We start from the raw sequence: 57,671 nt of genomic DNA, 5'->3' as shown, positions 1-57,671 counted from the left end.
CCCACATCGGAAACTTTGAAATTGCAGAACATTTCTTTGCAGATATCGATTTCGACTGTCAGATCAATCTGGTCACTACAGATCAGGAAGTGACGGTCATCAAAGAATATCTCGAAAGTGTTGCCGTAAAGCAAAGCAATATCAAATTCATCTACGTCAAAGAAGATATGTCGCATATTTTTGAGATCAATAAGGCTTTGTCAGATAACGAACTGATCTGCTTCACCGGAGACCGCTATTTCGAAGGCTCAAAATTTCTTGAAGCCGATTTGTTGGGAAAAAGTGCTAAATTTCCTGCCGGCCCGTTCCTTATTGCTTCCCGTCTTGGCGTTCCCGTGGTCTATGTGTACGTGATGAAAGAAAAAAATCTTCATTACCACTTGTATGCAAGGGTCGCGCAAAATATTAAAAACCGTGATTCTCAGGGACTTCTCAATTCTTACGTACAGAATCTGGAATCTATGATCAGAAAATATCCCCTTCAATGGTTCAATTATTTCGATTTTTGGGATGATATTGATTAATTTTTCTAATTTTATCCCTGAAAACTAATTAATAAACTCAAATCGTTAAATAAATTCGGGAATTGGATATTTGAACCTCTCATTTAGGTTTAAATATAATTTCTAAATCTCAGGATTTCTTAATTTTTGAAATAAAAACACACATCTTTTCTCCTTTTGAAAAAAGAATACGACATACTTGTAATCGGTAGCGGATTGGGAGGTCTTGTTTCGGCTCTAATTTTGGCGAAAGAAGGCCTGAAAGTCTGTGTCCTGGAGAAAAATAACCAGTATGGCGGAAATCTCCAGACTTTTTCTCGGGATAAGCTGATTTTTGATACCGGGGTCCATTATCTGGGAGGCCTTTCAGAAGGGCAGAATCTTCACCGGTTCTTCTCCTATCTTGAGATTATGGATGATCTCGAACTCCACAAGATGAATGAAGACGGCTATGACCGGATTTCGTTTGGAGAAGAGAGCATAGAATATCCTCATGCGCAGGGCTATGAAAACTTTGTTGAACAGCTTACATCCTATTTTCCCAACGAAAAACAAAACCTGGAAAGCTATTGTGAAGAGATCCAGTATGTCTGCGCACAGTTCCCAAGGTATCAGGTCGTAGGGAAAGACAGCTATAATGAAGAGATCCTTCACCTCAATACCAAAAGATTCATAGAGTCTGTGACTCAGGATAAAAAACTACAGGCCGTTTTGCTTGGTTCCAATTTTTTATATGGCGGTGACTCAGAAAATATCCCGTTCTACGTTCATGCCCTTACAGTAAATTCTTATATTCAGAGTGCCTATAAATGTGTCAAAGGCGGAAGTCAGATTACTAAGCTCCTTATCAAAAAGCTTCGCCAGTATGGAGCAGAAGTTCACAAGCACTCCGAAGTTTCCGAATTCATCTTTAATGAAAACAATGTTCTGTCTTCTGTGAAAACTAAGGAAGGAAAGGAATATGCAGCGAAAAAATTCATCTCCAACATAGAGATCCGCTCTGCGATGAAATTAATGGGAGAAGACCGATTGAGAAAATCTTTTTCCAACAGAGTCATGAGCTGGGAGCCTGTTTCGTCCTGCTTCAGCGTCTATCTGGTTTTAAAACCGCATTCCTTCCCGAATTTTAATTACAATATCTACCACTATTCATCGGAAGAAATGGTTTGGAACGCATTCCGTTACCGTAAAGAAAGCTGGCCGGAAACCTATATGCTTTCCTCCACCCAATCCAAACATCATCCCGATTATGCAGAAAGCCTTACAGCGATCTCTTATATGGATTTTGATGAGGTGAAATCCTGGGCGAAAACCATCAATACGGTGGCAGAAGAACATGAAAGAGGATTGAAGTACGAAGAATTCAAACTGGAAAAAGCAGAGAAAATGATCTCAGCGTTAGAAAAGAAAATTCCAAACCTCAGACATTCCATCAAAAGCATCTATACTTCATCGCCGCTGTCATACAGGGACTATATCGGCAGTTTTGAAGGAAATATGTACGGATACATGAAAAATTCGGATAACCCGTTAAAAACAATGGTTTCACCGCGTACCAAGACCGACAATCTGTTCCTTACCGGACAGTCTGTGAATATGCATGGAATTTTGGGTGTAACGATAGGCGCTTTCAATACCTGTGCAGAAATTCTCGGAAAAGAAACGATAGACGATCGTCTGAAACAAATGATCAACACTCATGAGAATAAATAACAGACTCGCTGCAGCGTTCCGGGGAATTCAGTTTTTCCTGATTCTTTTCCTGATGTCCTGTGGCGTTTCAAAATCGGTTCATCATCTTCCGGATATCAGCAGATATGCTTTGGAAACCCCGAAAGTCAATAAGATCAATGATTCTACCTTCAGTTTCAATCAGAATTATTTAACCAAAAATAAACAGCAGCTCTGGGAGCTTTATATCAAAGGAAACCCTTTACAGCTGGGCTATAACAACGGAGCTCTGACTCAAAACCTGATGCAGCAGCAGGAAAAGATTTTCTTTTCCAAAGTGGAAGGCTTCGTTCCTTCAAAATTTAAACAAAAGCTGCTTCGTGGTTTTTTAAAATGGTACAACAGGAAAATGTATCTGAATGTAAGGGAAGATTATCAGGCTGAATTGTACGGTTTGGCGCAGTATTCCTCAGATCAATACAATTTTATAGCACCCAAATACCTTCGGAACCTGTATCTTCATGGAGCCCACGATATCGGTCATGCCATGCAGGATCTGGCAATGGTAGGTTGTACCTCACTTGCGGTCTGGAATGAAAATACAGAAGATGGTCAGCTGCTGATCGGAAGAAACTTTGACTTCTATGTCGGAGATGATTTTGCTAAAAATAAACTGATCGAATTTGTAGAACCGGAGACCGGAATTCCCTATATGTCCGTGAGCTGGCCGGGAATGATAGGCGTAGTTTCAGGGATGAATAAAGAAGGAATTACGGTAACAATCAATGCCGGAAAATCTAAAATTCCTCTGACTGCCAAGACGCCGATTTCCCTTGTGACACGGGAAATTCTTCAGTATGCAAAAAATATTGATGAGGCCATTGCCATTGCTAAAAAAAGAAAAGTATTCGTCTCCGAATCCATTCTGGTGGGAAGTGCTCATGATAAAAATGCTGTGATTATCGAAGTTTCACCTGAAAATTTCGGAGTCTACGAAGTTAAAAATACAAGCAAGGTTTTCTGTACCAATCATTTTCAGTCGGAAGCCTATAAAGACGATAAAAGAAATCAGAAACATATTATAGAAAGCCATTCCGAATACCGTTATGAAAAACTTCAGGAACTTCTTGAGGAAAAGAAAAAATTGAATCCTGAGAAAATGGCGGCTGTTTTACGGGATAAATCCGGTTTAAAAGATCAGAAGATCGGTTACGGAAATGAAAAAGCCATCAATCAGTTATTGGCTCATCATGCCGTTATATTTTCACCTGAAAAAAGGCTGGTCTGGGTTTCTTCCAATCCTTATCAGCTGGGAGAATTCGTATGCTACGATCTCAATGAAATCTTTTCCGGTAAAAAAGCAGCGGAAAGTTTACAGGCAAAAACAATACTTAATATTGCCAGAGATCCATTTGCAGATTCTCAGGAATTTGAGAACTATGAAATGTATAAAATGATGAGCGAGGAGGTAAGTGCTGCGACAGAAAGTAAAGATATAGTCCTGACAGATGACTTCATTCCCCATTATCAGTCTTTGAACCCTGATTTCTGGTTGGTGTATTACCAGTCAGGCCAATATTATTACAGTAAAAAAGATTTTGCCCATGCAAAAGCAGCTTTTGAAAAAGCCCTGACAAAAGAAATCACCACAGTTCCCGACCGCAAAAATGTGGAAAAATATCTAAAGAAGACCTTAAAGAAATTAAAATGATCCCCAAACATATACAACTGCTGTTCTCTATCCCATTGATCATCATTATCAGCTACACGGCTTATCTTTTTACCAGATACAGCGCGATTCCGGATATTATCCCAATCCATGGGTACGGAGGAAAAAATGATGGGGTTGGTAGTAAAATGTTTCTTTTTGCGCCTATCGTCTTAAATCTAATCATTTTGGGCTTTATCTGGATGATCATCAGAAAACCGGATAAAATCAAATTTACTTTTGAAGTGAAGGAAGAGGATAAAGAAAAAACCTATTATCAGTACCAATTGGTTTTAATCATTCTCGCCATATTTGTTACATTGATTATGAGTCCGCTATCTTTTTCGGATGTTGTTTTTAAATAAATTGATTCCATTAATAAATCTAATTTCCCGCTCAGTGAATTAAGTGATTCTTGTATCTAAAATGTATTTTTTGATTAGTATTATAGAATATTTTTTAAAGTTATATATGAATGTTGTAACATTTTGTTGTTTTTACTACTAACTGTGGAAGTAACCAAATCAATATTTCTTTAAAAAGTAATCGTATGAAAAGAATTCGACTTAGTGTTAAGTTTTTATTGCTTTCTTCTTTTTTAGGGTTTAGTTTATTATCTGCTCAAAAATATGAACAGATAATCAAGGACTATGTGAATTCAGAAAAGAAATTTCAAAGAGTAAATCCTGAACTAAAAGCATTTAGCATTGTTAATGTTGATCCTTCCAAAAGTTTAAAAGGGGACATTGTAGGCATCCAGCAGACCATCAATGGAGTTCCTGTTTTTGGAAGCTCGGCCAATGTTCTGATCAGAGAAAATAAAGTATTGAGCTTTGCAGATACTTTTATTCAAAACTATCCATCTACCGTAAAAGGTAAACAAAGTGCCAATAAAGAGGGATTAATAGCCGAAGCGGTAAAGAAATTTAACGGACTGTCAACGGTAAAAAACAGTGAAGGGAAAGAAGAACCTTTAAAAACCAAGCTTGTCTATTTCTCAAAAGGCGGGGAATTGATCCTTGGATATCAGTTCAATGTAGAGGAAAAAGGTAGTGGTAATGTCTGGAGTTTGGTCATCAGTACAGATGACGGCTCTGTTTTATATCAGGAAAATACAACACTTTCCTGCAGTTTTCACTCGGACTCATATGAGCATTTAGCTGAAGCGCATGCTGAGAATCCAACCTATCTGCAACCTTCTATGAATTCCGAAGTATTGAAAGATGCTCAAAAGAAAAGTGAAAATTTTATTTTAGCTCCTGACAATGCTTCTTATAACGTATTTGCATTTCCTGTTGAAGCACCTACATTTGGAAGCAGAACACTCCTTACAAATCCGTGGGATTTATCAGCTTCGCCTGAAGGATGGCATTCTGATGGAACCAATCATTACACTATCACAAGAGGGAATAATGTCTTTGCTTACACAGATGAAGCGAATACAAATGCAGCACAGTTTTCTCCGGACGGAGGCGCAACAAGGAACTTCGATTTTCCGCTGGATGTGACTTTGCCTCAACAGAACTATACATCTGCAGCGGTAACCAATTTATTTTATACATCAAACAAGATGCATGACTTGTTCTATAAATTTGGCTTCACCGAGTCTGCAAGAAACTATCAGCTGAATAATTTCACGAACGGAGGAACCGGGAATGATCCTGTTTTAGCAGAAGCAAGAGATGGAAGCGGTCTGAATAATGCCAATTTTGCTCCGGGAGCAGACGGAACCAGCGGAAGAATGCAAATGTTCCTTTTTGTACCTAATGGAGTGAGATATCTTTACTATAATTCTCCTACAAGCTACGTATCCAGAGCTCCTGTAGCGGCAACGGCCAATTTTGGTCCCCAGCTTATAGGCAGCGCTGGTGTAACAGGTGATTTAGCGCTCCCTGTACCTGCAGATGGCTGTACAGCGGTGGCAGCCGGAAGTTTAACAGGTAAAATTGCTGTACTCAATGCGGCAGGACCTGCAAACTGTGGTTTTGCCGTTAAAACTAAAAACCTGCAGGATGGTGGGGCAGTAGGAGTTATACAGTATCACCCAAACAGTGACCAACCTGTAGGTATGGGGGGAACTGATAATACCATTACGATTCCTACGATCATGGTAGGAAAGTCGGAAGGTGAATTTTTGGTTAGTGAATTGACTAACGGAGTTGCCAGTAATGCGAGTTTAAGAACTGAGGCAGTGTATAAAGATGCGAGTTTAGATAATGGAATTATCGCCCATGAATACGGGCATGGAATTACTAACCGTCTTACCGGTACAGGAAGCAACTGTTTAGCTTATTCCACATCCAACGAACAGATGGGAGAAGGATGGTCTGACTTCTTTGCCCTTATGGTTACCAACAGACCTGGAGATAATGCATCCGTTCCCAGAGGAATAGGAAGCTTTACCGGCGGAGAGGGCGTAAATGGTGCCGGAATAAGACCGGCCAGATATTCTCCTGATTTTGCAGTGAATAACTATACGTATGGAAGAACGAATGGAATGAAAGTGAACGGCAGCATATTTGGAATCGCGATTACCGTTCCTGATGTTCACAGTATTGGTTTCATTTGGGCGAGTATGCTTTGGGATCTTAACTGGAAATACGTAGATAAATATGGCTATAACAGCAATGTACTGGCAGATCCAAACAGTGGAAGTGCAAGAGTTCTGCAGCTGGTCATGGATGCCCTTAAATTGCAGCCTTGTAATCCGAATTTTATACAGGGAAGAGATGCTATTTTAGCCGCAGATCTCGCAAAAACAAATGGTGAAAACAAATGTATGATCTGGAAGGTCTTTGCTAAAAGAGGATTAGGGGTGAATGCTGCTTCAGGTGGGCTTAACGGATTGTTTATCGGAGCTAATCAGCCGGCACCAGACTTAAGCGATCAGGTTGAAGATTTCACTATTCCTGCGGAATGTGGTGTTCTGGCCGTAAATGAAGCTTCTGCTAATACCAAAGGAATATCCATCTATCCGAACCCGGTGAAAACTGAATTTACAATCAAAACCCCTTCGGGAATGGATCTTTCAGGAATCACTACGGTTTCAGTCTATGATTTTACAGGGAAATTGGTTTCTTCAGAAAAAATCAATCTTAATAAGCAAACTACAGTGAATGTGAATACATTACTGAACGGAGCTTATATGGTAACGATCAAGGGTAATGCCATTGATTACAGCCAGAAAATCATTGTTTCAAAATAAAAGTAGAATAATAACAATATAGAGAGGAAGGTCCTGGAGCTCAGCTTCAGGGCTTTTTTGTTGTTAATACTCACTTTCTTAATCTGAACACTGGTGATCTTAAGTTTTAATGTATTTACCGGTAAACGCTTGTTTAATTTTAGCATCGTCAATTGATTTTTCCACTGTATTTTCATCAAACAAAGGTTTATAAAAATGTTATATTTGATGTGTTTTGATAAATTAATTTAATTATTCTTTGTTATTTGTGTTTTTATTTAGTTATTATTTAATTTTATTTCGATTTGGTTGTGTTTTTTTCTGAAATGAATTTACATTTCGCTTCATAAAAAGATATTATGAAAAGAAATCAACTAAGTGTTAGGCTTTTATTGCTTTGTTCTTTATTCGGTTTTGGTTGGTCACATGCTCAAAACTATGAAAAAGTTATAATAGACTACATTAACTCTGAAAAGACATTCCAGAGAATAAATCCAGAATTGAAGGCATTTACAGTTGTAAATGTAGACTCTTCAAAAAGTTTAAACGGGGACATTGTAGGCATACAGCAGACTATTAATGGGATTCCGATTTTTGGAAGTTCTGCTAATGTTCTGATAAGAGAGGGGAAAGTTTTGAACTTAACCGATACTTTTATCAAAATGTATCCTTCCCGCGTGAAAGGTAGTCAGAATGCCGGAAAAAATACACTGGTATCAGAAGCAGCCCAAAAAATTAACGGCTATCCTACTATTCGGAACAGTGAAGGAAAAGAAGAACCTCTGAAAACCCAACTGGTTTATTTTGAGAAAGGCGGAGAATTGATCCTTGGCTACAGATTTGATGTACAGGAAAAAGAAACAGGGAATATGTGGAATGTAATCATCAGTACAGATGATGGTGCCATATTATATTCGGAGAAAATGACTCTTTCCTGCAGTTTTCACGATGATGCCTATAAACATCATGCAGAGGAAGCTCATCCGCTACAAAATATTCAACCGGCCCTATTTCCTCCCCATATAAATTCTGAAAATAATTTACAAAAGAAAGACTTTGTTTTGGTCCCGGATAATGCCTCTTATAATGTATTAGCTTTCCCTGTAGAGGCACCTACCTTTGGAAGCAGGGCATTGCTTAGCAATCCCTGGGAGATTACAGCCTCTCCTGAAGGGTGGCATTCAGACGGTACGAACAGCTATACCAACACCAGAGGAAATAATGTGTATGCTTATACGGACGAAAACAGCACCAATATACCCCAGTTTTCTCCAGACGGGGGCACAGTAAGAGCTTTTGATTTCCCAATGGATGTGAGCCTGCCACCACAGAACTACAAATCCGCATCAGTCACTAATCTATTCTATGTCAACAATAAAGTACATGATGTATTTTACAAATTGGGATTTACAGAAACAGCCAGAAATTTTCAGGCCAGTAATTTTGGAAAAGGCGGAGCTCAGGGTGATGCTGTTCTAGCTGAGGCCTGGGATGGAGGAGGATATAATAATGCTAACTTCTACAGCCCAGCTGATGGTTCTCCACCAAGGATGCAAATGTACTTGTGGGAACCTGATAATATGCAGAATTTATTCTACAACTCTCCATCTGTTTATGCATCAAGGACTTTCAGAAGCAGGAGGGCCACTTTTGGTCCCAATCTTGAAACGATTGCACCTGTAACTGCTAATCTGTCTCTTACAACACCAGTTAACGGCTGTAATGCTATTAACGAAGATCTTACGGGAAAGATAGCCTTAATAGAAAGGGGAGGAACGTGCGGATTTACAGACAAAGTGAAAAATGCCCAGCTGAAAGGAGCTGTAGGAGTGGTAATATATAATGCAGCTGCATCAGTAGGTTTTGGAGGAATGGGAGGAAGTGATACTTCTATAACAATTCCATCTGTTACCATAGAAAATCCGGAAGGGGCTTTTATAGCCGGTGAAATTGCAGGAGGCGCTGTTATCAACGCAACTTTAAAGTATGACAAATCAAATTATGTTTACAAAGATGGGAGTCTGGATAACGGGATTCTCATCCATGAATACGGGCATGGTATCTCCAACCGGCTTACGGGTACGGGTGATGGCTGTCTTTCAGCAACAACCTCAAATGAACAGATGGGAGAAGGATGGTCAGATTTTTTTGCTTTAATGCTCACCAATAAGCCTGGAGACAATGCTTCTGTGCCCAGAGGAGTAGGAACATTTGCTATAGAGCAGCCCACCAACGGGGCGGGAATAAGACTGGCAAAATATTCACCTGATTTTGCAGTGAATAATTACACTTACGGAAGAACGAACGGAATGAAGATTTCGATCAATTATTTCGGAACACCTATTGTATTGGCTCATGTTCATAATATAGGCTTTGTCTGGGCTACAATGCTTTGGGATCTTCACTGGAAATATGTAGAAAAGTATGGATACAACAGCGATGTCATGGCCGATCCAAACAGTGGAAGCGCGCGGGTTCTCCAGCTGGTTGTAGATGCCATTAAACTTCAGCCATGCAATCCTAATTTCAAGCAGGGAAGAGATGCTATTTTGGCTGCAGATCAGGCGAAAACCGGAGGTCAGGATAAATGTTTGATCTGGAAAGTTTTTGCTAAAAGGGGACTTGGTGTCAATGCTGAGCCGGGAGGAACTAGCGGCTTTCTTATGGGGAATGAGCAAGATCTTGATGACCAGGTAGAAAATTTTGCAGTTCCTGCTGAATGTAATGCACTTGCCGTGAATGAAGCTTCTGCTAATACCAAAGGAATATCTATCTATCCAAACCCGGTGAAAACTGAATTTACAATTAAAACACCTTCAGGAATGGACCTTTCAGGAATCACTACCGTTTCGGTGTACGATTTTACAGGGAAATTGGTTTCTTCAGAAAAAATCAATCTTAATAAACAGACTACAGTGAATGTGAATACCCTGCTGAATGGTGTTTATATGTTGACGATTAAAGGTAATTCTATTGATTACAGCCAGAAAATTATTGTTTCAAAATAAAAGGAGAATAATAATAATATAGAGATGAAAGTCCTGGAGCTTAGCTTTAGGACTTTTTTTCGGGATTTGAGAGTCAGTGCTTAGAGTAATTTTGTTGCTAGTTGCTAGTTGCTAGTTGCTAGTTGCTAGTCTCTAAACTTAATGTAAAAGGTCTCGTGTATAATATCTGATATCTGACATCTTGATTCTTGATTTTTGGCTCTTGACTCTTACACCCCTACTCATTCTCCGGATTCAGTTTATTCAGGAAAAAAAATGTCGCAATGCCGCAGAGTGCAGACATAGAAGTGGCGAGAATAGCACTTCCGATCACATATTGAAACAGATTATTTTTGATCAGTTCAAAATTGAGTTCACTGCTTAAAATATTGCTGTCCCCGTGAACAAAAGGGGAGCCCAGAAACAGGGAAGCTGCAATAACAAAGGGAATAAATGGCGGAAGGCTTACGTTGGATGCCACAAAAGCCAGAACTTTATTTAGTTTAAAAAGAACAGACAATGAGATGACAAGAAGCGTATGGAATCCCCAGAACGGAGAAAACCCTATAAATACGCCCAGTGCTATAGAAAATGCCTTCGTACGGTTGCTGCCGTCACTTTCAAGGACATCTTCCTTTACGAATCTTTTAAAGCTTTTTTTTTTGAAATTATTCACGAAATTTCGCGGAATAATGTACAGAAGTGTGATGGTCACCAAAATCGTATTCAGAATGCTGATCCTCGTAAAATCTTTGAACGGTCTGAAATGAGAAACCCTTTCCGCAGGATCATACAAAACCTTGATGGGAACATTCTTTACAGGAACGTGCCTCCAGGCAGTTCTTACAATGATCTCGATTTCAAATTCAAATTTTGGAGTGAAATATTTCTTCGGAATTTTTAATAACGGATATAATCTGTAACCGGATTGCGTATCTTCCAGCTTGATTCCGGTCTCAAACCAGAACCAAAAATTGGAAAACCTGTTCCCAAAGCTACTTTTTTTCGGAATTCCGTCCTGTGACATATTCCGGTTTCCGATCAGAAGAACATCATGTTTCTCCTGAATTAAAGCTTCCACAAATACAGGAATATCATCCGGATAATGCTGCCCATCAGAATCGATGGTGATGGCGTAATGATAACCCAGCTCTTTAGCTTTTCTGAAGCCTATTTTCAGTCCGTTTCCTTTGCCTTTGTTCTCAGGCAGGGAAATAACGGTTATTTGGGGATAATCAGTTAAAATATGTGCAGTAGAGTCGGTAGAACCATCATTGACCGCAATAATGTTATCGGTGTAGCCCAGAACACCGTCTATAACCCTTCTCAGGGTTTTTTCATTATTGTAAGTAGGTATTAAAATGCAGATCTTTTTCTCAATCACTGCATTTTGTACTTCTTGAAGGGTCATTGTTTTATTTTATAGTGGCTCTTTCTGCCTCTGAAAAGGATTTAGACTGCATTGCAAACTTTTTCACGTAGCTTTTCAGGGCTGCGTTCTGCTTGCTGTAATTATTGATCAGAAATGCCTTATCATCTTTAATACTGCCTCTGTAGCCTACTATTTTAGGAATATTTTCCTGAACGCTCAGTCTGATCAGTCGAAGTTCTATATTGTTCGGGTTGCTTTTGATAATGCTTTCAAGACTTGTTGCACCCGTTTTTACAAGTGCTTTTCTGTTCTTTTTAGCAATCTTAGCTTCCATAATCTGTGCAGCAGCTTTATATCCAGTGGTTACAGCATCAGAACCGGATTGTTTTTCTGCAAGATTGATGAATGCTTCCGTATTGTCATTGGATTGGTTAGCCTTGGCATAGCTGTTTCTTAAAGACTCAAGATCAGTCTGGAAGAAAAAGATAAAAGCGGTTACGAGAGATAAGAGAAGTTTCATGATCCTATTTTTTATAGCTTACAGACATTTTCAATGCAATAGTCTCGCCAAAAGAAGTGATATTTTTTACTTTAACATCTTCTTCATTTTCAGTAATATCCAGCTGAAGTTTCAGATCCGGCGTTTCAAAAGGATTGATAATAGCCATGAACTTTACATTCGAAGCTGTTTTTAAAAATAATTTTGAACCGGTAAATTCTTCCGTCAGTTCTTTTACGATCTGCATCATACAAACTCCCGGCGTCACCGGATTACCCGGAAAATGGCCTTTAAAAATATCGTGATCTTTATTCAGATGAATGTTGGCAGTGAAACTTCCATGGTCTCCCTTTTCAAAAGATTCTAAAGTGTAAAAGTCTGTAAGAATGGTCTGCATACAATTATTTTTTCATGTTAAAGGTATAATAAACACCTGTTTGGAATGTCACATTCGTCTGGTCGCTTTTGATGTGTACAAAACCTTTTTTAATTCGGGCTTCTACCCCAAAGTTTTTCGTAATGTCATATCCTGCTCCAAAAAGCAGTCCTAAATCCGCATCAGTAGGCGATTCAATGTTTTTATGATCAGTAAGAAGCTCTAAAGTAGGTCCGAAATGAATATTAAATTTATCAAAATAAAATTTATTCACTACCGCTGCTCCTACGTAAGAAACACTTACAGTTTTTGAAGCCACAGCAGAGTTCTGGCTTTCGTATTTCGCTCCCTGACGCGTATAGTAAATTTCCGGTTGAAGAGCATAGAATTTAGCAAATCGGATATTCGCCTGAAAACCAATATAAAAATCAATTTTCGATTTTATATCATACGTGTTGCTTCCGTTATGATAATAGTTTTGGCTATCCACATAATACCAGTAGTCGTGAGCAGGACCATCAGAAAAATAGGCGATATTGGCCCCCACTCTGATTCCCGGATTGAAAGTTACCTGTGCAAAAGACAGGCTTGAAATGAATAGGACGGCTGATAGTAGAAATTTGTTCATGTTAATTCTGTTCGGTTTCAGTTATTTGAAATAGTTTTATATTGATCTTAAAGTCCTTGTGTTGCAGGTTTAAGCTATCCGCGAAGATATGTTTTTTTGCTGCAAAACTGAAATCGATTTTTTCCTTATTGTTTTTCGTATAAATGATGTTCTTCAGCAGTCCGTCTTCCTTATTGAAAAACAGGTAGTAAGCCCTTTTGTCGGCTTTGGACAGATAGATTTTTGAATGATCGTTTTCAAAAGATTCACTCACCGGAAATTTCCTTTTCAGCAGCTCGCGGAAATCGTTCTTTAAAAAATTAATGACAATTTTTTTATCCAGATCGGGAAGAACGTAATTCAATTTAAAATCATTCTCAGAAATTTCGAAATCAATTAATTTATTTCCAAAATCTGAAGTCATGGCCACACGATGGGTCGTTTCATTCAGTTTTTTGATGATCAGAATTCCACTTACATGATTTTTGTAAATATCCATCTGGCATTTATACACATAATCTTCACCGGAAGAAAAATATAAATTTTCAACCGTTTTCTCAGAACTCTGAACCAGTTTTGCATCTGTCAGTTGGTAGCTTTTACACGAAACCAACAGCAGGAAAACCAGACTATAAACTAAACTCTGAAGCTGCAATCGCTGCATTGATCTTGGTATTTTTGAATACAATATTGGTCGTATCTCCCGAAGCTTCTGTCATATTCACCTGTGAAACCGTAGACTGGTTTTTGGGAAAATGAAGTTCAATCTGTTTGATGTATTTCAACAGCTGGGCAGATTTTGGAGTGAATTTGGCCACATTGAAATTTCCGTTTTTATAATAGGACACGGTAAACTCAGGATCGCTGAACATTTTTCCGTTTGAACTTCCTACAATCAGTTTATTGATCTTCTCAAATGTCTTACTCTTGGCATCTACAGATGATTTTTTCCCCTGATCATTAATGAAAATTTTACCTTCTTTAAAAACAATGCTATACTGATAAGGTTTTGTATATTTCCAGCTCAGCATATTCGGTGATTTCAACGACATTTTTCCGTAGGTAACAATGTTTTTATCCAGAAAATCCATCTTTTTGGTCTGGGTAAAATCGCTCTGGAGTGTTTTGATCTCCTGGGTTTCAGAAGACACTTTCGTTACAAATGCTTTAGTTTCTGCGCCGGACATCGCGGTCATCTGGGCAGAAAAGAAGCCTGAAATGAATATAAATGCGCCTAAAACAATATTTTTAATCATTTTTATTTGATTTTGTTAATTGAATCGACTGTAAATGTCGAATATTTTTTCTCCTTCAAAAATAACAATAAATCGACCAATACGTTGTACGTCTTTTCAGAGGTATCGTGAAGAAGGATAATGCTTCCTTTCTTCAGACCTTTGGTTACCTTCTTATAGATTTTCTTTTCATCCTCTGTAACCGTGTCGAGTGAACGGACATTCCAGCCGATGCTTTTTTTATGAGTTCTTTTGATGGCCTTTGCGATGCTCGGATTCGTCACACCGAAAGGAGGTCGGTACCAATCAGTTTTAATCTGACCGGTTTTTAAGATGATTTCGTCACATTTCTCAATCTCCTCAGTCATTTTTGAGGCAGACAGAAATCCTGTATTGTTTGAATGTGAAAGCGTGTGATTTCCGATGGTGTGGCCTTCGGTAATAATCCGCTGAAAAGTTTCCGGGTATTTTTCGATCTGTTTTCCGATACAGAAAAAAGTAGCTTTTACCTGATGTTCTTTAAGCAGATCTAAAAATTTGGGAGTAAATTCAGTCGGTCCGTCATCAAAAGTCAGGGCAACTTCATTGATTTTCGTTCTTTTATGGGTAATGCTGTTCACAAAATACCCCAACGTAATATCAAATGACCCCCAAACCACGACGAAAGAAAAAGCCAGAAAACCCGCCAGATAAACCCAGATACTTCCATGAAACGCATAAATAAATACGTTGCAGAAAAGATAAAATATAATAAATGGATAATGCTTCATCTTCCGGTATTTTGAGTTGTACTTATTTTGATCTCTGCATTCAGGAAACCTATAAATTGGAGGTTTTCCTGTTTGATTAAGCTCTTTCCAGCAACATCAGACTATGATCATTTCCAGCCAGATGATTGTAAAGAAGAATATTTTTAATGTCTGTCTTTTGCTCTGAACGAATCATCATGACTTCCGGAATTTGTTGCTCCTTCAATATATGACAGGCCATAAATGTGGAAAAACCACTTGCCGTATTGAATTCTCCGCTCAAATGCTTGTAATATAATAAAGCTGAATTCTGAAATGCATCCATTGCTTTTGCGTAGTAAACATCAGATGTTGCATCGCCACTGAAACCAAAGATTACAGCATCAATGTCTTCGTGCTTCAATTTGTTTTTAGCTAAAAAATCTCCTATAAAAGATGTTGTTTTTTCTATATCCAATCTGTTGATGATCTGAATATCTCTAAGTTTTGCGTAAGAACTTTCCGTTTTATCTTTTCCTAACACAAAGAAAGTGGCACCTTCGCCCCAGATCACGCCATCTGTTTTTGAATGTAAATAATCAGCGGGAAGATCTTCTTCTTTTTTTATCGTATTGTTGAGACGGTAAAGTTCCATGGTTCTGGCCGTCTGCTCATCTGCAGCGCCTACGAGAACATTTTCAGCCTCTCCGTCGTTGATCTGAAGCTGAGCATCCAGAAAAGAGAATTCCAGTGAGGAAGAGGTGTTGACATACGTGAAATTGTACGCATGGCACTGAAGTCCCAGAGCAATCTGCCCCGCAACGGTATTGTGAGTCGATTGGATAAAAAATGTAGGAGTCAGAAACTCTTCATTATTATCAATCACATTTTTCAGGAACTTTTCAGAATCCTGGGAACATCCCATTCCCGTTCCTACAATGATGGCATCCGGTTTTTCAATTCCGGCTTCTTTTAAAGCGTAACTGGAAGCTACAGAGCTCATTTTTACGGTTTTAGACATTCTCCTGATCATCGCAGGCGGAATGAATTCTTTATAGTTGGGATCTATAGCTTTTAAGATCTGACCAGACTGATCAGCCTTAAGATCCTGGAAAAAATTTTCTTTTAAAGTGTCCTGAACAGAGATGCAGGATGCACTGTTGATGTATACTGCGTTCATGATTTTGAGAAAATTAAAGTAGAACAGTTTCCTCCGAAGCCAAATGAATTGGAAAGAACATGGTTAATGTTTTTCTCCTTCAGTCCTGTAACCGGAGTTAAATCAAATTCTGCCATTTTCGTTTTGAAATTCAGATTGGGGAAAATGACGCTGTGCTGCATCGCCAAAATGGAAAATACCGCTTCAATTCCTGCCGCCGCCGCCAGAGTATGTCCTGTAAAAGCTTTGGTAGAACTGAATTCAGGAACCTGACCTTCACCGAAGATCCTGATCATGGCAATTCCTTCTGATAAATCATTATTGGGAGTAGCCGTTCCGTGAACGTTGATATAATCGATGTTCTCTTTTTCCAATCCCGATATTTTAAGAGCCTGTTGCATGGCGAGAAAAGCACCCTGTCCGTTTTCTGACGAAGCAGTCTGATGATGGGCATCATTCGCGTTGCCATAGCCGGAAAGGTAAGCCAGGACTTTTTTGTTCTCTTTTTTCACGACTTCATCAGATTCAAGAATGATAAAAGCAGCTGCTTCACCAAGGTTCAATCCTTTTCTGTCGTTATCAAATGGGGTGTTGTAAGAATCCGTAAGAATCATCAGCGTATTGAATCCGTTCAAAGTAAATTTTGAAAGGGAATCAGTTCCGCCCACGATCACACGATCCAAAACACCGTTTTTAATCAGTTTAGCTCCCATCATGATTGCATTCGCTGCAGATGAGCAAGCTGTGCTGATGGTGGAAACCATACCGTTTAATCCAAGATAATCAGCGATGGCCAATGAGGAATTTCCCGCATCATGAGCATCGATGTATTTTTGCTTTTCAGGAAAGTCTTCGTAAGAGTAGAAATACCTTTCCGTGATATCCATTCCGGCGACACTGGTAGAAGAGATGAGCCCGGTTTTGTATTCATTGATATCCGAAATTCCGGCAGATGCTACAGCTTCTCTTGCAGCGATCATGCCTAATAAAGAAGTTCTTGTCACATTATTGTCTTCAGGCAGCTGAAGTTGTTGTACAAGCTCTTCATTAGACCATTTTATCTCGCCGGTTTTTATACTTCCGGCATGGCGGGTTTCAAACAACTGGATGTCAGAAATTCCGTGTTTTCCGGTTTTTAGCGAAATAAAATTTCCCTCCACATTGTTTCCGATGGAAGAAATGATGCCCATTCCTGTGATGGCAATTTTCTTGTTCATTTATTTGTTTAATATAACAGTGTACCAATGTAGCAATGTACCAGTGTAACAATGATTGCTAGACTGTTAAACTGATACATTGGTACATTTATTTATTTCGTTCTGTTGTCTTCAATGAATTGAGCCATGGTGTCGATAGACTGGAAAATTTCCTTTCCTTTTTTAGGATCGGCTAATTTTATTCCGTAGTCTTTATCCAAAAGAACAATAAGCTCAAGAGCGTCAATAGAATCAAGACCCAAACCACCTCCGAATAAAGGATCGGTATCTTTGATCTCTTCTACAGAAACGTCTTCAAGGTTTAGAACTTCAATGATTTTGTGCTTTAATTCTGTTTTTAAGTTTTCCATAATTATTTAATTTACCAGTTTAGCAATGTATCAGTTTACCAATATTGTTACATTGCTACACTGTTATAGTGTTACATTTTTATAAGGTTAGCAAATATACAAAAGCTTTATAATTTTCCTGATAAAGTTCCGTCCAGCCGCAGAGAACTTTTTCTGCCTTTCCGGACAGCAGGATCTGCTCTGCGTAGTCGTTTAAAAATTGTTCATCCAATTCATCCAGAACGAAAAAAGCATTCTCCGTCTGCATTTGATGTCTGATGCTGATCTCACCTACGCAGATATTAGGTAGTGTATAGACAAATACGGCAGGGCTCGGGAAGTAATTTTCTTCTGAGTTGATACTTTCCTGGTATTTGAAATCCGTATCCAGACTGGATGACCGGTTGGCCAGAACCACTGCTGTTCTGCTGTGATCCTCATCCTTTAAAATCATTTCCGAGGCAAGAAAAGCAAGCTTGCTTAGATTATCCATCTTGTGAAATTTGGAATAATTGATTTCTAAGCTTTTATAAGCCTCTTTCGCAAAATCGTGAAATGTTTCCGTCTGGCTTTCAAAAACAGGAAGTCCGTTAACGGTTATTTTTGAATGTTCTATGGTACAGCTGTCAGTTTTCTTCATCACTTTCATTTTAACATTTTTCTAAAACAATCGCTGCATTGCATCCGCCGAAGCCTGAAGCTGTTTTTAAAATATACTGAATGGCTGCAGACTGGTTTTCTGTAATAATATTCAAAGGTTGGGAAACTCCTGTTTCTTCAAAGTTTTTAGAAGGAATCAGCAGTCTGTGGCGGGCACTTTCCATGGAGATGATACTTTCCAAAAGTCCCGATGCACCAAGACAATGTCCGTAATAACCCTTCATGCTGTTCAATGGAGCATGTTGAAGTTCCATTCTGTTGAAGGCGATGGCTTCCATCTCGTCATTGTAGATAGTGGCGGTTCCATGGGCGGAAATAAAATCGATCTGATCAGAGGTGATATTCGCTTCTGTCATTGCATTTTTGATGCTTGCATACAGTCCGTCTCCCGTTCTGGAGGGTCCGGAAATATGGTTGGCATCATTCACTGCGGAATCTCCGGATATTTTAAACCTAAATTTTTCGTTTTCGCTAGGAGTGGAAGTGATATACACCGCTGCTGTGGCTTCACCGATATTGATTCCGTTTCTGTTTTTGTCGTAAGGCTTGCACGGTTCCGTTCCGATGGCCTGGAAAGAATTGAATCCTGAGATCACAAACTCTGAAACCTCATCACCGGCAATTACAAAAGCATCTTTATATTTCCCGGCCTGGATCATATTTTTAGCAACGGCAATAGCCATTACTCCTGAAACGCAGGCATTGGAAACCACGATGGGTTTTGTTTTAAAGCCAAAATAATCAGCAATTTTTTGTGCTAATTTGGAAAGATAAACACCTTCCGGTAATGCCGTCTGATTTTTTAATAAGCTGATGTTCCCTTTGGTCGTTGATAAGATAAAAGCGGTTTCTTCCGAAATATCATGCTTTTCAACCAGAGGTTTTAAACTCAGAAGAAACATTTTCTCGAGTCTTGTAAAATTCTGATGGTCAAAATTGTTTTTAAATTCTTCTTCCAGCTTTTCAGTATCAATAATGGAAGCATAAAAAGCATCCTGGTTTTCTATCACCTGATGCAGAGCCACGCCTGATTTTCCTTCTACCAGATGATTCCAGTTCGAAGTAACGTCAAAACCTAAAGGAGTGACGCAGTTGTAGTCTGTAATATAAATTTCTTTCCTCATTATAATCCCATTTTATCTTTCCATGCCTGAAAAAACTCAGGATTATAAAGGCATAAGCTTCCATTACTGTCTAAGAAAACCTGAATGGTTTCTCCGCTGCATACCAGCTGATCATCCTGATTGAAAAGTTCATAGGTGTAGATCAGTTTGGCAGATACGGAATTCACAAAAGTGGTAACGATTCTGAATGTTTCTCCATATTTTAAAGGAAGAAAATGTTCACAGGTACTTTTTACGATAGGCGTCACATAGCCTTCTCTCTGAATATCCAGATACGTCAGCCCGTGCTCTCTTCCGAAAGCTTCCCTTCCGTCTTCAAAATACACGATATAATGTCCATGCCAGACGATGCCCAGCGGATCTGTTTCATTGAATCTTACCCTTACTTCTTCCGTACAGGTTAATATGTTTTCTTTAGACTGCATTTTGTTTTCGTTCGTAAAAAATAGAAATAGCGACCATCGCAATATAGAATGCAAAAAGGAAAGCAAGTTCTTTGGCAATTCCTCCGATACCGCTGTTTCTTAAAATAATATCATAATAGGCATTCAGTCCCCAGTTCATCGGGGAGAATTTGGCTACGGTCTGCATAAATTCCGGCATTAAAAATACGGGAACCCATATTCCTCCGATAGCGGCCAGAACTACCACCGAAGTAGCTCCAAAAGGCGCAGACTGTTCCTGGGTATCTGCGATAGTTCCAAGTAAAACTCCGAATCCGATGGCTGCCAGTCCGGAAAATAAAGTCACCACAATAAGCTGGAACATTTTCCCTGAGACATCAAATGCCGGCAGATCCATATAAGGGAAAAGATAGATTCCCACTGCGACCATCAGTAGAAACTGAATGATACAGATGATCAGATAGGTGAATGTTTTTCCTAAAATATGAACAAAGTACGGCGTAGGGCTGATTCTTGCTCTTACGCTGGTACCCTGACTTTTTTCTTTGACTAAATTGATAGAAAGCGGAACGACAATGAAAAAGATCGCAAAAAGCGTCCAGGCCGGAACATTGTGCTGAACTGAATTAGGCATCACATCCATCGCTCCTTTTTTCGGGGTGATTTCTTTGAAGCTGATGAGGTTTTTGTTCTCATCAAGGTTTTCTTCCGTTCCCAGCTGATCCTGAAAGGCTTTGTAGATCTTTTTGTTTTCGATCTCAAAAACCATTTTATTCACGGAATTCATCACGGAGTTTTTGAATCCAACGTTGGTCGCCGGGTCAAAATACAGATGAATTTCTTTGGCTTTCGGTGCTGCTTTTTTCACCGCTGCCGTATCGCCTTCCAGTCCGAACGAACTTACAATCGTCTGAACTTTTGAATCTATATTTGAATTTAAATCTTTCGTTAAATTTTCAGGAATGACGATGGCCATCTGGTAATCTCCGGAAAACACGGCTTCCTGTGCTGACTTTTCGGTGTAATTTGTCAGCAACTGGAACGTTTTGCTGGTTTCCAGTTCCTGTTTTATATTTTTAGATACCTCGGATTTGTCATTGTCGATGAAAATAATCGGGATTTTTGAACCTTCCAGATTTTTGAAAGTAGAATCCTGAATTAAAGTAATCGTTACAATTAACAGCAACGGCATGACGAAAATAATGACTATTCCCCCAATATCTCTCTTCAGAAGAAGGATTTCCTTCACGAAGCTTCTCCAAAGTTTATACAACAACATCTCTTAGTTCTTTTCCTGTTAATGATATGAAAACGTCTTCCAGGTTTTCAGCGTTGGCGATTTGTGACACCAGTTCTTCCGGTGTTCCTACGGCATGGATTCTCCCTCTGTCGATAATAGCGATCTTCGTACAGAATTCTTCCGCCTCGGAAAGGTGGTGAGAGGTGTAGATGATGCACGTTCCGTTTTTATTCAATTCCTGTAAGAAATCGATGATGACTTTCTTAGACTGAACATCAACACCTACAGTCGGTTCATCAAGGAACAATACTTTCGGATTGTGAAGTGTTCCTGCGATAAGGTTGCATCGGCGTTTCATTCCTCCGGAAAACTGTTCTACCTTTTTATCTGCAAACTTTGAAAGGCCCATGATCTCTAAGGATTCATCGATGGTTCTTTTAAGTTCTTTATGCTTTAGTCCGTACAGGCTTCCGTAAAACATTAAGTTTTCTTTAGCCGTAAGAGTAGGATAGAGTGCGTATTCCTGAGGCACGATTCCGATGATTTCTTTGATCTTGAAGCTGTCTTTCTGAGGAGACAGGCCGTTGATCGTAAATTGTCCGGAAGTGGGTTTGATTAATCCTGAAAGCATGGAAATCAGAGTGGTTTTCCCTGCACCGTTTGGTCCCAGAATTCCATAGATCTCATTTTTCTCAATATTCAGCGAGATATCGTTCACAGAAAACTCTTCGGAGTTTTTGTACTTTTTGTATAGATTTTTGATCTCAATCATATTCTCCGCCATATCAGATCGCTTTTCTCAGTTTTTTATAGAAAGCTTCTTCCAGATCTGCGATGTGAAGCATCGATTTTGAAAGATTGTTGTAGATGTCGCTTTTTGAATTCCTGTTTTTGTAAACACGGGCAATATCCACGGCAAAATCTCTCCACAAGTCACCGATGGCAGTGATTTCTTTGGACAGTTCTTTCAATTCGTCATTTTTAAGAATGACAGCCGCTTCCTGAAGAAATGCGCCATAGATAAATCTGAAACCACCGCCGCCGGTACCGATCTCTTCCTGCATTCTGATGAGCTGTCCGAGATAATGGTTGGTGACTTTAGTTCCTTTCTTTGCAGCCCATTTCGGGATGCTCTTGGCAACCCATCTCATGGCTTTTACCCCGATAAGGGGAACCGGAGCCAGCATATTTTTGCAGGTGTCTTTGATTCCTTTTTTTATGGCTTCTTCAATATTTACATTTTCAGGGATGTAAGTCGGGTAGTACATATGTCCTTTTGGAGGCAGTGCGCCTTTGGCATATCTTACCTTTTCCAGTTCAGCTTCGGACAGGGAAGTGGTATAATCCATTACCGGGTCGCTGATCAGGAATTTTCCGTCTTCTTTTCCGTATACCACCAGGTTGTGGGCATTGAAGTGGAATTTATATTCTTCAGGGAAATAGGTAAGGTTGAAAACGCCTACCTGAAGCCCTGTCGGGATATTCTGATTTAAGTTTCTTTCTAAAGCTGATTGTGCGTCTTTAGGATTAGAAAATTTTTCTCTTTTGATTTTAATTCCCAATCTTTTGGCTGCTTTGCTGAAAATAGCACCGGGCATCGGACGATAGCTGAAGCCTGGAGCAAAATTGACTTTCAAAAATGGCAGATAGACAAAAAACAGTCCGGAACCGATCCCAAAGATCATTGGTTCGCTGAGTTTTAAGCCTTTGTTGAGTAACAGATTGGAGGCAACACCGTTTTCGCAATGTGCGGTCTGATGGTGTTCAAAGTTAAGTTTCATTTGCTGCTTTTATCTTTTACATTGGCGAAATGAAATTGTGCATAGGATGGTATGCTTCATTTCAGTATTATTTTCCGTCAAAGTTCTTTAATTCATCCACTGAAATCCCGAATGCATCGGCATATTTTTTCAGTACGGATTCGTTTAGTGTTTTAAATACTCTTGGTTTTGCGTGTCTTTTTACTCTCCATTGCCACATTCCGACATAGGAAGCAAGAACACCCAGATCCATTTTATTCAGTTCCATAAAATACATAATGGGACTCGATATATTATTGGCGACGTCCTGTCTGGCTTCTTCAATTCTTTCATGAATAAGCTCCAGAGATTCTTCCAGGGCAGCTTTTTTAGCTTCCCAGCCGATGCTGTTGGCTGTCGTATAATTATCGTTTTCGTCCGTCACATACAAGACTTCGGTCATGTTTGCTGACTTCAGATTGCTTTCATCCTGAGGCAGGTCTTGTTTTTTCATGTAAACCGTATTATTTTTCTACTTTAAGAATTAAAAATGATCACCTTTTTAATTCTTTTTAATCAGTTGGCTAAAATAGTGAAAATACATTATATGTAAATCATATTAAATCATAATGCTCCGGATAGGCTTTTTAAAGGGATAAACGTTATTTTTAACTGAAAAATATTAATCCGGAATTTGTAATACATAAGCTGTAACAAGTGTATTATAAATATAGACTAATATAGTTCTAAGAAATTTGGATAAAATAAAATAAGACTTATGAAGAAATTTTTTATTTCTGTTTCGCTTTTCTGCATGCTTCATGCAATGGCACAGAAGTTTGATACTCAGAAGATGACGGACAGTCAGGGGTACACTTATGAAACGGTAAAGAATGACCAGTCCGGGGTAAGAGTTTATACCCTGAAAAACGGACTGAAGGTGTATCTGGCAAAAAATGATGATGCTCCGAGAATTCAAACCTATATTCCGGTAAGAACAGGATCTAATAACGACCCTAGCGACAATACCGGTTTGGCGCATTATCTTGAGCACATGGTTTTCAAAGGGACTTCTCATTTGGGAACTCAGGATTGGGCAAAGGAAAAAGCATTGCTTCAGCAGATCTCTGATCTTTATGAGCAGCACAAAGCCGAAAAGGATCCTGAAAAGAAAAAATTACTCTATAAGAAAATAGATGAAGTTTCTCAGGAAGCATCTAAATATGCAATCGCTAACGAATATGACAAAGCGATCTCTTCATTGGGTGCCACAGGAACAAACGCTCACACCTGGCTTGATGAAACGGTTTATAAAAATAATATTCCGGCCAATGAGCTTGAAAAGTGGCTTCAGGTAGAGAAAGAACGTTTTTCCGAACTGGTACTGCGTCTTTTCCATACAGAATTGGAAGCGGTGTATGAGGAATACAACAGAGCTCAGGATAACGATTTCCGTCTTGTGAATTATGCGATGATGGAAGCTCTTTTCCCAAAACATCCAAACGGTCAGCAGACCACGATAGGAACTTCAGAGCACTTGAAAAGCCCTTCAATGGTTGCTATCCATAAATATTTTGATACCTATTATGTGCCTAATAATATGGCAGTAGTTCTGGTAGGAGACCTGGATTTTGATAAAACCATCAAAATGGTAGATCAATATTTTGGAACTTTCAAATACAAAGAGCTGCCAATGAAAAAAATGGTATCGGAACAGCCTATGGAAAGCATTGTGTCCAGAACCGTGAAAAGCCCGAGCACACAAAGAATGACTCTTGCGTGGAGATCCGATTCTAATGGAAGCCAGAATGCAAGATTAGCGGATGTAGTTGCAGAAATTTTAAGTAACAGGGGAGATGCGGGTCTTATAGATCTTAATATGAACCAGACCCAAAAAGTACTGAGTGCAGGCGCTTACGAATCTGCTTTTAAAACCTATGGTGCTTTTACCATGTCTGTAACGCCGAAAGAAGGACAAAGCTTTGATGATGCCAAAAAGTTGTTGCTAGATCAATTGGATCTTGTGAAAAAAGGTCAGTTCCCGGATTGGATGTTGAAAGCAATCGTTAATGATAAAAAGGTACAGCGTATGAAGTCGTGGGAAACGGCAGACGGATTAGCTACTACATTGTACAGCACATACATCAACGAGCAAAGTTGGGAGCAGGAATTAAATGATATCAACCAATACGAGAAAATTACAAAGGCTGATGTGGTAAAGTTTGCTAACGAATTTTTCAAAGACAACTATGTGGTTGTTTACAAAGAAAAAGGAGTGAATGACAAGCTGGTTCGCGTACAGAATCCTGGAATTACTCCAATCAAACTGAACAGAGAAGCGCAATCTCCTTTCCTTAAAGGTATTTTGAGCAGCAAAGTAGCTGAGATCAAACCTGAGTTCATCGATTATAAGGCGGCGATTCAGACGACTCAGATCAAAGATAAGAAAGTAAGCTTTGTAAAGAATAAATATAATGATGTAGCACAGATCAGCTATATTTTCCCTTTCGGAACGGATAACGATAAGGAGCTTTCGGTAGCAGTAACCCTTTTTGAATATCTTGGAACGGATAAATACACACCTGAACAGCTGAAAGGTGAATTCTACAAACTGGGAATCACTTACAGTTTCAGAACTTCAAACGATCAGGTAATCATCACATTGAGCGGTCTTGAAGCGAATATGAAGAAGGGTGCTGAGCTGATGAATCACTGGGTGACGAATGTAAAAGCAGATAAAGATACTTACGCGAAGACGGTGAAAACAATCCTTGAAGCAAGAGCTGCTGCTAAAAAAGATAAAACAAGAATCATGGCTGCTTTAACGAACTATGCGAAATATGGCAAAAATTCAAGAATGGCAGACATTGTTTCTAAGGATCGTCTTGAAAGCATTGATGTAAATGAACTGACTAAGAAAATCAAAGTACTGAACCAGTCTCCATATGAAGTATTCCTATACGGACAGGAGCAGTCAGGTTTAGAAAAAGCGGTTAAGCCGTATATCTCAGAAGCGAGCGTTCAGCCGGCAAAAGCTAAAGAATATCAGGAGCCTACAGCAGACGGAAAAGTATATTTCACCAACTACGACATGGTTCAGATGGAAATGTCTAAAGTAGCTAAAGGAGGTGATGTAAACTTAAGCAATTTCGGAAAAGCTAATGTTTTCAATGGCTATTTCGGATCAGGACTTTCTTCTATTGTTTTCCAGGAGATCAGAGAAAGTAAGTCACTGGCGTATTCAGCCTATGTGTATTATGCTAATGCTTCAGAAAAAGGACATGCCAACTATATCACGAATTATATCGGAACCCAAGCTAATAAGCTTCCGTCAGCAGTCAATGCAATGACAGATCTTATGGCTTCTCTTCCACAGATTCCTGCACAGTTTGAGAACTCAAAAGGTTCTGCGCTGAAGCAGATTGCGTCTAACAGAATTAACAGAACGAATATTTTCTTTAATCAGATGGCGTTGAAAAAACTGGGGGTAGATTATGATATCAGAAAAGATACGTATGCTGAAATCCAGGGGCTGACATTACCACAGCTTACCAGCTTCTACAATACTGAGATCAAGCCTATGAAATACAACACAGCGATCATCGGTAAGAAAGAAAACCTGAATATGGAATCCATCAATAAAATGGGAACGTTCCAGGAGGTATCTCTTGAAGAAATCTTCGGGTACTAATCCTTTATGATACCAATTTTTTTTAAGCGGAGCAGCAATGCTCCGCTTTTTTATTTTCTGAATTTAATTCCGAAAGGAAATTTTATCTGTTTGGACGGTAAGTCAGTTTTACCAGTAGATAGACTTCCTCCTTGTCAAGATCGTTGCACCAGGTACGCTGAGATACTACCGCGTCATTATACAGGTCAAGATCGTCCATATTGTTATAGTATTCCAGTCTTTCTGAGGTCTTGTACTTAAAAAATGAAATAAGATTCACTTCGTCCCCAATTTGCGGAGCGATTGGAAACTCAACAGAATTTTCAAAATCAAATTCAACATTATCTGAATAGAACCTTACTTTTACACTCATACTTTTATTTTCATCAAATATATCGAAAAATAAGGGTTGTTTGATCATTAGGAAGGAAGAGGGAAGATGGAGGTTGGAAGTTACCGGCAAGCTTTCCATATCTCATAGTTTATCTTGCAATTTGATGAGGTAGTTTTAAAAGAACAATAAGACCGGCTTATAATTATTCTCCAACTTCAATAACTTCCCGCTCCCAACCTCCAGCTTCCTTTCTTCACAATCATCTGTGAAAATCCGTGCCATCCGTGGTTAAAAACATAAAAACCAATCTTTTCACAAATAGGCATATCAATAGGGGCGGGCTTCAGCCCGCTTACAAGATATACGCTTTGCCAAAGGCTTTAGCCAAAACCTAACCTTCGCACTGATGTAGCAAAAAAAAACCGCACGACAATCGTACGGTTCTATATTTTTACTAAAATAGATTCTTAAGATTTTACTTCCTGGATAAACAGATTGATCTCCGCCCTGATCAGCAGCTCATCATGATTAAACGTCTCACAAAAGATATGGCAGACATTTTCATACTGAGAGATCAGTGAGGCTTTTGAAATGATCTTATCCCCTGTCTTCGGAAGGCCGAAAAGTTCAATCTTTTTAATATTGGTGATAAAACCAATTACTTTGGTATCTGCTTCAGGATTTTCAAAGAAGCTTTGTCCCAGAATAGAAGAGCAGGTTTGGGCAAGATTTTCAATCAGACCGGCCTCTGCAAGTTCATTATTGTGGACGAAAACATTATCTTCTTTTATTTCGAAGGAAGTCACAACTTTTTCTTTGGTCAATTCCAGGATATAATCTGCCATCAGCATCGGTTCGCGGTGCGGCAGAAAGTTATGTATATTGATAAGTTGGTCTTCTTTGATCTCCATGACAGTTATTTTACAGCAGTTTTCATTTGGGATTTTGCAATGATCGCGCCATTCAGTTTCGTTACAATATCTACTAGTGTTACACCCATTACTTCATTCAGGATCGTTACTTCCGATACCAGACGGTCACCTGTTTTAGGAAGAGTTTCCGCTTCAAAAGATTTGATGGCACCGATATATCCGGTAGGCGCGTCTTTTCCTAAAAGATAATATTTGTAACCAGTGTGTAAAGCCACACTCTGTGCCTGATGCTCTATAAGTCCCGAAGCCTGAAATATTCCATCCTGAATAAAAATAGCATCATCCTTGATTTCAAATCCTGATACCAGATGATTTTCAGAATATTCCGTAAGCTCATGAACCATCACAAACGGAAAACGCTGGGGAATAAGGCTTCCCACAAAATTCGTGTCAGATGTTGGCAGTTGGTTCTCCATTAGCAAACCGTTAATAAGGCACAAGAGTAAGCAAATCTTCCGCTTTCAGGAACACAAAGCAATACTTTTTCTCCTTTTTTCAGCGTTCCGGAATTCATTAATTCTTCCAGGGCTACGAAGATAGAGCCTGCTCCGATGTTTCCGATGTCAGATAGGTTGTAGAACCATTTTTCTGCAGGGAAATCCATTCCTTTTTTAGCGAATTCGTCTTTCAGGCCTTCTTTAAAATAACCTGAAGAAATATGAGCCAGAACGTGATCGATTTTTGCCGGATCTAACTGATGCTTGTCGAAAGAAGATCTTAAGCTTTCCGCACCTTTTACCAGGATGTATTTGTCCAGGATCTTGGTGTCTTGTTTAATCGCAAAGATAGACTGCTTCAGCCATTCATCAGAAGGGTAGTCTGCCCATGATTTAAGGCTTCCGTCTTCCTGTTTGTCGCATCCTGCATACATACAGGCTTCAATCTCGTGAGCGTAAGAATAGAAATCGATGAACTCTATTTTTAAAGAAATTCCGGTTTCTCTCGGTTTATTTTCAAGAAGGAATGAACCTGCACCATCAGAAAGCATCCATCTCAGGAATTCTCTCTTGAAGGCAACGATAGGTCTTTCTTCCAATGCTTTTAAATTTTCAGCTTCATGGTTGAATTTATCGGCTGTCATCCATGCAGACATTCTCTCAGAACCTGCACATACTGCATTTTCATTCACACCGGCTTTTACAGAAAGGAATCCGTAGTTCAGGGCATTCATCCCGGAATTACAAAGACCTGTAGCGGTATTAATTTCAATAGATTTACCGATATTCAGCTCACCATGAACCATAGAAGCGTGGGAAGGCTGCATCTGATCCGGAGAAGTAGTTCCTACGGACAACAGTTTCATATCTTCCTTTTTGAAATTTTCATCGAATAGTCCTTCTACAGCTTTTGCGGTCAGCTGTGCATTGGTATGAGTAGGATTTCCTTCTTTGTCCAAAGCATAATATCTTGTGGTGATCTTGTTGTTTCTTAAAATCAGTGATCTTGCTTTAGAAGGAGCGTCATTTATCAGACCAAGATAAGTCTCCATTTCATCATTTGATACCGGGTTGTTAGGTAAGTATGTTGATGCTTTTGTTATAAATACGTCGTACATTCTATTTTAAATTAATTCCTTGTAAATATGTTTTTTGTTTTTGTCTTTTAGACCAAAATATGGGGGTTGTCAGTAAGTGTAAAACTAAGACGACGGGTGAGATAATCCATATCGCAGCCATCAAATATACCTTAAAGAATTTTATCAGCAATGGACGTTTCTCTTTTTTCTTCATAATGAGATTAGACCATATGGTAAAGATCTTGTTCCCTACTTTTTCCACTCTCACTAAAAAAGGGCGGATTTCTATGGCTCCGTTCTGTACCAGTTCAGGTTGGAGACCGGAAAGATTTCCACTGTTGAAATGTTTTTCTATAATGCTGCCGTACTTTACAGATCCCGAAATTTCTTCATCCGAAACTCCAGCAGCAGGAAGCATTCCCGATTTTTCTTTCTTTCCTGTTGTCAGCCAGCGTAAGATCGTGAGTACACTTGTATAATTGTCATGTCTGTCTACTAAAGCGATGTTTCCTACCAGTTTTGCGCCAAGGTCTTTTAAATATACCTTCAGTTTTTCCTGAGAAAGCATCCACATATTTCTGGTTCCTGAGATGGTAACCACATCTGTGCCTTTCAGAATCTTTTCCGCAAAACCACTCTTTAAAAAGGAGATGATAGGAATAGACGGCGTAAGGTACCATACCTGATATCCGAATAAGATGAGGTCATACTTTTTGTTCAGGATCTCTTCAGAAGGAGGGAAGATCTCTTTCGGGATCTGAAGATAAGATTCAGGGAAGGTATTGAAGAAAACATCTTCCGGCCACGGGAAAGGAAAATCCTCTTTCAGCTGAATATTATAATACGTAACATCATATTCCTCTTTTTTGGCTTCAAAAGGTTGAGCCACATTCTTCACAATATCTTCCAGTTGTCCTGTCTGCGAATAGTAGATTACGAGTATATTTTTTTTCATTAACATTCTTTAGCGGTTACAAAAATATGCTTTTCATATTTATTTAGTGTTTTTTGAATATTTTTATTCCTTTTGAATTAAATTCTTCATAATAATCTGAATTATTAAAGTCTGAATGAATAGTATTCAGGAAGATAATGGTCTCCGGAAGCTTCTCCAGGGTACTGATATCAAATTGCTGATCCGAAATCAAAAGGGTGTCAATAGTCTTATGAATCTCAGAAACATTTTTGATGTAGTGAATCTTTCTTCTTTTTACCAGATAAGTCTGCATAGCGATTTGTCTTTTTTCTTCATCTGTGATAAGAGAAAAAATTCTTCTTTCGGCCTGATAAAGAGTTAAAAGTACATCTTTTTGCCCAAAATCATCAGCCATATGCAGAATAGATGCATCTCTGGAAATGTGCTTATTTAATTCAAAATATACCGATTTGTTGGCATTGAAATCATCTTTGACTTTTTTTACCACCTCGCTGTCTTTGAATAAATAGCTCAGGAATAGTTTTTTCCTGAAATAATTTTCATCTTCCAGTTCGATTCTCAGCTGTGCAAACTTTTCTCTGAAATAGGCATTGATCTTTTTCGTTCTTTCGGAATAGTTTTTTCCAAAGCTGAGGTCATCTTTACTGATCCTGTCGCCAACTTTTACGGTAATGCTTCCGTCGTAGATGATAAAGTCACCTTTCGGCAGCACTTCAGAGTTTCCGTGAATGTATAATGGAAGAATATCCAGTCCGAACTGTTCTGCAAGATAAAAGGCTCCTTTGTGGAATCTTTTTACATCATTCGTGTAAGAACGTTCCGCTTCGGGAAAAACAACCAGCGAATATCCCTGATCAATTTTTTCTTTCAACTTTTCCATACCATTTTCTATTCCCTGAGAAACCGGATAGAAACCAAGTGCTCTTACCAGTTTTCCGAAAACCGGAGAATCGTACACCCAGTCATTCACCAGATAAATAATCTTATGCGTTGCCATGGCGATGGCTAGTGTGTCCAGGAAAGAAGTGTGGTTGGCAATGATCACCGCCGGTTTGCTGAAATCTTCTGCCTGATTTTTTATGACTCTTTTTCTTACAAAAGGACTGATGTGCAGTACCGATGTTAGAAATTTAGCTAAAATTAATTTAATAATATCTAAGGTTTTCCCTTTTGATCTTTTGACAAAGACACTTCCGATCAGTGAAAAGATCAATCCTCCCAATCCATAATAAAAGAAGGAAATGATGCATCTTAAGAACAGTCTGAACGTGATAGGAGAAAGCCCTTTTTTAGCTCTGTTCGTAATCAGTAATCTAAACCAGAACGGATAAAGCGTTGAGGTAATAATAATCACGGAAAACATCCCGATCAGGGCAACCAGCGCCAGTGAATGTAAGGCCGGATGTTTCGCAAAGATCAGAGAACCGATGGATAATATCGTTGTGAAAACCGCCAGAATAATGGAGGTTCTGTAAGTCGGAAGTTCGTTTTTCCCGGTGGTATGTTCTTTCTGCATCGCCTTCGTAAGGAAAATACTGAAGTCATCACCCACACCGAATACCAGAGTACAAACCACGGTACTGAAAATATTTAATTCCAATCCGAGGAAATACAGAATCCCAGCCGTTACAACTCCGGTCAGTACAATAGGAAACATCGTAAGAACGGTAAGCTCAAAATTTCTGAAGAAAACAATAATCGTTAAAACAATGGCCAGAAGGGAATAATTGATCAGCGTACTGAAATCTCTTTTCAGTAATCCCAAAAAGTTTTCGTTCATCTGCTGGCGGTCGATGGCCAGTGCGTCATGATGTTTTTCAACATCTTTTATGAAGTTGTCCCTCTTTTTCTCATCTACTTTAACCACATTGGAAACCGTGTAAAAACCGTTTTCATTGCTCAGGAATTCAGAGATCTGTAATGCTTTTACTTTTTCGTAGTCTTTGAGACTTAACTCCGTGTAATTTTTATTTAAAACTTCATTGAAAGTATCAAAAGCACTGCTGTTAAACCCGAATTGATTTCCACTGCTCACCAGTTCGGAAACTGTGCGGTTCTTTTTATCTGCATCCCAGAATTTCTTCCAGGTTTCAATCCTTTGCTTCTGATCCTTTTCAGAAAGAACAACATTTCCGAGAGAACTGTAGCTCAGAATTTTCCCTTCCTTTTTTTCTTTTTCAAGGAAATTGCTCAGGCGGGAGTTTCTTGCCAGGGCTTCTTCTTCAGAATCACCGTAAGAAATGGTGTAAATAGATTTGGATGTGATGTCGGAAAGCTTCTGCAGCTTGGCTTCACTTATCTTTAAATCTTTGGGAATATAATTAAGGTCTCCGATATCTTCATTAAATCCTACATGCCTGAAACCAAACAGGCAGGCCACGATGATGATAGAACAGCCTATAATCAGAGGTTTGTTTTTTTCATAAGGATAAGACCCTATCTTGTCTATAAAATTGGAGCTTTGATGTTCTTCTTTCTGCTTGGGTTTATACAACTGAGGGACGATGATCAATGCCGTGATGGAAGATAAAATAACAGTAATGGCAGCAAAAAGACCCAGATCTTTCAACGCTTCAGAACGTACAAATACCAGACACAGAAAAGAAACGGCTGTTGTAGCGCTACTCAGGACGATAGGCTGGGTGATCTCTTTGTAAAGTTCTTCGATATTGTTGTTATGCTTATAATGGGTAAGAATATGAAGAGCATAATCTATCGTGATCCCGATAAGGATAGCCCCTACACTTAAAGAAATAGCGGAAATTTTATCTTTAATAAAATAAAGAATCAACAGCGCGAGAAGCACAGAAAATACAGTCGGGAGAAATACAATGATCGGAGTGAAAAAGTTCCGGAAATAATAGATAAGCAGGACCAATAGCACCGTCATTGAGATCATGACCGTATTCTGGATGTCCTTTTTGATCTGTTGTGCATTCGCCACAGCAATCACCGGAGAGCCGAAATAGCTGAGTTCTGTTTTCCCTTTGAACTGTTTGTTGATACCGTCTTTTATCTCGTTAAGCTGATTGACAAAGACTTCATTACCCTTGGTGTCATTGCTTTTATTCTTCGGTTCAATGAAGAGGAGAAGGTTTTTCCCGTCTTTGGTGACGATGTAATTATCTTCAAGCTTGAAATCTTTACTGATGTTTAAGGCATTTAGTTTCTTAATCCCTAAATAGGTGATCCCCAACGGATCTTTTTTGATAAACTCTTTTGTCACAAGACTCGTAGGCGAAACCAGAGATACATAATTGTTTTCTACCTGTTTTGAAATGCTGTCTTTCTGAAGTTTTCTTTCAATTTCCTTATAATCGTTTTCATCAAGGAACAAAGGGAGATTCTGATTCACAAAATCAAATGTTTCCGAAATTTCACTGTCATTTACCTTTCCCTGAACAGAACCGATGTATTTCTTCAAAGGTTCCACTTTCTGCAGAAAAGTATCAGCGGTCTCGGATAGCTGAAAATTATCTTCTTTGGACTTATTTTCTATAATCACGATGATCTTGTCCGAAAAATTCAGCTGTTTGAGAACTTTTGCCGTAAGATCCGATTTTTCATTTTTAGGAATTATCTGGTTGATATCCTCTTCAAAATTAATTTTTGAAGCAAAAAATCCGCATAAAAGAGCAGTTCCAATAGCAATAAGAGCAGAAAGGACCCTGTTTTTAGAGATGAGATAATATAAAAAAATAAAAAAGCGATGCATTATATGGTGAAATCAAGTCTGCAAATTTAATTTTTTCAACATTAGTTCAAAACATTTGGGCTATAAGTTTTGTCTGAAAATCAACAAAATATTCTAGGCAGAATAAAAAAATATTCTACTTTTGCAAAAGTTCCCTTTCAAGAAATATATTTTAAACCCATATTATTATTAAAGAAATAAGAATCTGTTTTAGATATGTTGAAAAAAAATGATGAAAAAATAGACGGATTTCTATTCCCAATAGTATTCCCTTTTCTACTATATTTCTTATCTTATTACAGATTTGGAGCCTCCTTGTGCACCCTGCACCGGTTAAACAAAACCTACAACTAGCATGAGTGTATTACATCCATATTTTATAGTGGCGATTGTCTATATGCTTTTTTTTAGTATACAGGAAGTTTTCGGCAAGAAAGTAGATAAAAAGTGGCTTTGGTTTTTGGGAGTCTATCTCATTATATTGGTCGGTTTTCGTGACAATGTAGGCCCGGATTACGGAAGTTACAGAGGGTTGTACATCTACTCAGATACCAAAAGCTACGAAAGTATCTTTCTGAAGATGCTGCATATGGAGGGTTCAGACCATCTGGATGTCGAGTGGCTGTATACATTAGTGAATAAGCTCCTGCTGAACGTCTTCGATGCTCCTTTTTACGTCCTCACCCTGGTCGTCGCTATTGCCGCCATTTTTTTTAAGGTCGAGTATACTGAGGATAATACATTTTATCCCTTTACATTTACCCTGTTCATGTTTGTTCCTTACTTCTTTGTAGGGGAAAGTGGGCAGATCAGGCAGAACCTGGCAACATTTATTGTTTATTTTGCGATACGGTATATCAAGCAGCGGCAGTTGTGGCATTATCTGTTCTTTATATTCATTGCATCAGGGATTCATACAGTCAGTTATCTGTTTCTTCCGATGTACTGGTTTGCCCGTGTGCCATTAAGTAAAACCATAATGCTGCTTCTAATCATCGTTTCCGTATTTCTCTCCCCGTTTGAGGTATACCGTGTATTTGGAGACTTCTTAAGTGGTATGGCTTCTGATAACGTCCTCGTGGAAGGCTTGAACGGTTATATGGATGAATCTATAGAAAGACTGAACGGAGGTTTTGGGATTCCCGAAGCGATGATGATGATCCTTACCTTCTTCCTCTTTGCTTTTGATACGAAGATGAAAGAACTGTATCCATATTACGAATATCACAGAGCTTATGCGGTAATAGGAATATGTTTTTATTTTATTTTCAGAAATAATCCCGTGTTTTCATCAAGACTTGTAGGGGCATTTATAGGATTCTCCTTCGTTATTATCCCTAATGCTATGTATGTGGTGTCCAGTGGGATGAAGAAAATGATCTATGCCTTTATTTTAGCTCTTGTTATTTTTAATATTATTGTTTTTTGTTCATTTAACAATATTAAAGTGGGTAGATTTACAACCGAGCTTTACAACAATCATATTCTTCCTTAAAGACTTACTCTATACATTATACTATATAAAAGGCAGCCGTGAAGCTGTCTTTTTTGTTATTTCTTTTCTGTATAAAACAATGACCGCTTCAGTATTATCAATAGACGGAGCTGTTGAAAAATGAATAGCCAAATCCTCTTGCTTCCTGTCTCTTTTATTAAGATTTATTCAACTTGAATTCCCGGTTCCGATATGTCATTTGAATCATTTATTTTTGCTCCTTGTGAAACGAGTTGTGCCGTTTTTGTATTTATAATCTTTTACTGATTGATTATTAATGATATAATTTGAATATTTAATTCTTATTTATATTATTAATGATTTATTATTGGCGAAGGCTTAAAAGTTGTATTTCCTGAAAGGCACACAAGTCTAAGGATATGAGAAATTTAGTTAAAAATTTTGCGGCAATTTTTTGCTTAGTGTCGATTGGTACCTATTCCATGAATAGCAGGGAATTAAATGAAATTCCTCCCTCGTATAGGCATACGGAAAGATTAGAGTCAACAGGTGATACCTTACGGAGACCTGGTAGCAGAGAGATAGCTCCGGACTGGACAAAAGCTCCCAACAGTTATATTTTTGATCCCGGTCAAAGCAGTGAGGGGCTGCTCATCCCGGTGCGGAAAGCTTACGCCATGTGGGCAGACGATAAATACATTAAAGGCAGTGGCATTCCTGCCGGAATAGTAACAGCCGATGTCTTGTGGGAAGATTCCCACGGGCTGATCAAATCGGGAACAGGCTACTCCCTCGAGATTCTGGATTCTAATCAGAATGCCAAAATAAAAGTTCCCATTAATAAAACCAAAAAAGGAAATGCCGTTATTGCTTTAAGAGTCAACGGAGAGATCTACTGGAGCTGGCATATCTGGGTAACTGACGATCCTGGTAACGGATCAACTTACAAAAGCTTTAGCAACATTACAAGAATGAAGACCGACGGAACCGTTGAGCCCATTCCCGATTCCGACTGGGGATGGATGGATCGTAATCTCGGCGCTTTGAGCAGCTCTATCACTTCTTCAGACTGGAACAGGAGTATAGGACTTCTCTATCAGTGGGGACGGAAAGACCCGATCCCACCACTGGTAACAAGAGGAAATGATTTCTATGAAGTGTCCGGTTCCGCGGGGAGAGTGAGACACAGGGCAGCGAAGAACTTTGCCGGTGCTGCAAGTATCGATAACCTTACAAAATTTGTCCCGTTTGCTAATGCTGAAGTGATCGGCAATATAAGACTGTCCGTAAAGAACCCGCTCAGTCTGATCTATGTAAATAAAGATGGCAGTAATAACCAGGCGTACTATAATAATAACCCGAATCTTCCGGTCAATTGGTTTGGCCGTTTCTCAGAAATGGGCGATGGAAGACTTTCAGAGCTTAATCTTTGGTCTGATAATTCCCAGGGGATAATCAGTGAGGATTATAATAATGACAGCAGTGCTCAGCCCTACAGAGACAAATCCCCTTACGATCCATGCCCGAACGGATGGAGAGTGCCATCCATGCTCGTTGCTAATTTAGGCTCTCAGTCTTATGCAGATGATATCAGGGTGGATTTTTCTCCTTTCGGGGTCAGAACCAATATGGGGAAAGATCTTTTTGAAACGAATAAATATCACATTATAAAGCCTACTGATACCGGTGCTCCTGTGTTCATGACCGGATTCAGAATTTATCCCAATCTGGGTTTTGATCTTTCGAATGTGGGTGGAAACAATATGGGTGTTTTTCCGGGAACAGGACAGTTAATCAGAAGTGCCCATGAAGGACAGTATACCGACCAGCATCATACCGCTTTATGGACCGCCACGATGGGCAGGCATTTTGATGGATCTCCAACAGTAATTACCAGAGGGCTTTATATGATCCCCGACAAAGGTCAGCCGGACATCCCTGATCCTGCTTATCCCAACATTAAAGGAAGATATACCTATATGCCGATGTCTGGAATGTATACCTCGGAAGCGAATGGCTGCCGATGCATCAAAGACCCGCTGTATGTTGTGAATAAATATAATTTTCCTTCTGAATATTTAGCGCCCTCTGCAGAGTACAGAGAGGGAATCAATAATCCCAATACCTATCAGGCTGTTAAAAATAATCAGCTTTTTACAGTAGAAATCCCTGTAAGCAAAGCCTTTTCAGTACAGAGCCAATTGCTGAATAATCAGGGAATTCTGAATCCTTCCAGTTTTAGCAGCTTAAAAGCAAATGTGTTGTGGACGACCAATACAGCTCTGATCAATAAAATAAATGTGGTTAATCCTTCACCTTCTTCGCTCCAAAGTATCAGCGGTTCAAAAATCTCAGTGGAAATCAGAGCCAATCAAAGCGGGAATGCTGTAGTAACACTTCATAACGGAAGTATTACATCTCCGGTATACTGGAGCTGGCATATCTGGATCACGGATTCTGCTCTCGGATCTTTTAATTATACGACAGAGCTTCCGGCAGTTGAGGCGGTCAATTATGTGAATTATGTAAACAAAGCAGATGTCGTACTTCAAACAGAGTTTATGGATAGAAACCTGGGAGCAACAGATGCTTTTCCAATGGTTGCTAACGGATTGAGTCCTACTACTGCTGAGCTTGCCAAAATAAGAGCTTCCACAGGAATGCATTATCAATGGGGAAGAAAAGACCCGATTCCTACATTTCAATATGCAGATAACAGAGCTTCCTATAATATATTTTTAGGAACGGCAGCAGATAATGGGACAGTGAGTTACACCACACTCACTCCTGCGACTTATAATACGATGCCGGGAAATTATATTGTTCCTTACAATACATATGCAGCATCTGTAAATGCACAGAGTACAGACCGACCTGCAGAGAAAGTGGCGAAAGTGATGTCTTACTCTGTTAAAAATCCTCTGATATATATGATTCCGAGTTCTTTTGCTTCCTATAACAGTGCCATGCCGAATTATACCAATGGAACAGACTGGCTGGCGAATGAACCCAACCTTGCTCCGGACCGATGGGGGAGAGGAGGGAAGAAATCTCCCTTTGATCCATGTCCTGAAGGCTGGAGAATTCCGGATATTACAAGTTCAGCTTTGATTTCGAATCAGGATTTTGGACAGTCGCCATGGTATAAAAAAGATAAAAATGCAGCCACTTTTTACAGTGTAGCCACAGATTATTCCGGAACAAGGGTGAGAAATCCTTCTACAACATCTACCATTGGCTATATGTTTAACGGTGCCGGATACACGGTAGGGAACTTTCCGGATTCAGGATCCCGCGGGTTCAGAAGTGTTCTTGCGAATCAGTCACTGCAAGGGACTTTCAATACTGTGAATTTTCAGTTTCCGGGGGTATGGACGGGAGCTTTGGCGGCCAATTATCTGGGAAGATCCATTAATGTTTTATTTGATGCAGCATCTGCATCCAACCGTTTCATCGCTTTCCATGATAACAACGACCCGTATTTCGGAACGGGCTGCCGATGCGTTAGAATGAAATATGATTCCGATGGAAATGAAGCTGGACCTATTCCGAAACTGCAGATTACCGCTTTGGCTTCGGGAAAGGGAGCTGCCGTTTTAAGCAGTGCTGAGGTAAAAGAAAAAGTAAATGAAAATAAAATCACCTTATTCCCGAATCCGGTAAAAGATGTCCTTTATATCAATGCACCGGAAAAAGACGGATACTATTATCAGATCTATAATATGTCGGGACAGCTGGTGAGATCCGGCAAGTTTGAAAATGGAAAGACAGACCTTTCTGCACTCACTTCAGGAATATATTTGGTAAGAATCAATAATTCTGAGAAAATTGTAAAAATCATTAAACAGTAAAACAAAAAAAGCAATAGCAGAGCAGAATAGGGTTTCCTGTTCTGCTTTTTTATGTCTTCCATATACTTTGCATCTATCAACACCGATGAAAAATTCTATATCATCTATTTTATTGAGTTTAAATTTTGCCGTAAACTCTACGCCCTAAAGGACTTGATATCTATTAAAATGCCCTCGGGGAGGCTTGTTAAACGCATCTAAATATTAAATTAAACTGTTTTAACAAAAAGTATATAATAAAAAAGCTTTACTTTTGCAAAAAATTTTTTTAGAATGTCGAAAAATTTAGTAATCGTAGAGTCCCCGGCAAAAGCAAAAACTATTCAGAAATATTTAGGGAAGGATTTCGAAGTGAAATCGAGTTTCGGACACATCCGTGACCTTCCGAAAAAAGGTATGGGAATAGATCTTGCCACCTTCAGTCCTGATTACGAAGTTTCGGCTGATAAAAAGAAACTGGTAACAGAATTAAAGGCCGCAGTAAAGAAAGCAGAGATGGTATGGCTGGCTTCCGATGAGGACCGTGAAGGGGAAGCTATTGCATGGCACCTTGCAGATGAATTGAAATTAAAGCCTGAAAACAGAAAAAGAATTGTTTTCCACGAGATTACTAAAAATGCCATTCTAAAAGCCATTGAAAACCCAAGAGATATTGATCAGAATCTTGTGAATGCCCAGCAGGCAAGAAGAGTTCTGGATAGAATCGTAGGTTTTGAAATGTCTCCGGTACTTTGGAAAAAAGTAAAACCGGGTCTTTCTGCAGGAAGAGTACAGTCTGTAGCCGTGAGATTAATCGTAGAAAGAGAAAAAGAGATCCGTGAGTTTGTTCCGAAAGCGAGCTTTAAACTGGACGGGATCTTCTTAAATAAAACTGAGCAGGAAATTTCTGCCAAACTTAAAAAAGACTTCGAGAAAGAAGAAGACGCAGAGAAATTCCTTGAAAAAGCAAAGACAACAGAATTTAAAGTTCTGAATGTTGAAACAAGACCGGGAACACGTACTGCATCTGCACCGTTCACCACTTCCACACTACAGCAGGAAGCTTCATCAAGATTAGGATATAATGTAACCAACACCATGCGTCTTGCCCAAAGGCTGTATGAAGAAGGGTACATTACCTATATGAGAACGGACTCCGTGAACCTTTCCCAGGAAGCTATCGAGGGCGCAAAAAAACAAATTACATCAGAATACGGCGCTGAATATTCTTCACCAAGAAATTATACCACAAAATCGGCATCGGCACAGGAAGCTCACGAAGCGATCCGTCCAACGGATTTTGCTGTAAAAAGTATCGGTGATGCCCAACTGAACAGATTATACCAATTAATATACAGAAGAACACTGGCTTCTCAGATGGCTAATGCTAAAATTGAGAAAACGGTCATCGAAATAGGAAATGCATCACTGCCCCAGCATTTTGAAGCACAGGGCGAGGTGATCATTTTTGATGGTTTCTTAAAAGCTTACGGAATTGTAAAGACAGAAGACGATGATGAGGACAACAACGAAAAATTACTTCCTAAAGTAAGTGTAGGTGAAATCTTAAGTTATAAAAAAATTACAGCTTCAGAAAAATTCACGAGACCAAGTGCAAGATACACGGAAGCAGGTTTGGTGAAAAAGCTGGAAGAATTGGGAATTGGACGTCCATCTACTTATGCACCGACGATTCAGACCATTCAGAACAGAGAATATGTGGACAAAAGAGAAATTGATCCTCAGACCCGTGAAGTGGTGAAAATGTCTCTTACAAACGATAAGATCAAAAAAGAAGTTCTCGAAGAAAAATTCGGGGGCGACAAAAATAAATTCATCCCTACAGATATCGGTGAAGTCGTAAATGACTTCCTGACTGATAACTTCAAAGAAATTCTGGACTACGGATTTACAGCAAGAGTAGAAGAAAGTTTTGACGAAATTGCAAACGGAGACCAGAAGTGGAAAGAAATGATGACCACTTTTTATTCAAAATTCCACCCGAGAATTGAAGATGTAGAAGAAAATGCAGACAGAGCCAATGGCGACAGACTTCTTGGAGTAGATCCTAAGACCGGTAAAAATGTTCATGCAAGAATCGGAAGATTCGGAGCCATGATCCAGATCGGAGAAACGGAAGATGAAGAAAAACCAATCTTTGCTTCCCTGATGACAGGGCAGAATATTGCAACCATCTCGCTGGCAGAAGCTCTGGAACTTTTCAAATTGCCGTTTGAACTAAGTGCATTTGACGGACAGCCTGTTTCTGTAGGAGTGGGCAGATTCGGACCTTATGTGAAGTGGGGCGAAACATTCATCAGCATTCCAAAAGGAGAAGATCCGCTTTCAGTAAGCCAGGCGCGTGCAGAAGAGATCATCAACGAAAAGAAAAAAGCTGATGCACCCATTGCTTCTTACAAAGGAGATCCTGTAACGAAAGGAACCGGAAGATTCGGACCTTTTATCAAATACAAAGATCTTTTTATCAATGTTCCTAAAAAATACAATTTCGATAATCTTTCTCAGGATGACATCAATGAACTGATTGATGCGAAACTTGAAAAAGAAGCCAACCGATACATCCAGCAATGGGAAAAAGAAAAAATTTCCATTGAAAACGGAAGATGGGGCCCATTCGTAAAATTCGGGAAAGCCATGTTTAAAATTCCGAAGAAAAAAGACGACACCAAATATGAAGCGGAAGAACTGAAAGATGTGTCTCTGGATGAGGTAAAAAAATGGATCACGGATCAGGATAAAAATGCTTTTGCAGAGAAAAAGAAACCGGCCGCCAAGAAACCTGCAGCTAAGAAAACAACTGCAGCTAAAAAGCCAGCCGCCAAAAAGAAGTAATAGTAAAATAAATATACAAAGCCGTTAACAATATATGTTGACGGCTTTTTTTATCAACAAAAAACGCCACAGCATATGTACTTGCTGTGGTTTTTTTGTATGTTTGTTCGGTAAAGGAATTAATAAACTAACATTTTCTCAAGTTTTCAGATTAAAAATATGGATTTTGAAGATTTTATCATTTCACCAAGAAATTTCAAAACAGAAAGCTGGCAGATAGGCAGCAGAATCACGAAAGATATCAAAGAAGACAGCATTGTCCTTCTCTTTGTTTCGGATTACAGAGGCGCGGGCGGCGATGCGGAAGTACAGGATTTTACAGCGGTAAGAAAAGAATTTTATAAACTTTCACAGCTGGATTTTGAAATTCCTGTCGTAGACCTTGGCGATCTGGTTTCCGGAAAATCTGTTCAGGATTCCCATTATATTCTGCAGGAGGTTTTATCGGCATGTCATTACAAAAGAGCTCTTCCGGTCATTATCGGGGGATCTAATGATTTTGCTTTTTCATTATTTTCCACATTGAATTTTCATAAGAAAAATATTAATTATACCCAGATCAGCAATATTATTTCCCTGAAGCAGGGTGAGCAGATCAATGAGCATACTTTTTTAGGAAAAATATTAGGTTCTAAAAATTTCTCGATTAAAAATTACCATCATTTAGGCTATCAGAAGCATTTGAATGAAGCAGATTCCATCAGACTGATTAAAGAAGTGGAGTTTGACATCATCCGTCTTGCCGAAATGATGAATTCCACAGAAAAAACAGAGCCTTTCTTCAGAAAAACCGATCTGGTAACGTTGAATTGTGATGCGGTTGAAAGTTTCAGCGAGCCGTTTTCTATGAATCCTCAGGTCAACGGATTGAACAGAAGAGAAATCTGTGCCTACATGAAAGAAATAGGACTGAGTGAAAATTTAAAATCTGTCGGGATTTTTAATTATAATATTTATTCGGAAAACCAGCTGAATCACCAGTTGCTGGCCCAGATGATCTGGTATCTGATCGAAGGAATCAATATCCAGAGGTCTCATCCAAGGGAAAGACATTATGAACTGTTCTATGTTTTGATAGATGATGATCAGTATGCTTTCAAACGGGATACATTCAGTAATTTGTGGTATTTTGGAGACGATGAGAATATTGAAAACTGCATTCCATGTTCCAAAAAAGATTTTGAAGAAGCAAAAAGAGGAACGCTTAATCCCAGGTTGACCTTTTAAGGATACACAAGATGAAAAAAAAGATTGTTTTAAGTATTGTTCTGTTAGCCGGAGCCTTCTGCTTCGTTTATTTCTGGAATAAATACGCTTATGCCGGGGAAGAAAATTATTTTTCATCCGGTACAAAACCCGAAGAAGGTTTACAAATAGGTATTATTGGTGACAGCTGGGTCGTAAGGCAGAATCTGGATTCCCTTTTAAACAGAAAACTATCAGACCAAGGCATTCATGCAGAGATCTATTCGTCCGGAAATCCGGGTGCGAAGACCAAAAGGATCTATGAAAACCTTTTTAAAGAAGATGGTGAAGAATTTTCTTCCAAAAAAGTGATTGAGAAAAAACCGGACTATTGTATCGTAATCGCAGGCGTAAATGATGCAGCCACCCATGTGGGACCGGATTTTTATACCCATCACATGATGATGATCATTAAAACATTGCTTCATTACAACATTAAACCGGTGGTAGTTTCTCTTCCCGAATTTGGAGTGGAAGAAGATTTTAAAAATAAGAATATCATAAGCGGACTCAGCAACAAAGGTGCTGAACTGGTTTTAAACGGCGGTACAGCATTTAAAATACAGGATTACAGAAATGCACTCCTGAAAGATTTAAAACGTAATGGGCTGGATCAGAAAGTAGTCGTTTTAAATTTCGATGAAGTGACCAGAGATTATGAAAAAGACAGGAGTCTGTTTGGAGATCCTTTGCATCTGAATAAGCTTGGATACCAGAAGTTCAGTGAGTTTTTAGCAAAAGGGATTATTAATTTAACAAGAACAAAATGATGGTTTCAATTATAGTTCCCGTTTATAATGTTGAAAATTATCTGGCCAAATGTCTGGATTCTCTTATTAACCAAAGTCTTCAGGAAATTGAGATTATTGTGGTGGATGATGGAAGTAAAGACGGTTCCGGATTGATCATTGAAGAATATGCCCGGAAATTTCCGGCTAAAATAAAAGCTTTTACCAAAGAAAACGGAGGTTTAAGCGATGCCCGGAATTTTGGGCTGGAAAAAGCATCAGGAAAATATATCGGTTTTGTGGATAGTGACGATTACGTGACGGAGACGATGTTTGAAGAAATGATGCAGCTGGCAGAAAAACATAATGCCAAAATGGTGATCTGTAATATCCAGAAAGTGGACCAGAACGGGAAAATTATCCAGAAACTGACTCAGATTCCTCATTTATCTGAAAAGATAGTGTTGGAAGATCATTTCTCTGTATTTTCAGATTTGAGTTATTTTGCCTGCAATAAGCTGTTTAAAAAAGAGCTTTTTGACCATAAAAGATTTAAGAAGGGAGTTCATTTTGAAGATATCCAGCTGATCCCGCAGTTGCTTCTCGAGTGTGAAGTGGTGGCCCAGACGCAGAATTTTCATTATCAGTATCTGGAACGTACAGATTCTATCACAAAAACCCACACCGAAAAAGGGTTGGATATCCTGAAAGCAGTGAAAGATGTGGAAGTGGCCTTTGAAAAATCCGGATATTCCCACAAAAGAAAAGAATTGAAAAATTTTCAGATCTTTGAAGGGGTATATTCTTTTCTGGCTTATGTGGCATTTGTGAAGAGCGAAGAAACTTTCAATACAATGGCTGATGAACTGGCTGTTTTTAGGCAGGAAAGGAAAATAAATATTCAAGATATATTGAGCTATAGTCGTTTTGGTAAGAATTATCTTTTATCTTTGCCGGTGAAAAAAAAGATTTTTTATCTGTTATTTTTTGCCGGACAAAAGAAACTGATAAGAAAAATGTTATAACACAAATGATAAGTGCAATTATTTCGGTCATTACTAAAACTTTGACAGAGAGTCTTTTAAAAAAAGATTTTAATGAGTTTTATTGGAGGCATGGATGATGTGCTTGATAAAAAAAAATGAAGAATTTTGAATTGTTCTTAAGCGAATCAGGAATTTCTATTTTTTACGTGAAAATAGGATTCGGTTTTCTGTTCGCTTTTTTAATTACCTTTTTCTCCATACCCACCATCATTAAAATATCCAGAAGAAAGAATCTTATGGATGAACCCGGAGTAAGGAGTTCCCATCTCAGAAAAATCCCCAATCTTGGCGGGATTGCCATCTTTTATTCCATCGGGATCAGCGCATCGATCTTTGCGTATGAGCTTTTTGATCTCTACAAATTTTTATTCGCCTCATTAATTATTCTTCTCTACATCGGAGTTATGGACGATATTGTGGTGATGCGGGCGTATAAGAAGCTGGTGGCACAGATCATTGTATCTTCACTTGTGGTGATAGGATCAGACATCAGAATCCGGAGTTTATTCGGGATTTTCGGAATATATGAGATGAGCTATATTGTAAGTGTGCTGTTCAGCATCATTACTTTTATTATTTTAATCAATGCATTCAATTTGATCGACGGGATCGACGGGTTGGCCGGGGGCTATTCTGTGATCTGCAGCGCGCTGTTCGGGATAAGCTATTACAGACTGGGTGAATATAATTATCCTCTGGTTGTTTTGTCCGCGATTATCATAGGAACCGTATTGGCATTCCTCTATTACAATTTATCCAATTACAGGACCAGTAAAATATTCATGGGAGATACGGGATCTATGCTTCTTGGTTTCCTGCTGGCTTTTACATCCATCTGTTTCATTGATATTTTCATTGATAAAGAACTTCCCAATGTTCCGAGATATCACCTTCAGTCGGCACCTGCCGTAGCAGTAGCTATTCTTATTCTGCCGATTGTGGATACTTTAAATGTGATCATTGTAAGGCTGTGCAATAAGAAATCGCCGTTTGATGCAGATAAAAACCACATCCATCACAAGCTCCTGAAACTGGATCTTACCCATAGACGTTCCACATTTTATATCATTGTATATTATCTTATGATTGTGACGGTAGCCTACTACCTGAGACATCTTAACATCAATCTTTTACTGTTGATCATTGTCTTATTAGGTTTTTTTGGTGCTTATCTACCGGATTTGATTTATCGTTTACGAAATAATAAGAAAATATCAATTTAATTTTTACTTTTGCAATACATTCAAATATGATGAAGAACTTAAAGTATTTATTTTTAATTTTCCCCTTGTTTATTACTTCCTGCATCACCAAAAAAGATGTAAGGTATATGCAGCCAAGTGAAAGCCTGGTCATTAATGAAGAAGGATTGGTTCCCTACAACATTCCCACCTATCGAATTACAAAAAACGACATTCTTAATCTCAACATTGTGACCACTCCTAAGGGAGATGCTGCCCAGTTTTACTCGTCTCTGAATTCTTCAGGAGGAGTGAATGGTACAAGTAACCCTGCTCTGAGTGGAATTGGAGGGGCTACAGGAGGTTCTGCTACGGGTGGAAATATGAACTTTTATTTTAACGGACTGAAGGTAGACTCCAAAGGAGATATCAATGTTTTCGGGATAGGCTATGTGAAAGCAGAAGGAAGAACGGTAGAAGATATCAGCCAGGAACTTCAGGAAAAAGTAAATGAAAATTTTCAGGAAGGAAAAGCAGAAGTAAGACTGAATACCAACGGAATCACCTATTATATTTTGGGAGATGTTGAAACTACAGGTCTTTCAGGTGAAAAAGTAGTACATAAAAATACGCTTACAATTACCGAAGCATTAGCAATTAACGGAGGTTTGAACAGAACCATTGACCGTAAAAATATCGTTATCCACAGAAAACTGCCGGAAGGAATCAAGAAGGCAAGAATAGATCTTACCCGTGAAGATATCATGAATTCACCTTTCTACTACGTGCAGAATGGAGACGAGATTTATCTGAATACCAGAGGGAAAAGCTTGAACGGATTTGGAAAAGATCCTGTTCAGACCCTAACTACCGGGGTATCCGTGATTACGACAGCATTATCAATTTACCTACTTCTTAAAAATCTTTAACTATGATTCCAGAAAGAGACACCAAAGTAGGGAAAAACGAACCCCAGAAGGAAAAGTATGGATCGTTTGCGTTATTTGATATTGAACATTTCCTGAGAAGAATACTGAAAAACTGGTACTGGTTTGTATTTATGCTGTGTATCGGCTATGCTGTTTCCTGGGTATACAGTAAATACTATGCTCAGAACATTTATGCTTCAAACCTTTCCTTAAGTATATCTAATAATACCTCCAGTTATTTTACGCCTAACCAGTCCATCAACTTTATCTGGGGACAAAGCGGAAATCAGGATGGGATTTATCTGAAAAAAATGCTTCTATCCAGATCTCATAACGAGTTTTTGGTGAAGGAGCTGGACCTTTTTGTGAGTTATTCTACGAAAGGAATGATCAAATCCACCTATATTGATAAAACGGATTCGCCGGTTTTTATGCAGATTGATAAAAAACATCTTCAGCAAATCAATTATCCGGTTACTCTGATTCCAAAAGGAAATGACTCTTATGAAGTAATTCTTCCTGAAGAAGGGCAGTCTACCAATTTATACAGCTATGAATCAGAAGGATTTCAATCGATTAATGGCTATAACAGACCTGCCAACAAGATCATCAAGATCAATGAATGGTACAATTCTCCGAACCTTAGATTCAGACTGCTTAAAAGTACAGAAACCCCTAAAATAAAGGTTGACAATATTATCGTAACACTTAATTCTGTAAACCAGAGTGTTAATGATATTGTTTCCACGATAGGCGTAGAGTTTGACAAAGAGATCGGTACGATCATGATTATTAGTAAAAAGGGATTCAATCTTAATAGTACCGTTAATTTCCTGAATAAATCAGTAACTGAGCTTCAGAAAAAGAGATTGGCAGACAAGAATATCGTTAATAAAAATACAGATGTTTATCTGCAGGCCAATATAGACAATATCCGCAAAAAGCTGGATTCAAGCGCAGCAGTCCTGAATTATTTGAAAACTTCGGAAAAGCTTTATAATATTAAGGACAGAGATGAAAAATCTTTAGACAAAATAAAAGATCTTGAAGCGAAGAAAGCTGATATTGTAAGTAAAATCAGTTCACTGAATAATATCAGAACTACCCTTCAGGCACAGGACTTCGATAAGATGATCAGCACCAATGCTGCTGGTTTTGAAGATGGCTTCTTCTCTGCTACCGTTACGGAACTTAAGGCTTTGTACACGAAGAAAAGAGAAATGGCTACTATTTATAAGCCGAACTCTGAGCCTATCAAAGAAATAAACAGGCTTATTGACGAAGCGAAGTCTGGCTCATCAGGCACTTTGAGAAATTATTACACGAAGTATTATGATGAGATCAGTAAGATCGAACGTCAGGTAGCGGAGGCAAATTCCGATCTGACCTCGTATCCTGAAAAAGAAAGAAAATATCTGGATGCCGAGAGAGGGTACAATATGATAGAAGCTACCTACAACAGCCTTTTATCCAGACAGAATGAAGCTCAGATGAAAGTGGCGACCAATCAATCTGATATTACGGTAATTGACCCTGCCAAGAATTTGGGACAAGGTGCAATAGGTCCCAACGTGAAAGCAATCAAATTTGCAATTATTGCAGGATTACTGTTGCTTCCGTTATTATTTATCTTGATAGGAGAAGTTCTTGATAACAAGATCAGAAATATTAAAGAATTGCTGAGCGCAACCAAAATCCCACTTTTGGGTGTGATTGGAAACAACAGCAACGAGAATATGCTGACTGTTCTTGAGCAGCCTAAATCTTCAGTTTCAGAAGCATTCAGAGGAATACGTGCCAGCATTAGATTCCTGATGGAGAACAATAATGAAGACGGAAAAGGAAAAACGATCCTGGTAACATCTTCCATCGGGGGAGAAGGAAAAACATATATTTCCATCAACCTGGCTTCAGTAATAGGATTGAGTGATAAAAAAACAATCCTTCTTGGGATGGACCTTAGAAAACCGAAGATCTTCGGAGATTTTAAGATCGATAATAAGTATGGGATCTCGAATTATCTTACGGGAGAAGTGGAGATAGATCAGATTATCAATAAAACAAAGATTCCGAATCTGGATGTGGCGACTTCAGGACCGATTCCTCCAAATCCTTCAGAACTCTTAATGAGTGAAAGAAATATCAGATTTATTGAAGAGCTGAAAGATAAATATGATTTTATCATCATCGATTCTCCACCGGTAGGCCTGGTAGCCGACTCTTACGAGCTGATGAAACATTCTGATGCCAATATTTATGTGGTGCGTCATGAATATACAGAAAAATATATGCTGAAAATGATCACTGAAAAGTATCACAATGGTGAGATCAATCATTTCGGACTTATATATAATGATTACAATACGAAGCAGGGATATGGCTACGGATATGGTTACGGATATGGATACGGCTACGGATATGGCTATTTTGATGAAGACAAAAATTATAAAGAACCGCTACTGATAAAAATACGAAATAAGGTACAGACAATATTTAATAAAAAATAGCGTTTTAAACCCTCAGCAAATGGGGGTTTTTTTATACTTTCAGTATTTGGAATCTAAGGAAAAAAGAATATTTTTGGCACTTTGCCGTTTACTTTATAACAAATTATGTTTTTTTGTTTATTTTTAACTATACATTAAGAATATCATTAATATAAAAATGTTTTATATTTGCAAAAATTAAATTTTAAAATAACCATAAATCCATATTCTTTTATGAATAAAAAATTATTGTTTAGCTTTCTTGCCTTCCTTGGAATGGTAAGTGTTAAAGCACAAAGAAACGAATTGGGAGTTCGTCTAGGGATGAGTAACCTAGTAGGGGACGTAGGAAGGACCAATTACATTTTACAAAAGCCGTTGGATTTAGACAGGATGTCAGAATGGGGATTCCCATTTTATGGAGGTTTATTATATAGATTTAATTTTAATCCGCATCAGACCGTGAGATTGGACCTTGGGTACAACCAGATCCAGTTCAGCGATAAAGCTGCGAAAGAAGAATACAGAGTGAACAGAAACTCTTACGGAAAAAATAACGTATACGAAGCCAGTTTAATGTTCGAATACAATCTTTTCCCTGTTAATAATGAGCAGGTAAGCATGGTAAGCCCATACATCTTCGGAGGTATCGGTGCTTTGATGTTTGATGCTCCCAAGGCGGATCTTGTGAACGATTTCAGAAGAGATGCAGACGGAGTGGCACAGGCTCCTCTTAATGAACTGGATTTTAAAAGTACTCCGGTATATACATTAGGAAAAAAAGTAACCATGCATATTCCTTTTGGAGTAGGTTTAAAGTATAAGTTCAATCATAATTGGGCTATATTTGCAGAAGCTACATTCAGATATACAATGACGGATCAGCTTGACCATAGCAGATTAATGCCAAAAGATGTAACATCCAGCTTTAATGCGGATATTTTGGATCCTGCTACAGGAGCTTCGCTGTTGCAGTCTGGAAACTATTATGCAGTCTCTAAAGAAAGAGAGCAAGAACTTATTAACAAAAGAAATATAGGTGACGAAAGGTCTAAGGACTGGATGAATACTTTTAGTTTAGGACTTACCTATTCATTCGGAAGACCACCGTGCTATTGTGATTAATTAATATGTCGTTGATTAAAGATAAAATAAATTCTGAGAATTTACCGAAACACGTCGCCATCATTATGGATGGCAATGGAAGATGGGCAAAAACTCGTGGCGAAGACAGAACCTTCGGTCACAAGAATGCCATTAATGCAGTAAGAAATGCCATTAATGCCTGTAATGAGATTGATATACCTTATTTAACACTGTATACATTTTCTTCTGAAAACTGGAGCCGTCCTGCAGATGAAGTAAGTACACTGATGAATCTGCTGGTGGAAACTTTATTGCTGGAAGCTGAAGAAATCTTTAGCAAAGGCCTCAGAATGCATGTTATAGGGAATCTGGCAAAGCTTCCTCTCCTGGTGAGAGAACAGCTGGAACGTGTAGTAGAGCTTACAAAAGAAAACACAAAAGGGAACTTAGTGCTGGCAATAAGCTATGGCTCACAGAACGAAATACTGGAAGCCGTGAAAAACATCAGTTCTGACGTGAAAGATGGAAAAGTTGATGTTGAGAATATTGATGAAAAATTATTCGAAAGCTACCTTTATACAAAAGACTTTCCTCCTGTAGACCTGTTGATAAGAACCAGCGGAGAAATAAGAATAAGTAATTTCCTCCTTTGGCAGATTGCTTATGCGGAACTACAGTTTTTAAATGTCCTATGGCCCGATTTCACAAAAGATATCTTCTTCCAGTGTATTGTTGATTATCAAAATAAGGAAAGAAGATACGGATTAACCGGCGATCAGATAAAAGCCCAATAAATTTAAAGAAAAGAAAGACTCGATAAAATGAAGTTTAGACTATTACCCATCATAATGTTTGCGGCTTCTGCGCATTTTTATGGACAAGTGACTCCTCAGGACAGCACTAAAGTAAATAATGCTGTACATGCAGAAAATGGCACAGGAACGTACACGCTTAAAGACATTGTTGTAGATGGGGTAAAAAAATACACGCCGGCTCAGATCTTACGATTTACAGGCTTAACAAAAGGCGAAGTTGTAGATATTCCAGGACAGAAAATCAGCAACGCTGTTAAAAAGCTTTGGGATACCCAGTCTTTTTCGGAAGTTGAAGTGTATGTGCAGAGTATTGAAGGAGAAACCGTAATTTTAAGATTCTACCTGCAAGACCTTAAAGAACTTGGTGAAGTAAAATTCGCAGGTAAAGGAATTGGTAAATCTAAAAACGAAAAACTGATCAAAGACAACAATCTGAAGCCAGGAACTAAGATCACTCAAAACCTGATCTCCGGCCTTAAGACCAAAGTCCCTAAAGATTACGTGAAAAAAGGTTTTGCTGATGCCAAAATTACCATTCAGGATAAAGTGAACGCAAATGACCCGTCTATGGTAGACTGGACCATCAATGTAGATAAGGGCAAGAGAATAAAAATCGACCATATTGAATTTGAAGGAAATCAAAGCGTTACTGATGCCAAACTTAGAAATAAAGCTTTCAAAGAAACCAAACAAAAAAGATTTGGTATCGGTGGAATCCTGAAATCTTCAAAGTTTATTGAAGAAAAATACCAGGAGGACAAACAAAGCCTTGTAAGCTATTATAACTCTTTAGGATACAGAGATGCTACTATCGTTTCAGATTCTGTATGGAGAAATAAAAGAAACAATTACGAGATCAATGTAAAGCTTAAAGAAGGTAAAAAGTATTATATCGGAGATATTACATTCACCGGAAATACCGTTTACGCAACAGAGCATTTACAGAGACTTTTAGGATATAAAAAAGGAGATATCTACGATGCCGTAGGTTTCAACAAAAAAGTAGGAGAAGACGGAGGTAAAGAAGATGACTCAGATATCAAATCTGTGTACATGAATAACGGTTACCTTTTCTCCAGCGTTACACCGGTAGAAAAATCAGTATCAGGAGATGCTGTAAATCTTGAAATCAGAATTACTGAAGGAGAGCAGGCAACCTGGAACAAAGTAACATGGCAGGGGAATACAACTACCCATGACCATGTGATACTTAGAGCATTAAGAACAAAACCGGGAGAGCTTTTCAAAAAGACAGAGATTAAGAGAACGTACTTTGATCTTGCGGGAATGACTTTCTTTGATCCACAGCAGGTAGGTCAGGATATTCAGCCAAACCAACAAGACAATACAGTAGATATCAACTGGAAATTAGTTGAAAAAGGGTCTTCTCAGGTTCAGCTACAGGCAGGTTACGGTGGTAACAGCTTTATCGGAACATTAGGACTTACGTTCAATAACTTCTCTCTGAAAAACTTCCTTAAGTTTAAAGACTTTAAGCCGGTACCTCAGGGAGACGGTCAGACCTTGTCTATCCAGGCACAGGCCGGACAGTATTTCCAAAACTATGGAGTATCATTTACTGAACCTTGGTTGTTTGGAACAAAGCCGACAGCTCTTTCAGTAAGTTTAAATACATCAAGAGTAAAATATAGTGATAGTAACGGGCTTGCCCAGAAACTTAATATTTTCTCCGCATCAGTAGGTCTGAACAGATTGCTGAACTGGCCGGATGATTATTTCTCACTATATACAGGACTTCAGTTCCAGAAGTATACCTTCAGTAACTATCCGTTCCAGTTTGGAGATGTCACAGAATTGTATGGTGATGCGAATAACTTAAGTCTTAACTTAGGTTTAAGCAGAAACTCTGCAGGTCTTGACCCTATTTTCCCGACAATGGGTTCAAATATTGAACTTTCCGCGAAAATGACTGCTCCTTACTCATTGTTCAGTAATAAAGATTATACTACAATGTCACCCGTGGATAAGTACAAGTGGATGGAATTCTATAAAATCAAGTTCAAAGCTGATATCTATAATGAGATCGCCGGAAAACTGGTATTAAGATCTTCTGCTGAAATGGGATTCATGGATGGATATAACAAAAAACTGGGTGCTCCGCCATTCGAAAGATTCTATGTAGGAGGTACAGGTTTATTTGGTGGTAGATATGACGGTCGTGAATTGATTCCTTTAAGAGGATATGAAAATGCTACCACTTACGGAGGTGAGCCGGATGATATCACACCAAAAGGAGGAGGTACCATCTATAACAGATTTACATTAGAATTAAGATACCCGATCTCAATGAACCAGACTGCTAAGATCTATGCACTTACATTCGCTGAAGGAGGTAACGTATGGAACAGCTGGGGAGCATATAACCCATTTGAATTGAAAAGATCAGTAGGGGTAGGGGTAAGAGTTTACATGGGAGCTTTTGGTTTGATCGGATTTGACTTTGCTTATGGATTTGATAAGACAATCTCCGGACAAAAACAATCTAAAATGATTCCTCACTTCTTAATGAACCAATCATTATAATTCATAGATATGAAGAACTTTAAAATCATTTTCACATTTGTATTGTTTCTCCTTTTCGGGTTTTCAAACGCCCAGAAAGTAGGAGTGGTAGACACAGGCTATATTTTAGACAAGATGCCACAATACAAAGAAGCTGAAGCAAGATTAAACTCCCAGATCGATACCTGGCAATCTGAACTTCAGAATCTGCAGTCTGAGTACGAAAGAAAAAAAGCGGCATTTGAAAGTGAGAAAGTATTGTTGATAGGAGACCAGCTGAAGCTTAGAGAAAAAGAAGTAATGGATCTTGAAAAGAACATCAAAACGACAACCAGTTTGCGTTTTGGAGCTAACGGAGAGATTACAAAACTGAGAACAAACCTTGTAGTACCTTTCCAGGATGAGATCTGGAATGCCATCAAAACAATGGCTGAGAAAAACGGATTGGGCACGGTTCTTGATAAAACCGATAACAATGTGCTTTTCCTTCTTCCAAGATATGATTATACAGAAAAAGTATTGACGATCTTATTGAAAGGATCTACATCTGATAAAAAAGAAAAATCTAAAAGCAAAAAGTAAATCAATTAACTTTTGCTTAAATTTACAATCTAAAAACAAATTAAATTATTTATTTTACCAATTATGAAAAAATTAAGTGTATTATTTGCCGCGGTAATAATGGTTGTGTCGGTAAGTATGGCAAAAGCTCAGAAATTTGCTACTGTAGATGTAATGGGAGTGCTTAATGCGATGCCGGAAAAAAAGAAAGCTGATGCTGATATAAAAACTTTCTTAGATACAAAACAATCTGAGATCAAGAAAAAAGCAGACGCAGGTCAGGCTAAATTAAAGCAATATACGGACGAAGCTCCTAAGAAAACAGCTGACGAGAACAAAGCAAGAGAAGCAGAATTACAGAAGCTTCAGGAAGAAATCGGACAGATGCAGGAAAAAGCTGGAAAAGATTTAGAAGCTAAGAAAGATGTTGTTTTCGGACCAATTGAGAAAAAGTTAAATGATGCAATCGAGAAAGTAGCTAAAGCTAACGGATACGAATTCATCATGGATGCAAATTCTCCGGCATTTGTTTACAGAGCTGGAGCTGATGCTACAGCAGCTGTTAAGAAAGAATTAGGGATCAACTAATAAATTAACAAAGTTTTATAAATTAACCGCCTCTTTTAGAGGTGGTTTTTTTATTTTTGCGCTATGGAAAAAGAAGTATCAACAACCGTAAAAGTTAGGTTCAGCGATTGTGATCCGATAGGACATTTGAATAATGTAAAATACCTGGATTATATGTTCAATGCCAGAGAAGATCATGTAGAAACATTTTATGGATTCACCTATGAAGAATACACCAAGAAAACAGGGTGTACCTGGATTGCCATTCAAAATGAAATCGCTTACCTGAAAGAAGTAAGATACAATACACAGGTTGTGATCAGCAGTAAAACCATCGAAATACAGGACAGAACGGCTAAAGTGGAAATCTTAATGAAAAGCCTGGATGAAAAAACAGTGCATGCCGTACTCTGGGTTACCGTGATCTATTTCAATATCAAAACAAGAAAATCCGAAATTCACCCGGAAGATATAAAGGAAACGTTCCATAAGTTCTATGTAGACCTTGAACAGAAAGATTTCCAGCCAAGAGTGAAATTTTTAAGATCTCAGAACGCAAAAAATTCGTGATCAGATGATAAAAGAAAATAATCGCGCATCATAAAGCGAACCTTTTCTTTTTAACAGTACATTTGATAAGTAAAATAATAAAATTACAGATGAAAAAAATAGCCGTATTAGGAAGCAACGGACAGTTGGGTAACTGTATCAGAAAAATTGCACCTGATTTTGAAAACTCTTATGAGTTCATATTTACAGATTCACAAACCTTAGATATTACAGACGAAGATCAGGTCAGTAGCTTTTTTTATGACAATAAGCCGGACTACTGTATCAATGCTTCTGCATATACAGCCGTTGATCTGGCTGAAAAAGAAATCGATAAAGCTTTTGCAGTCAATGCAGATGGAGTTGGATATCTGGCTCAGGCTTGTGCAGATCATAAAAGTATCCTGATCCACATTTCCACCGACTACGTTTTTGATGGAGATACCAATCTTCCCTATTCAGAAGATGACTTTACCAGCCCGACGGGAATCTATGGGGAATCAAAAAGAAAAGGAGAAGAACTGGCCTTGGAGATCAACCCAAGAACCATTGTTTTGAGAACCTCTTGGCTCTACTCAGAGTTCAATAAGAATTTTGTTAAAACAATGCTCAACCTTTTTTCTCAGAAAGAAGAGCTTGGAATTGTTGCCGATCAGTTCGGGCAGCCTACCAATGCCAATGACCTTGCAGAAGCAATCATGGATATTATTCAGAATCCAAACAAAAACTTTGGTGTTTTTCATTTTTCAAACTATCCGGAGACCACCTGGTTTGAGTTTGCTAAAAAAATCGCAGAATTTTCAAACTCTTCAATACACTTAAACCCTCTGACAACAGAACAGTATCCTACTCCTGCAAAAAGACCGGCCAGAAGCACCATGTCTTTAGATAAAATAGAAGAGGTATATAAGATTGAACCCAAACATTGGGAAAACAGTCTTGAAGAATCTGTCAGAATACTAACACAACAATAATTATGATCAAGAATCTCGCAGTCGCCTTTTCCATATTCTGTGCCCATCTGTGTACTGCCCAGAATGTATACCTTTCAAAGGTTGCAAAAACAAACGACAACACAGATAAATTCCTGTATCAAAAAACTGAATCTACAGTAGGTGCCGAATATTTGGGAGAAATAGAAGTTCAGGGATTCTCAAATGATGACGCTGCTATTTTTTCATTAATATATAAGAAGGCAAAAGAAATCGGAGCCAATACATTTTCATTTAAACCTTTTGAAAACATAGATGGAACTCTGCAGTCTCTCAATCCGGCAAATTATAAAATTGCTTTATACTATACGCCTAAAGAAGAATTGAAGGTAAAGAAAGGAATGGTGTATGTTTTTGCTTCCTCAGATAAAGATCAGAAGATTAACATCAATAAGAAGGATTATATATTGACTCCAAGATCCTACCTTACCCTGGACATCATTCCCGAAGAGGTTTACACCATTTCAACAAAGAAGCTTTTAGGTTCCACTATTAAGGTTCAGCCTAAGACAGCCGACGAAAATCTCTATTTCCAGGCTTCTTCCGCCAAAATAAAATCCGACACCACCGGAAATGGCGGTTTGAATCTAAAATCCGGCGACATCATAGGCTTGGAAAAGTCCTATGCCGAGTTTTTAAGCCTGATTTATGAACACGTAAAAAGGTAAAATCACTATTACAGAAAAGGGAAGTCGAAAAATTAAACATTAGTTTAAAATTTTTCTCTCTGCTTACCAGTGTTTTACGATTTAATGGGGCCTGTTCGTGAATTTTATGTTAAATAAACTTGTTTTGCGTATGAATAAGTTGTTATCTTTGCCCCACTTAAAAACGAGAGTTATACAGTAGCACAGAAGAGCTTTTAGATAAGCATAACTATTTAGAACGAGCTTTAAGAGACAAGCGAAAAACTTTTAAAACTTTTAGAAATAAAAGTTGTGAGATTTAAAAAAGTTTGTATCTTTGCAGTCCGGTTAAACGGAGCGCAGAAGTGAGTAA

Annotated in this window: 47 protein-coding genes (1 of these 47 running past the window's edge); 24 read left to right on the top strand and 23 right to left on the bottom strand. The window is 38.5% G+C overall.

Annotated elements, in window-relative coordinates; genetic code table 11:
* From BM143_RS18885 to BM143_RS18855, 6 genes are all read left to right on the top strand, one after another.
* A protein-coding gene (locus BM143_RS18885) for an LpxL/LpxP family acyltransferase (protein ID WP_034726994.1) crosses the window boundary here: on the top strand, window positions 1–524 show its 3' portion. Its footprint begins 361 nt before the window's first position; only the last 524 of its 885 coding nucleotides appear in the window; its start codon lies beyond the left edge, outside the window; its stop codon occupies window positions 522–524.
* A gap of 156 nt (window positions 525–680) precedes the next feature.
* Window positions 681–2,216 (top strand): phytoene desaturase family protein, encoded by a 1,536-nt coding sequence (locus BM143_RS18880; protein WP_090026389.1) that lies wholly within the window; start codon window positions 681–683, stop codon window positions 2,214–2,216.
* Window positions 2,203–3,885 carry a C45 family autoproteolytic acyltransferase/hydolase gene (locus BM143_RS18875; protein ID WP_090026387.1) on the top strand — a complete coding sequence of 561 codons (1,683 nt, stop codon included), beginning with the start codon at window positions 2,203–2,205 and terminating at the stop codon, window positions 3,883–3,885. The genes BM143_RS18880 and BM143_RS18875 overlap by 14 nt, the downstream gene beginning before the upstream one ends.
* Window positions 3,882–4,247 carry a hypothetical protein gene (locus BM143_RS18870; RefSeq protein WP_090026384.1) on the top strand — a complete coding sequence of 122 codons (366 nt, stop codon included), beginning with the start codon at window positions 3,882–3,884 and terminating at the stop codon, window positions 4,245–4,247. The genes BM143_RS18875 and BM143_RS18870 overlap by 4 nt, the downstream gene beginning before the upstream one ends.
* 185 nt (window positions 4,248–4,432) lie before the next feature.
* Complete coding sequence (locus BM143_RS18865) at window positions 4,433–7,087, top strand: T9SS-dependent M36 family metallopeptidase (RefSeq protein ID WP_090026382.1); 2,655 nt, start codon at window positions 4,433–4,435, stop codon at window positions 7,085–7,087.
* 338 nt (window positions 7,088–7,425) lie between these two features.
* Window positions 7,426–10,074 carry a T9SS-dependent M36 family metallopeptidase gene (locus BM143_RS18855; protein ID WP_090026379.1) on the top strand — a complete coding sequence of 883 codons (2,649 nt, stop codon included), beginning with the start codon at window positions 7,426–7,428 and terminating at the stop codon, window positions 10,072–10,074.
* Between the two features lie 217 nt (window positions 10,075–10,291).
* On the opposite strand, the gene BM143_RS18850 is transcribed toward BM143_RS18855, so the two are convergent.
* The 17 genes from BM143_RS18850 to BM143_RS18770 all read right to left on the bottom strand — a co-directional run bounded on the left by BM143_RS18850 (window position 10,292) and on the right by BM143_RS18770 (window position 23,256).
* The gene (locus BM143_RS18850) at window positions 10,292–11,464 is read right to left on the bottom strand and encodes a DUF2062 domain-containing protein (RefSeq protein ID WP_090026377.1); all 1,173 of its coding nucleotides are present in this window, start codon (window positions 11,462–11,464) and stop codon (window positions 10,292–10,294) included.
* Window positions 11,465–11,468: 4 nt separating this feature from the next.
* Window positions 11,469–11,945, bottom strand: coding sequence for a hypothetical protein (locus BM143_RS18845; protein WP_034726999.1), 477 nt, complete (start codon window positions 11,943–11,945; stop codon window positions 11,469–11,471).
* Window positions 11,946–11,949: 4 nt separating this feature from the next.
* Complete coding sequence (locus BM143_RS18840; protein WP_081873946.1) at window positions 11,950–12,321, bottom strand: hotdog family protein; 372 nt, start codon at window positions 12,319–12,321, stop codon at window positions 11,950–11,952.
* 4 nt (window positions 12,322–12,325) lie between these two features.
* On the bottom strand, window positions 12,326–12,928 hold the full coding sequence (locus BM143_RS18835; protein ID WP_090026375.1) for an outer membrane beta-barrel protein: 603 nt from the start codon (window positions 12,926–12,928) through the stop codon (window positions 12,326–12,328).
* 1 nt (window position 12,929) lies between these two features.
* Window positions 12,930–13,571 carry a flexirubin biosynthesis protein LolB2 gene (locus BM143_RS18830; RefSeq protein ID WP_090026373.1) on the bottom strand — a complete coding sequence of 214 codons (642 nt, stop codon included), beginning with the start codon at window positions 13,569–13,571 and terminating at the stop codon, window positions 12,930–12,932.
* Window positions 13,537–14,163: a flexirubin biosynthesis/transport protein LolA2 gene (locus tag BM143_RS18825; RefSeq protein WP_090026371.1), complete on the bottom strand. Its 627-nt coding sequence runs from the start codon at window positions 14,161–14,163 to the stop codon at window positions 13,537–13,539. The genes BM143_RS18830 and BM143_RS18825 overlap by 35 nt, the downstream gene beginning before the upstream one ends.
* Before the next feature lie 2 nt (window positions 14,164–14,165).
* Window positions 14,166–14,912, bottom strand: coding sequence for a polysaccharide deacetylase family protein (locus BM143_RS18820; protein WP_090026369.1), 747 nt, complete (start codon window positions 14,910–14,912; stop codon window positions 14,166–14,168).
* A 76-nt stretch (window positions 14,913–14,988) separates the two neighbouring features.
* Window positions 14,989–16,050, bottom strand: a complete 1,062-nt coding sequence (locus tag BM143_RS18815) for a beta-ketoacyl synthase N-terminal-like domain-containing protein (protein ID WP_090026366.1) — start codon at window positions 16,048–16,050, stop codon at window positions 14,989–14,991.
* A complete protein-coding gene (locus BM143_RS18810; protein WP_090026365.1) occupies window positions 16,047–17,246 on the bottom strand; it encodes a beta-ketoacyl-[acyl-carrier-protein] synthase family protein in 1,200 nt (399 codons plus the stop codon). The genes BM143_RS18815 and BM143_RS18810 overlap by 4 nt, the downstream gene beginning before the upstream one ends.
* Before the next feature lie 92 nt (window positions 17,247–17,338).
* A complete protein-coding gene (locus BM143_RS18805) occupies window positions 17,339–17,596 on the bottom strand; it encodes a phosphopantetheine-binding protein (protein WP_034727005.1) in 258 nt (85 codons plus the stop codon).
* Between the two features lie 79 nt (window positions 17,597–17,675).
* On the bottom strand, window positions 17,676–18,215 hold the full coding sequence (locus BM143_RS18800; RefSeq protein WP_090026677.1) for a 3-oxoacyl-ACP synthase: 540 nt from the start codon (window positions 18,213–18,215) through the stop codon (window positions 17,676–17,678).
* 10 nt (window positions 18,216–18,225) lie between these two features.
* Window positions 18,226–19,359, bottom strand: a complete 1,134-nt coding sequence (locus tag BM143_RS18795; protein WP_090026363.1) for a beta-ketoacyl synthase N-terminal-like domain-containing protein — start codon at window positions 19,357–19,359, stop codon at window positions 18,226–18,228.
* Window positions 19,359–19,784 carry an acyl-CoA thioesterase gene (locus BM143_RS18790; protein ID WP_034727007.1) on the bottom strand — a complete coding sequence of 142 codons (426 nt, stop codon included), beginning with the start codon at window positions 19,782–19,784 and terminating at the stop codon, window positions 19,359–19,361. The genes BM143_RS18795 and BM143_RS18790 overlap by 1 nt, the downstream gene beginning before the upstream one ends.
* The gene (locus BM143_RS18785) at window positions 19,774–21,042 is read right to left on the bottom strand and encodes an ABC transporter permease (RefSeq protein WP_090026361.1); all 1,269 of its coding nucleotides are present in this window, start codon (window positions 21,040–21,042) and stop codon (window positions 19,774–19,776) included. Before BM143_RS18785 ends, BM143_RS18790 begins: the two co-directional genes overlap by 11 nt.
* Window positions 21,029–21,787 (bottom strand): ABC transporter ATP-binding protein, encoded by a 759-nt coding sequence (locus BM143_RS18780; RefSeq protein ID WP_090026359.1) that lies wholly within the window; start codon window positions 21,785–21,787, stop codon window positions 21,029–21,031. Before BM143_RS18780 ends, BM143_RS18785 begins: the two co-directional genes overlap by 14 nt.
* Before the next feature lies 1 nt (window position 21,788).
* Entirely contained in the window at window positions 21,789–22,784 is a 996-nt protein-coding gene (locus BM143_RS18775) for a BtrH-related acyltransferase DarH (protein ID WP_072925464.1), read from the bottom strand.
* 67 nt (window positions 22,785–22,851) lie between these two features.
* Window positions 22,852–23,256 (bottom strand): flexirubin biosynthesis protein DarG, encoded by a 405-nt coding sequence (locus BM143_RS18770; protein WP_090026356.1) that lies wholly within the window; start codon window positions 23,254–23,256, stop codon window positions 22,852–22,854.
* 264 nt (window positions 23,257–23,520) lie between these two features.
* Between BM143_RS18770 and BM143_RS18765 the strand changes: the two genes are divergently transcribed.
* On the top strand, window positions 23,521–26,433 hold the full coding sequence (locus BM143_RS18765) for a M16 family metallopeptidase (protein ID WP_090026354.1): 2,913 nt from the start codon (window positions 23,521–23,523) through the stop codon (window positions 26,431–26,433).
* An 82-nt stretch (window positions 26,434–26,515) separates the two neighbouring features.
* Here BM143_RS18765 and BM143_RS18760 read toward each other — a convergent pair whose 3' ends face one another.
* The 6 genes from BM143_RS18760 to BM143_RS18735 all read right to left on the bottom strand — a co-directional run bounded on the left by BM143_RS18760 (window position 26,516) and on the right by BM143_RS18735 (window position 33,846).
* Window positions 26,516–26,884 (bottom strand): hypothetical protein, encoded by a 369-nt coding sequence (locus tag BM143_RS18760; protein ID WP_090026352.1) that lies wholly within the window; start codon window positions 26,882–26,884, stop codon window positions 26,516–26,518.
* A 329-nt stretch (window positions 26,885–27,213) separates the two neighbouring features.
* Window positions 27,214–27,657: a hotdog family protein gene (locus BM143_RS18755; protein ID WP_090026350.1), complete on the bottom strand. Its 444-nt coding sequence runs from the start codon at window positions 27,655–27,657 to the stop codon at window positions 27,214–27,216.
* Between the two features lie 5 nt (window positions 27,658–27,662).
* Window positions 27,663–28,094: a hotdog family protein gene (locus BM143_RS18750; RefSeq protein WP_090026348.1), complete on the bottom strand. Its 432-nt coding sequence runs from the start codon at window positions 28,092–28,094 to the stop codon at window positions 27,663–27,665.
* Window positions 28,094–29,233: a dialkylresorcinol biosynthesis protein DarB gene (locus BM143_RS18745; RefSeq protein ID WP_090026346.1), complete on the bottom strand. Its 1,140-nt coding sequence runs from the start codon at window positions 29,231–29,233 to the stop codon at window positions 28,094–28,096. Before BM143_RS18745 ends, BM143_RS18750 begins: the two co-directional genes overlap by 1 nt.
* A gap of 1 nt (window position 29,234) precedes the next feature.
* Window positions 29,235–30,149 carry an EVE domain-containing protein gene (locus tag BM143_RS18740; RefSeq protein WP_090026343.1) on the bottom strand — a complete coding sequence of 305 codons (915 nt, stop codon included), beginning with the start codon at window positions 30,147–30,149 and terminating at the stop codon, window positions 29,235–29,237.
* A gap of 43 nt (window positions 30,150–30,192) precedes the next feature.
* A complete protein-coding gene (locus BM143_RS18735; RefSeq protein WP_090026341.1) occupies window positions 30,193–33,846 on the bottom strand; it encodes an MMPL family transporter in 3,654 nt (1,217 codons plus the stop codon).
* Between the two features lie 334 nt (window positions 33,847–34,180).
* Here BM143_RS18735 and BM143_RS18730 point away from each other — a divergent pair, with 334 nt between their 5' ends.
* From BM143_RS18730 to BM143_RS18650, 17 genes are all read left to right on the top strand, one after another.
* The gene (locus BM143_RS18730; protein WP_228430893.1) at window positions 34,181–35,320 is read left to right on the top strand and encodes an EpsG family protein; all 1,140 of its coding nucleotides are present in this window, start codon (window positions 34,181–34,183) and stop codon (window positions 35,318–35,320) included.
* 380 nt (window positions 35,321–35,700) lie between these two features.
* Entirely contained in the window at window positions 35,701–39,132 is a 3,432-nt protein-coding gene (locus BM143_RS18725) for a T9SS type A sorting domain-containing protein (protein WP_090026337.1), read from the top strand.
* A 273-nt stretch (window positions 39,133–39,405) separates the two neighbouring features.
* A complete protein-coding gene (gene topA / locus BM143_RS18720; protein WP_090026335.1) occupies window positions 39,406–41,964 on the top strand; it encodes a type I DNA topoisomerase in 2,559 nt (852 codons plus the stop codon).
* A 159-nt stretch (window positions 41,965–42,123) separates the two neighbouring features.
* Window positions 42,124–43,191, top strand: a complete 1,068-nt coding sequence (locus tag BM143_RS18715) for a formimidoylglutamase (protein WP_051891229.1) — start codon at window positions 42,124–42,126, stop codon at window positions 43,189–43,191.
* Window positions 43,192–43,202: 11 nt separating this feature from the next.
* Window positions 43,203–43,979, top strand: coding sequence for an SGNH/GDSL hydrolase family protein (locus BM143_RS18710; protein ID WP_090026333.1), 777 nt, complete (start codon window positions 43,203–43,205; stop codon window positions 43,977–43,979).
* Window positions 43,976–44,962: a glycosyltransferase family 2 protein gene (locus BM143_RS18705; protein ID WP_090026331.1), complete on the top strand. Its 987-nt coding sequence runs from the start codon at window positions 43,976–43,978 to the stop codon at window positions 44,960–44,962. The genes BM143_RS18710 and BM143_RS18705 overlap by 4 nt, the downstream gene beginning before the upstream one ends.
* Before the next feature lie 116 nt (window positions 44,963–45,078).
* Window positions 45,079–46,206 (top strand): glycosyltransferase family 4 protein, encoded by a 1,128-nt coding sequence (locus tag BM143_RS18700; protein ID WP_090026329.1) that lies wholly within the window; start codon window positions 45,079–45,081, stop codon window positions 46,204–46,206.
* A gap of 26 nt (window positions 46,207–46,232) precedes the next feature.
* Window positions 46,233–47,093 (top strand): polysaccharide biosynthesis/export family protein, encoded by an 861-nt coding sequence (locus BM143_RS18695; protein WP_090026327.1) that lies wholly within the window; start codon window positions 46,233–46,235, stop codon window positions 47,091–47,093.
* Between the two features lie 2 nt (window positions 47,094–47,095).
* Window positions 47,096–49,600, top strand: a complete 2,505-nt coding sequence (locus BM143_RS18690) for an exopolysaccharide transport family protein (protein WP_090026325.1) — start codon at window positions 47,096–47,098, stop codon at window positions 49,598–49,600.
* A 213-nt stretch (window positions 49,601–49,813) separates the two neighbouring features.
* Window positions 49,814–50,704: a type IX secretion system protein PorG gene (porG, locus tag BM143_RS18685; protein WP_034727024.1), complete on the top strand. Its 891-nt coding sequence runs from the start codon at window positions 49,814–49,816 to the stop codon at window positions 50,702–50,704.
* 5 nt (window positions 50,705–50,709) lie between these two features.
* Complete coding sequence (locus BM143_RS18680) at window positions 50,710–51,459, top strand: isoprenyl transferase (RefSeq protein WP_090026323.1); 750 nt, start codon at window positions 50,710–50,712, stop codon at window positions 51,457–51,459.
* Between the two features lie 27 nt (window positions 51,460–51,486).
* Complete coding sequence (bamA, locus tag BM143_RS18675; protein ID WP_090026321.1) at window positions 51,487–54,024, top strand: outer membrane protein assembly factor BamA; 2,538 nt, start codon at window positions 51,487–51,489, stop codon at window positions 54,022–54,024.
* 9 nt (window positions 54,025–54,033) lie between these two features.
* Window positions 54,034–54,585 carry an OmpH/Skp family outer membrane protein gene (locus tag BM143_RS18670; protein ID WP_034727027.1) on the top strand — a complete coding sequence of 184 codons (552 nt, stop codon included), beginning with the start codon at window positions 54,034–54,036 and terminating at the stop codon, window positions 54,583–54,585.
* A gap of 63 nt (window positions 54,586–54,648) precedes the next feature.
* Window positions 54,649–55,152 (top strand): OmpH/Skp family outer membrane protein, encoded by a 504-nt coding sequence (locus BM143_RS18665; RefSeq protein ID WP_090026320.1) that lies wholly within the window; start codon window positions 54,649–54,651, stop codon window positions 55,150–55,152.
* Window positions 55,153–55,215: 63 nt separating this feature from the next.
* Window positions 55,216–55,701 carry an acyl-CoA thioesterase gene (locus tag BM143_RS18660; RefSeq protein ID WP_034727029.1) on the top strand — a complete coding sequence of 162 codons (486 nt, stop codon included), beginning with the start codon at window positions 55,216–55,218 and terminating at the stop codon, window positions 55,699–55,701.
* Between the two features lie 65 nt (window positions 55,702–55,766).
* Window positions 55,767–56,654 carry a dTDP-4-dehydrorhamnose reductase gene (gene rfbD / locus BM143_RS18655; protein ID WP_262484256.1) on the top strand — a complete coding sequence of 296 codons (888 nt, stop codon included), beginning with the start codon at window positions 55,767–55,769 and terminating at the stop codon, window positions 56,652–56,654.
* A gap of 2 nt (window positions 56,655–56,656) precedes the next feature.
* A complete protein-coding gene (locus BM143_RS18650) occupies window positions 56,657–57,340 on the top strand; it encodes a hypothetical protein (protein ID WP_090026316.1) in 684 nt (227 codons plus the stop codon).
* Window positions 57,341–57,671 lie beyond the last annotated feature (331 nt).

Origin of the sequence: Chryseobacterium oleae, assembly GCF_900115055.1 — a bacterium.
Lineage (GTDB): Bacteria > Bacteroidota > Bacteroidia > Flavobacteriales > Weeksellaceae > Chryseobacterium > Chryseobacterium oleae.
The sequence above is the reverse complement of the archived record's forward strand: the minus strand, read 5'-3'. Positions and strand labels throughout refer to the sequence as shown.

Coding starts and splice junctions, on each gene's coding strand:
- BM143_RS18875 (WP_090026387.1), top strand. CDS start 2,203: ATGAGAATAAATAACAGACTCGCTGCAGCGTTCCGGGGAATTCAGTTT.
- BM143_RS18870 (WP_090026384.1), top strand. CDS start 3,882: ATGATCCCCAAACATATACAACTGCTGTTCTCTATCCCATTGATCATC.
- BM143_RS18865 (WP_090026382.1), top strand. CDS start 4,433: ATGAAAAGAATTCGACTTAGTGTTAAGTTTTTATTGCTTTCTTCTTTT.
- BM143_RS18855 (WP_090026379.1), top strand. CDS start 7,426: ATGAAAAGAAATCAACTAAGTGTTAGGCTTTTATTGCTTTGTTCTTTA.
- BM143_RS18850 (WP_090026377.1), bottom strand. CDS start 11,464: ATGACCCTTCAAGAAGTACAAAATGCAGTGATTGAGAAAAAGATCTGC.
- BM143_RS18845 (WP_034726999.1), bottom strand. CDS start 11,945: ATGAAACTTCTCTTATCTCTCGTAACCGCTTTTATCTTTTTCTTCCAG.
- BM143_RS18840 (WP_081873946.1), bottom strand. CDS start 12,321: ATGCAGACCATTCTTACAGACTTTTACACTTTAGAATCTTTTGAAAAG.
- BM143_RS18835 (WP_090026375.1), bottom strand. CDS start 12,928: ATGAACAAATTTCTACTATCAGCCGTCCTATTCATTTCAAGCCTGTCT.
- BM143_RS18830 (WP_090026373.1), bottom strand. CDS start 13,571: ATGCAGCGATTGCAGCTTCAGAGTTTAGTTTATAGTCTGGTTTTCCTG.
- BM143_RS18825 (WP_090026371.1), bottom strand. CDS start 14,163: ATGATTAAAAATATTGTTTTAGGCGCATTTATATTCATTTCAGGCTTC.
- BM143_RS18820 (WP_090026369.1), bottom strand. CDS start 14,912: ATGAAGCATTATCCATTTATTATATTTTATCTTTTCTGCAACGTATTT.
- BM143_RS18815 (WP_090026366.1), bottom strand. CDS start 16,050: ATGAACGCAGTATACATCAACAGTGCATCCTGCATCTCTGTTCAGGAC.
- BM143_RS18810 (WP_090026365.1), bottom strand. CDS start 17,246: ATGAACAAGAAAATTGCCATCACAGGAATGGGCATCATTTCTTCCATC.
- BM143_RS18805 (WP_034727005.1), bottom strand. CDS start 17,596: ATGGAAAACTTAAAAACAGAATTAAAGCACAAAATCATTGAAGTTCTA.
- BM143_RS18800 (WP_090026677.1), bottom strand. CDS start 18,215: ATGAAGAAAACTGACAGCTGTACCATAGAACATTCAAAAATAACCGTT.
- BM143_RS18795 (WP_090026363.1), bottom strand. CDS start 19,359: ATGAGGAAAGAAATTTATATTACAGACTACAACTGCGTCACTCCTTTA.
- BM143_RS18790 (WP_034727007.1), bottom strand. CDS start 19,784: ATGCAGTCTAAAGAAAACATATTAACCTGTACGGAAGAAGTAAGGGTA.
- BM143_RS18785 (WP_090026361.1), bottom strand. CDS start 21,042: ATGTTGTTGTATAAACTTTGGAGAAGCTTCGTGAAGGAAATCCTTCTT.
- BM143_RS18780 (WP_090026359.1), bottom strand. CDS start 21,787: ATGGCGGAGAATATGATTGAGATCAAAAATCTATACAAAAAGTACAAA.
- BM143_RS18775 (WP_072925464.1), bottom strand. CDS start 22,784: ATGAAACTTAACTTTGAACACCATCAGACCGCACATTGCGAAAACGGT.
- BM143_RS18770 (WP_090026356.1), bottom strand. CDS start 23,256: ATGAAAAAACAAGACCTGCCTCAGGATGAAAGCAATCTGAAGTCAGCA.
- BM143_RS18765 (WP_090026354.1), top strand. CDS start 23,521: ATGAAGAAATTTTTTATTTCTGTTTCGCTTTTCTGCATGCTTCATGCA.
- BM143_RS18760 (WP_090026352.1), bottom strand. CDS start 26,884: ATGGAAAGCTTGCCGGTAACTTCCAACCTCCATCTTCCCTCTTCCTTC.
- BM143_RS18755 (WP_090026350.1), bottom strand. CDS start 27,657: ATGGAGATCAAAGAAGACCAACTTATCAATATACATAACTTTCTGCCG.
- BM143_RS18750 (WP_090026348.1), bottom strand. CDS start 28,094: ATGGAGAACCAACTGCCAACATCTGACACGAATTTTGTGGGAAGCCTT.
- BM143_RS18745 (WP_090026346.1), bottom strand. CDS start 29,233: ATGTACGACGTATTTATAACAAAAGCATCAACATACTTACCTAACAAC.
- BM143_RS18740 (WP_090026343.1), bottom strand. CDS start 30,149: ATGAAAAAAAATATACTCGTAATCTACTATTCGCAGACAGGACAACTG.
- BM143_RS18735 (WP_090026341.1), bottom strand. CDS start 33,846: ATGCATCGCTTTTTTATTTTTTTATATTATCTCATCTCTAAAAACAGG.
- BM143_RS18730 (WP_228430893.1), top strand. CDS start 34,181: ATGAGTGTATTACATCCATATTTTATAGTGGCGATTGTCTATATGCTT.
- BM143_RS18725 (WP_090026337.1), top strand. CDS start 35,701: ATGAGAAATTTAGTTAAAAATTTTGCGGCAATTTTTTGCTTAGTGTCG.
- topA (WP_090026335.1), top strand. CDS start 39,406: ATGTCGAAAAATTTAGTAATCGTAGAGTCCCCGGCAAAAGCAAAAACT.
- BM143_RS18715 (WP_051891229.1), top strand. CDS start 42,124: ATGGATTTTGAAGATTTTATCATTTCACCAAGAAATTTCAAAACAGAA.
- BM143_RS18710 (WP_090026333.1), top strand. CDS start 43,203: ATGAAAAAAAAGATTGTTTTAAGTATTGTTCTGTTAGCCGGAGCCTTC.
- BM143_RS18705 (WP_090026331.1), top strand. CDS start 43,976: ATGATGGTTTCAATTATAGTTCCCGTTTATAATGTTGAAAATTATCTG.
- BM143_RS18700 (WP_090026329.1), top strand. CDS start 45,079: ATGAAGAATTTTGAATTGTTCTTAAGCGAATCAGGAATTTCTATTTTT.
- BM143_RS18695 (WP_090026327.1), top strand. CDS start 46,233: ATGATGAAGAACTTAAAGTATTTATTTTTAATTTTCCCCTTGTTTATT.
- BM143_RS18690 (WP_090026325.1), top strand. CDS start 47,096: ATGATTCCAGAAAGAGACACCAAAGTAGGGAAAAACGAACCCCAGAAG.
- porG (WP_034727024.1), top strand. CDS start 49,814: ATGAATAAAAAATTATTGTTTAGCTTTCTTGCCTTCCTTGGAATGGTA.
- BM143_RS18680 (WP_090026323.1), top strand. CDS start 50,710: ATGTCGTTGATTAAAGATAAAATAAATTCTGAGAATTTACCGAAACAC.
- bamA (WP_090026321.1), top strand. CDS start 51,487: ATGAAGTTTAGACTATTACCCATCATAATGTTTGCGGCTTCTGCGCAT.
- BM143_RS18670 (WP_034727027.1), top strand. CDS start 54,034: ATGAAGAACTTTAAAATCATTTTCACATTTGTATTGTTTCTCCTTTTC.
- BM143_RS18665 (WP_090026320.1), top strand. CDS start 54,649: ATGAAAAAATTAAGTGTATTATTTGCCGCGGTAATAATGGTTGTGTCG.
- BM143_RS18660 (WP_034727029.1), top strand. CDS start 55,216: ATGGAAAAAGAAGTATCAACAACCGTAAAAGTTAGGTTCAGCGATTGT.
- BM143_RS18650 (WP_090026316.1), top strand. CDS start 56,657: ATGATCAAGAATCTCGCAGTCGCCTTTTCCATATTCTGTGCCCATCTG.